Origin of the sequence: Deinococcus sp. Arct2-2, assembly GCF_004801315.1 — a bacterium.
GTDB lineage: Bacteria > Deinococcota > Deinococci > Deinococcales > Deinococcaceae > Deinococcus.
Genome location: NZ_SSNW01000026.1, coordinates 1 through 56,377 on the forward strand (window position 1 = coordinate 1; position 56,377 = coordinate 56,377).

Sequence of the window (56,377 nt, forward strand, 5' to 3'; positions counted from 1 at the left end):
CATCTCAGTGAGCCTCAATTTGTGCCAAATGTTCGTTTAAAAACAGAATTAAAAGTTAGATTACGCCAATAAGCTTAACCCGAACTCACGTCATGTACGAAAAATGTGGCAGTTGCGGCGTGTTACTCGCGGTTGAACCCCTGACCGGACGCCGCTGCGTCCACGTCACCACACCGCGGACAGCCCAGGAGTATTCCGCGTTCATGACTGAGGTTGAAGCCGCGTATCCAGAGGCCGATCAGATCACCCTCGTGCAGGACAACCTGAACACCCATCATGGGGGCAGCTTCTCCACATTCATGACGCCAGAGGCGGCCCACCGCTTGGTGGGCCGCTTTGAATGGGTGTGTACCCCCAAACATGCCAGTTGGCTGACCATGGCGGAGTTAGAGTTCAGCGCGTTATCTCGACAGTGCTTGAATCGGCGCAGGCCCTCCGAGGAACGCTTGCGGGCTGAGGTCATCCCGTGGGTTGAACAGCGTGACCGAGCCAAGGTTAAACTCGTGTGGCAATTCACCGTACACGCCGCTCGAACGAAATTCAGCCGACACTACGAAAGTGTTAGAATTAATTGAACGCTGTATTTGATGTCGACCACACTGTGCCTCGCTCAGGCCTGTTCACACTCTGCCACTACACTGACGCTATGCTCTCCCATTCCCTCGCACTTGCCGCCGCGCTGACGCTGCTGGCTCCGGCTCTCGGCGGTTGCCGCTACAACTTCGTGCCCCTCATTCCGCCCGAAGTGAAGGTGGATTTTCCGGCGCGGATTACGGGGGCCACCCTGACCCGTAGCGGCGAAGTACTGACGTTGCAGGCGTCACTTGATGGCCGATTCGATCCCGATTATCTGAGCGTGGTGTGGTTCGATGGAGGCCGGGAACTGGGCCGCGACAGTGTGTACCTAGATGCTGAAACCCGGAAGGCCACCTTTGCCCTGACCGCCCCCACGCAGGGCGCTTACCGGGCACTGTTGTCGTTTAGCGGCAATGTGCTGCGGCAACTAGAATTGTACGAGGTGCAGCCGTGACGGAGGCGCGGGAATGGCTGGGCGTGGTGGAGTGGAGCGCAGGCACCCGCGAACGCCTGATTTGGCGCGGCGATACCTTGCAGCCTTACCGCACCGAACCCGTACCCGCGCCCGTCAACTACGGGTGCTTGCCCGGCACCTTCAACCCCGCCGACGCTGCCGAAGTAGACGCCGTGTGGCTAGGTGTTCCTCTGGCGGTGGGCACACAGATCACGGCGCGGCCTACTGGTCTGCTGCATCTGGCCGATGGTGACCATAAGGTTGTGTTTGGCGAGCTGGAGGACGAGGTTAAGGCGCTGCTGGCGTGGTTTCCGGCCCACCGAGGGGCGACGTTGCTGGGGCCGCAGCAGGCGCAGGAGTGGCTGGAATCGCTGGCTGCTCCCTCAACCCCTGCGCCTTCCATTCCCGCGCCATAACGCGCAACTGGCCCCGCACCCAGCCCACTGCGTCACTGCCCGGATAAGATACGGCGCTGTGATCCTCGCGGGCCGACAGATAGGTCTGGATGCCCGCCGCGCTGCCGTCCAGCCGGGCATTGCGGGACAGATCGAACAGGTAATTGATGAGCAGGCCGCTGCCGTTGGTGCGGGCGGGCAGGCGCTTGCTCTGCACCTCCAAGTCGGCGGCCACATTGGGCCACACTACATCCTTCAGGCTCAGTGATCCGCGTGTCAGCAGCGGCGCACCCGGCACGCTCAGGCTGTCGCAGGCGCTTAGGGCGGTAGGCAGGCCGCCTTGTGGTGCGGGCAGCCCCCGTATTCCCGCCGTATGATCGGCCCGCCAAGCCGTGCAAATGCCGTCTAGGTCTATCTGAAGGGCAAATGGCACCTCTGGATACAAGCGCGTGAGGTAATGCAGCCACGTCACCCCCTGCGAGTGTCCCAGCAACACGATACGCGGCGGATTCGGGCCAGCCAGCCAGCCCTTCTGAATCTGTTCAAAGTCGGCCAGCAGTGCGCCGAAGCCCCGTTGTGGAGCTTGCACCTGCAACGATTCGAACTCGACTGCCGCGTTGCTGGCGTAGGCAGCCACTTGCACGCTGAGGCCCGCCGCCGCGATCTCATCGGCCACCGCGTCGACCGTTCCCCGCGAAGTCAGGTAGTCCCAGTTGTCACGCGGGGCCAAGCAGGGCGGCCCACAGCGCCCCGACACGCTCAGAAGAACCACGTCGGGCGCAGGGCCAGCCAGATAAAGCGCGGCACTCCGGCCCGGCTGCGCCGTAATGGGCGCACAGGCCGCAAGCCAAAGCAGCACGGGAAGCAGGCGCAGAAGGGCAGACATTCCGGTTCAGTTTAAGAGGAGTTGGGTCACGCAGGGGTCAGGTGGAATGAGAGTGAATTGTTTGACTTGGGCGGGAACATTGTTCAACTGTTCTTTTGCCCAACAATGATCGAGCAAAAAGGCGTGCAGATCGGTTGGGAAGCTTTTCTTAGACCCTCAGACCCTAGACCCTTAGACACTTTTTCATGGCGCGCAATCCGAACCCTGCCCTCAACTCTCAGAGGCCTCAGCCCCCTGATTTCCCGACGCCCGGTACAGCTTGGCAGGCCGCCCCGCCAGCCCATATTGATGATCCAATTGGGCACGGCCCACCCGCACCAAATGTTCCAGATAGCGCCAAGCGGTGACTCGGCTCAGGGCCACTCGGTCACCAATTTCTTCGGCGTTGGTGGGGCGGCCCATGTCGTCTAAGGCCAGATACACCCGCTCCAGCGTATGCGGGTCTATGCCGCGCGGCAGGGCTTCGGCAGCGCTGGCCGTGACCCCCAGCAGACGGTCTAGGCTGGCCTGATCCAGCCGGGGCGCAGCGGCGGGCGCAGCAACAGATGTGTGGCGGGCGCGGTGGCGGGCCACCAATTCGGCCAACCTTGCCCCAGTAAACGGCTTGATCAGGTAATCGAAGGCTCCGTGTGCCAGCGCCGTGCGAACGCTGAATTCATCGTCGGCAGCGGTAATCAGAGCCACATCGGTGGTGCGGCCCTGCGTGCGCCAGTGCCTCAGTAGCCCCAGCCCGCTGCCATCGGGTAAATGGATGTCCAGCAAGATCAGGTCGGGCGCTAAGGCCTGTGCCAGCGCGTCGCCTTGGGCACAGGTGGCGGCGCTGCCCACCACATGTACGTCTGGGTCACGCTCCAGCAGATCCCGGTTCACGCGGGCCACCCGCACATCGTCTTCTACCAGCAGCACCCGCACCCGCGTACTCATGCTGGGGGCCTCGGCGCACTAGGTTCTGACACAGTAGGCTCTGAGGCGGCGCTGACCAGTGCAGTGTTTCCCGGCGCAGGCAAGCTGACCTGAAACACCGTATGACCTCCCCGCCGCGTGTGCTTGACTTGCCCGCCCAGCGCTTGCACCCGCCCCAGCACGCCCGCCAGCCCGTAGCCCCGGCCTTCGCCTTTGCTGCTCGCGCCGCGTGTAAACAGCCGGGCCGCCACCTCTGCCGCCACGCCGGGGCCGCTGTCTTCCACTTCCACCTGTGCGCCTTCGGGGTCTTCACCAATGAGGACAGTCACGGTGCCGGGTTGCCCTGCCAGTGCCTCGAATGCGTTCTCGGTCAGGTTGCCCACCGCCGTCACCAGCGTATCGGCGTGCCGTTCCCACAGGGCCGATAAATTGCTGCCCTCGGCCACCTGAAAGTCGATGCCGAGTTCCTGCGCCCGCTCGCGTTTTCCGGCCAGCAGTGCCACCAGCCGGGGCACCTGCACATCCCGCAAGAGTTGCCGGAACTGTGCGCCCTGCTCGATTTCGGCGTTCAGCACGCGCAGGGCTTCGGCGGGGCGGCCCAGTTGCAGCAGGCCCGACAGCACATGCAGGCGGTTTTGGTATTCGTGCGTTTGGGCACGCAGAACATCCACAAAGCCGCGTGCGTGCGTCAGTTCGTCGGCTAGGGCCACTGCTTCGGCGCGGTCTCGGAATCCGGCCACGAACCCGCCTCCATCGGCCCCAGACTGTCCCAGCGGTTCTATGTTCACCAAAATGGGCTGGCCCTTCAACATCAGTTCTAAGTTTTGTTGGCGCGAAAGTGGATATTGAGCGGAACGGGTCAGTGCGGCCAATTCGGGCCAGAGGGCGGCCAGAGGTGCGGGCGTCGGCTGTTGACTGACACTCTGCGGCCCCAACAGTTCGGCAGCTCGGTTGTTCACGAGCGTCACGATCCCCTGTCCGTCTACGGCAATCACGCCTTCGCGCAGGGCCGCCAGCACCGCCCGCTGTTGGCCCACCAGCGCGGCAATCTGTTCGGGTTCCAAGTTCAGAATATCGGCCCGCAGTCGCCGCGCTACCAACATCGCGCCCGCCGTGCCCAGCCCCAGCGCCAGCACGAACCAAGGGGCAAGACTCACCAACGCGCCCACCACCAGATGCCACGCGGCGGGCATCAAGTAGCCCGTGCTGACCACGCCCACCACCACGCCCGCTGCATTTTTCACGGGCACTTTGCCGCGCACGCTGACGCCGAGGCTGCCCCGCGCCACGCTGATAATTTCTCGGCCTGCAAACGGTTCTATGTTGTCTCCGCCTTCCATCGGCTGCCCCAAGCGGTCGGGCAGTGGGTGCGCCAGCCGGATGCCTGCGCGGTTGCCCACCACGATAAAATCGGCCTCGGCCTGTGCGCGAATTTCGTTTACCTGAAGGTTCAGCGCCGCGTTCTGTACACCCGCCTCTGCACCCGCCACGATGCTGGGCAGGCGCGACACGATCCGGCTGGTGGTCATTGCCCGCTCGCCAATGCGTTCACGGGCCTCGCCGTACAGTTGCCACGTTTGCACCAGCACAAGTAGGGCCGTCATGGCGCACAGCACCAGCAAATGCAGCCATACCAAGCGCCCCTGAATCCCCTGCCGCCGCAAAAAAGCGGGCGGCCGGAACAGTGCAGGCAGCGGCAATGCAGGCAAGGGTGCTGCGGTCAGATTGAATGTCGGTTTGGGCCGGGTCACGGGGGATCGGGGTCATTCTAGGCGCGGCGGGGAGGGGCACGGGGCTTGCGTGCATTGTGTTCACGGTTGTGCATTCTGGTCACCAAAAACGCCGTGTCAGACGCATTAAACCCCTTGCGCTGGCAGGGGCGTGAGCGTAAGGTGAATCTCAACCACAATCTCAGTTTGCTTGAGCCGCCCACCGTTGGCGCGGCCTGCCCCCGGAGGCAACCCATGTCTGTAAAAATCACGAAAAAAGCTGTCCTGACTCTCTCCGCCCTGCTGTTGGCCGCGCCTGCCACCCTCGCTCAGGGCCTCAACAACCTGCGGATTATGGCCCCGGCGGCCCCCGGCGGTGGCTGGGATCAGACCAGCCGTTCCCTGCAAACCGTGCTGCAAGACGAAGGCGTGGTCAAGCCCGTGCAGGTCTTCAATGTGCCCGGAGCAGGCGGCACGATTGGGCTGGCGCAGCTCTACAATGCCAAGGGCGACGGCAACCTCCTGATGACGATGGGCCTCGTGATGGTGGGCGCGATCCAGACCAACAACTCTAAAGTCGACCTGAGCCGCGTGACCCCGATTGCCCGCCTGACCGGTGAGTACGAAGTGATCGTGGTGCCTGCCAGCAGCCCCTACAAAAACACCGCCGACTTGGTGGCCGCTTGGAAGGCCAACCCCGGTGCAGTGGCCTTCGCGGGCGGCAGCGCGGGCGGCACCGATCATATGCTGGTGGGCCTCTTGGCGCGTGCAGCGGGCGTAGACCCCAAAAAGATGAACTACGTGCCCTTCAGTGGCGGCGGCGAAACGTTGGCGGCCCTGTTGGGCAACCAAGTCGCAGCGGGCGTGGCAGGCTACGGCGAATTCGAGGCCCAGATCAAGGCCGGGAAACTGCGGGCCATCGGCATCAGTGCGCCCAAAGCTCAGGCGGGAATTGCCGTTCCTACGCTGAAATCACAGGGCTACAACGTTGATCTGGCGAACTGGCGCGGCATCGTGGCCCCCCCCGGCATCAGCGCCAGCCAGAAGGCCGAACTGGTGGCAGCGCTGGACAAGATGCACAAGACCAAAGCGTGGAAAGACACCCTAAACACCCGCAAATGGACAGATCTGTACATGAGCGGCAGCAAGTTCGACGTGTTCCTGAAACTGGAAGCCGTCAGGACGAAGGGCATCTTGCAAGACATCGGCTTGGTGAAGTAAGAACCCTGAAGTAAGCCGGAGCAATAGGGGCGAAGTGGAAGCACGAGAGCCACTTCGCCCCTGTTTGTTGCAGAAGACGCCCTCTTTTGTCCTCCCCTTAAGGGGGGGCGTTGCAGAGCGACGGGGGGGTTCACCTTCCTAGTCCAATTTGAGTCGCGTGTATACCCCCCAGTCTGCTTTGCAGCCAGCCCCCCTTAAGGGGAGCGCAAAAGCTGTTAAGTCCTCCCCTCTATGGGGGGCGTTGCGCAGCAACGGGGGGGTTCGCCTTCCAACTTAAATCTCCCCAACCCAACTCCACATCTCCCCAAGAGGTTTCCCATGCTCGATCCCGTGCCACCCGCCGTTGCTCTCCCTTCTTCCCGCCGCCCCATCAGCGTGCCCGACTTGCTGGTGGCGCTCGGCGTAGTGCTGTTGGGCGTGCTGCTCCTGATCGGCACCAACCAGATCGCCACGTCGGGCATGAACACGGTGGTTGGGCCGAAAGTCTTCCCGCTGATCGTCAGTTTCGGCACGCTGGGGCTGGGTGTACTGCTGACTATCGGGGCGTTGCGGGGCCACCGCGCCGAGCCTGCCACCGAGGAAGACACCGATCCCAACGCACCTGTGAATCTGGCGTCTCCGGGCCTGATTTTGGGCGGTTTCCTGCTGGGCACGCTGCTGCTACAACCGCTGGGGTTCGTGTTCGGCACCGCCGTCATGTACTTCACGGTGGCCTTCGCCTTCGGTGAGCGGCGCTACGGCCTCATCGCGGGCGTGGCACTCATCGTGGCGCTCATCACCTACCTGCTGTTTACGCGTGGGCTTGGCCTCACCTTGCCCCCCGGCATCCTGAAGGGCATTCTCTGATGGACGCCATCACCTCTTTGTTTGCCGGGTTTGAAACCGCCCTGACGCCCATCAATCTGCTGTGGGCGCTGGTGGGCGTCACCTTGGGAACGCTGGTGGGCGTGCTGCCCGGCATCGGGCCAGCCCTGACGGTGGCGTTGCTGCTGCCCGTTACAGCCAAACTACCCCCGGTCAGCGCCTTCATCATGTTCGCGGGCATCTATTACGGCGGCATGTTCGGCGGCTCTACTACCTCTATTTTGCTGAATACCCCCGGCGAATCCAGCTCCATTATTACCGCGCTGGAAGGCAATAAAATGGCCCGCAAAGGCCGCGCCGCCGCCGCTTTGGCTACGGCCGCTATCGGTTCATTCGTGGCCGGAACCATCGGCACCATGCTGCTCACTTTTGCGGCTCCTGCCATTGCCGAAATCGCCGTCCAAATTCGGCCCGAAGCCAAGTTTTCGCTGATCATGTTGGCCTTCGTGACCATCAGCGCCACGTTTGGCGGGAGTCCTCTGCGCGGCCTGATCAGCCTGTTTTTCGGCCTGTGCATCGGCTTAGTCGGCACTGACCTGCAAAGTGGACAGGCCCGCTTCACTCTGGGCCGCCCCGAACTGTTGGACGGCATAGAATTCGTCACGGTGGTCATCGGCCTGTTTGCCATCGGGGAAACGCTGTATGTGGCCTCGCGCCTGCGCAAAGACAAAGCCAGCGTCATCAAGCTGGAAGGCAACGCCCGCATGACCCGCGAGGACTGGCGGCGCAGTTGGAAGCCTTGGCTGCGCGGCACGGCGCTGGGTTTCCCCTTCGGCGCGATTCCGGCGGGTGGCGCAGAAATCCCCACCTTCCTCAGCTACACGCTGGAAAAACGCCTGACCAAGCACCCCGAAGAATTCGGCAAAGGCGCGATTGAAGGCGTGGCTGGCCCCGAAGCCGCCAATAATGCCGCCGCCGCTGGCGTACTCGTGCCGCTGCTGACGCTGGGGCTGCCGACCAGCGCCACCGCCGCTATTTTGCTGGCCGCTTTTCAGCAGTATGGGCTTCAGCCGGGGCCGCTGCTGTTCATTACCAGCCCGGAACTCGTGTGGGGCTTGATTGCCAGCCTCTACATCGGTAACGTGATGTTGCTGGCGCTGAACTTGCCCCTCGCGCCTGTGTGGGCCAAACTCCTGCTGATCCCGCGCCCGTTCCTCTATGCCGGAATCCTCGTGTTTTCCACGGTGGGCGTGTACAGCCTCAACAACAGCGTGTTCGATTTGTTCCTGCTGGCCCTGTTCGGCATCATCGGCTACGGCATGCGCCGCTTCGATTTTCCCGTCACGCCCGCCATCATCGGCGTGATTCTGGGGCCAACCGCCGAAAACTTTTCCCGCACCGCTTTGCAGCAAAGCAACGGCGATTACAGCACCTTCGTTCGCCAGCCGCTCAGCGCGTTTATTCTGTTTATCGTGGCGCTGTCGCTGATCGTTCCGGCGGTGTTGAAAAGTAGAAAGGCGTCAGTGGTGAGTTGATCTAGAACGTGGACAGTGGAACGTGGAACGTGGTTAGAGCTTGACCACGATCCACGTTCCACGTTCAGTTTGACGTTTCTACAACCCGCATCCCGCGCCCTACTCCCCCGTCACAACCCCATCCCGCACCCGCAACGTATGGTTCGCCAACGCCGCCACATCGCGGTCATGGGTAATCAGCACCACCGTGCGGCCCCCCTGCGCCTGCGCGGTCAGCAAATCCAGCACCTTCTGACCCGTGCGGGTGTCCAGATTTCCGGTGGGTTCGTCGGCCAGCAGCACGGCGGGGTCACACGCCAATGCACGGGCAATCGCCACCCGCTGCGCCTCTCCGCCCGACAGTTGGCCGGGAAGGTGGGTGGCGCGGTTGCCCAATCCCACGCGCTCCAGCAGTTCGCGGGCGCGTTCGCGGCGTTCTTTGGGCTTCATTCCAGCCAAGGTCAGCGGGAATTCCACATTTTCCAGCGCACTCAGGATGGTCACGAGGTTGTGGTTCTGGAACACGAAACCGTAATGCTTGAGCCTGAAGTCGGCACGGCCCGCTTCGGACAGACTGTGCAAATCGGTGCCGCCCACCACCACGCGCCCGGAACTGGGGGTGTCGAAGCCCGCCAACAGGTTCAGCAGGGTGCTTTTGCCGCTGCCACTCGGCCCTACCACTGCCGTCAGGCCTTGCGGGAAGGTGTGGGTAAACGGGGCGAGGGCGGTCACAGAACCTTCACCGCTGGGATAAATGCGCGAGAGGTCCTGAGTCACGAGGGCGGGGCGGGTGGCGTCGGGGGTGACGGTGGCGGCCAAAGTTGCAGAGGAAGTCATACGCGCCCCAGTGCATCGGTGATGCTGATGCGGCTGGCACTGCGCGAGGGCAGCAGCCCCGACAGCAGCCCCAGCAAAATGCTGATGCCCAGCGCGAGCAACGTCAAACGCGGGGTGAGGGCCGCCGCGTCTATTCCGGCCAGATTTTGGGTGTACAGATTCACGCCCCAAATGCCCGCCAGTCCCAGAATAATGCCACCCACGCCGCCTGCCAGCGCCAGCAACAGCGATTCGGTCAGCACCAGCGCCCGCACGAAGCCGGGGCGTGCGCCGATGGCCCGCAAGGTTCCAAACTCGCGGGTGCGCTCGAAGACACCCATCATCACGGTATTGGCGACGGCCAGCCCGCCCACGATCAGCGCAATTAAGCTGATGCCGAAGCGCACCGCATCACTGATTCGGAGGGCGCGTTCTACAAAGCTCAGGAAGTCCGATTGGGTAGACGCTTCCAAATTGAGGCGCTTGGCAAGGGCGGTAGCCACAGCGCGGGCGTCACGGGGGTTTTCCAGCTTCAGGGCCACCAGCGACACCCGCCCAGTCGCGCCTTCCGCATCTTGCAGGGTACGCAGTGGCAAGAAGATGAAGGAATCTACCAACCCAGATTCTTGCGCCAGCACGCCGACTACCTTCACCGAAGTCCGGCGCGTGAGGTTCAGCGTGCTGCCCACCTTCAGACGCAGGTTTTCGGCAGCTTTGGCTCCCACTACGGCTACTTTTTGACCCTCATCGCCAGCAATCAGGGCGCGGCCTGTGGCGGGCACGATTTTGGGAAACACCGTGCTGATGCCCTGCGCGGCGGGTAGGCCGTACAGCACCACACTTTGCGACACGTCCAAACTGCTCCGCACGCTCATCACGACTGGCGTCACCGACGTAATTTTAAGTTCAGTCGCCAGCTTTTGAATATCGCCTACTGCCGTTTCAGGCAAATTGGGCTGGGGCGCAAAGCCCTGCGTAAATCCGCTGAGGCTGACCTGCACATCTGGTCCGATGCCGCCGAGTTCGCTGGTAAACACCTTGCGAATTCCTTCGCCCAGAGAAAGAAAAACCACCATGCTGGCGACGGCCACTGTGATTCCCAGCGCCGTCAGCAGCGTCCGCACAGGCCGCCGCGTGAGTCCTCGCCACGCCAGCGCCCACAAATCTCCCCAAGACATCATGAGATGTAAGGTACGCCGAAATGTCAGGACAAAAGACGGGAAGTGTTGCGAAGAGGGGTAGGCGCGGGTTACGGGGGCTTGGTCTAAGGGTCTAGGGTCAAAGGGTCTAGGAAGTGCGTGGCAGCTTTTGTCCCCACCTCTAAGGGGGGGCGTTGCGGAGCAACGGGGGGGTTCACCCACACCCTCAGCAGAACATTCCCCCCTTCTCATCTTTCCTAGCGCCCGCCCTCTAGCCTGAAGCCCATGCTCAAGCCTGCCTTTCTCCTCTCCTTGCTGTCTACGGGCCTGTTCCATGCGGGCGCACAGACCTTTATTCCGCTGGATTCCCGGCCTGCCACGCGGGTGCTGCCTGCCCTCATCGCGGGCCTCAATGGGCGTGAAGTGCGCGTCGTGCCCACCGAACTCTTAGGCAATGCCACACGCGGCGCAGACCCGGCAGCCCTCACCGCTTGGCTGAATGCCCAACCTATCGGCGGCCCGCTCGTTGTGGCGCTGGACGCCCTCGCGTATGGCGGTCTCGTGCAGTCGCGCACCAGTGCCCTCACCACCGATGAGGCGCTGGCACGCTTGGCCCCGCTGAAGGACTGGAAAACTCGCACGGGGCAGCCTGTATACGCCTTCATCACGCTGCCGCGCGAGCCGGACGCTACCAACCGGGAGCGCAATCTAGAAGTGACGCGCCGGATGATCGAATGGGCGCGGGAAGGTGTGTTTGCCGAACTGCACATCGCTTGGGACGATGCGTTGCCCGGTAGCCCTGCCCCAGCAGAAAGCGCGGCGCTGGCGCAAACGGCCCCGGCCAACGTGCGCGTGTATCCCGGTGCCGACGAGGTTTTGTCGATGTTGGCGGCCCGCGCCCTCGCTCCCGCCCCCAACACGGTGCGTGTGGAATACAGCGATGCCAAGGCGGCAGAAGCCGTGATCCGCTATGAGGGCATTCCGCTGACTCAGAGCGCCCGCAACCACGCTGAGGGCAGCGGCTACCGCGTTGTTTCCTCTGGCCCGGCTGACCTGACGCTGTATGTGTTCAATGGAGGAGACCCGCGCCGCGCCGCCGTGCGAATCAGCGCCCTCTTGCGGGCTGGCCCGGTGGCGGTGGCCGACGTGGAAAAGGTGAATTTGGGTAATACGCGCCTGTGGTCAGATTTGGCCGTGTTGCGCCAACCTGCCAACTTGCGCTCGCTCGCGGCATGGGGAACCCCCGGCAACAACTTGGGCACGGCTTTGGCTCACGCCAAACTCACCTTGGGCGGTGTGGACGCCGTGCGCCAAGACGCGCTGCTGGCCCGCGAATACGCCAACGACATCATCTATAGCGCCGAGTTGCGGGCCGCCCTGCGAAAAGCTGTGCCCGAAAACCAACTGAATACACCGCAGGGTCAAGCCGCGCTGCTTAAATTGGCTGCCGATTATTTTCCGCTGCGGGTGGGCCAAACCTATACCCTCAACGCCGCCGACTTACCTTGGGGCCGGAGCTTCGAGTGGAACTTTGACTTGAAGGGTGGGTGGTGAGGGTGCTGATGTGGCGTGTGAACCCCCCAGTCTGCTTTGCAGCCAGCCCCCATCAAGGGGAGCGCAACAGCTGTTAAGTCCCCACCTTTAAGGGGGGGCGTTGCGTCAGCAACGGGGGGGTTTACACGCCAACGTCTCCGGCCAAACTCTGTCCCTCAGTCCTTCAAACTCAGCAGCAACGCCGCCCCGATGACCAATGCTGCGCCCAGCAACGCCGTGACCGACAAGCGTTCGGCAAACAGCCACGCGGCCAACGCAGCGGCCACCACCGGTTCTAGGCTGGCAATCACGCTGGCGCGGGTGGCGGGCAGGCGCGGCAGCCCGAGGCTGTAGGCGGTGTAGGCGAGGTAGGTAGACAGGAAGGCCATGGCTCCCAGCCCAGTCCATGCAGCGGGCGTTTTGGCGCTGAAGTCTACAAAGGGCAGCAGGCCCAATGCGCCCACCGGCAAGGCCACAGCCAGTAGCCCGGGCGGCGAGTAGCGGCCAAAAAACGCTTTGCCGTACAGGTAATACAGGCTGTAGGTGAATCCGGCGATCAGGCCGAATGCCAGTGCCGCCGCCGATACGGTGACGCCCTTGCCACCGCCCAAGCTGATCAGGGCGATGCCCGCCAAGGTTCCGGCCACCGCCAGTACGTCGCGTTTGCCCAAGCGTTCGCGCAAAACGGCCCAGCCGAAGAGGGCTACGAACGCCGGGGCCGTGTACAGCAGCACGCTCGCCAAACTTGCGCCGCCTGCCCGCACCGCCAATTGGTAAGAGCCGTAAAAGATGCTGACGCCTGCGATGCCGAACGCTGCCGTAATCCAAAAATCGCGTCCACGCGGCAAGGGCGCACGAATCAGCGCGGCGTGGGCTGCAAAGAGGCCGCCGCCCAACACTGCCCGCCAGAAGGCCACTTCCAATGGCCCCACGCCCGCCGCCTGCACATTCTTGCCGAATATTCCCAGCAGGCCCCACAGAAACGCCGCCGTCAGAATCAGCAGCGGGGCGGGAATGGTGCGGCTCCAGCCAGCGGCTTTTGCCTGCGCTGGGGCGTTGTTCGTCATGTGCGTCTGCGCCACACCAGCACCGTTGCCAGCACCGTCAGCAGCAGGCCCACGCCGCCCACCCCGGCCAGTAACAATGTGCGGCTGTCGCGGGTTTGTCCTACCGGGGCCAGCGTGTCCAGCGTATACACCGCCGTATCGTCGGGCGCGGCCAGCACGTCTACCGGGGCGGGTGCACTGGCGCGGCTGGCCTGAAGCGCCGAAGTATCTGGCCCGGTAGATGGCCGCAAGATGCCGTCGGCACTGATGGGCGAATACACGCTGTTGGTGACCCAATACGCGTACTGTCCAGAGGGGATCGCGGTGTCGATGACCAGATTGGTGCCTTCTACGGTGACGGTGGGAGCCGCCATCGGCACAGGCTTTTGGGTCAGAGGGGAGGCTGCGCTGTCTTGCTCGCTGGGCAAACCTTCCAGTGTGGCCCCGGCTCCGGTCACGCGCACATGGTATTGCCAGCCCCCGGCCCCGCGCACGTTCAGGCCCAGAGTCCCCAGCGCCCGCACTGTGCCCAGCGGAGATTTCACAAAAATATCGGTGACGCCTGCCGAAAAGCCGGAAGGTAAGCCCCAAGGGTTCTCTATGCGCCCCAGTCCCACCGTAAAGCGCATTCCAACCGTTGGCTTGGCTGTACCCTGAAGCAGCGGCAAGGTATTTTTCGGCACTTTGCCCGGTGCTTCGGCCCGGAATTCGCGCAAGTCTAGCGCGTCGGCGCTGATGGCGGGGCGGGTAGGCAGCACGTAGCCGCCATCGCCGCGTGCATCGCCTGCCGGGTCGGGGTAAGAAAAGAGGGCGGCAAACAACAGAGGCACAGACAACATGGGTGCAGACAAGAGCGAAACGGGCAACAGCACGCCCGCAAGTATAGGTCAGGGCCGCGTAAAGGACGGGTGATGAGGCCGAGCTTATTCGTGGCCCCGCAGTTCAACCGCCTAACCTATCTGTGTCCCACCTTATTGGGGGCATTCATGTGGTCTTGATCTCGCTTCAGCCGCGGGCCTCAAGGCTTCCCCAAAAGTCTGCACGCTTGCCAGTCGGCTTTTTTCGCCCATGCATCACACTATTCGGGCGGCCATTCATATAGCCCACTGTCCCGCTCTTTTGCCCAACACCCTGAATGTAAAGTCACGGTCAGCTTGCCCGCATTTGTTCCACAAAACGGGGCTTACACTAGGGGGGTGAAGGGCTTACGCGAGTTCATAGATTGGTTGCGCGAAACGCTGAAGGGCGCTGTCCAGCCTCCCCGCCAGTTGCAACCCGTCCCGATTCCCGTGCGCGTCCGCGAACGCCGCTGAGGATCATCTCCCTCACTTCTCTCCGTGGTTAACCCAAACTGAACTCAGGGCGCTTACTTGCGGGTAGGCGCTTTTGCTGTGGAGTGGGGGCGGTGTAGTGGGGGAGATGGGGGCATGACCTGACCGTCCGGTGACGTGGCTCTCCGTGTGCGGGCCACCGCCGCGCTATGCTGCCCCGCGTGTCCGGCCCGCCAAACAGCAACCCCTCTAACCTGCCCGCTGACCCTCATGTGCCGGAGCCAGAAGCTGCCCGCACCGACGAACACGGCATGGCCGAACTGCGCGTGCTGATTTCCGAACGCCCAGAGGCCGAGCAGGAGCGGGTGGAGAAGGCTTACATCTTCTCCCGCGACGCCCACGACGGCGTGAACCGCAAAAGTGGCGAGCCGTACATCACGCATCCGGTGGCGGTGGCGGTCATTCTGGCGCGGCTGGGCATGGACACCGACAGCCTGATGGCGGGCCTGCTGCACGACACTGTAGAGGACGTGGACGGCATCACCTTCGAACTGATCGAATCGGAGTTTGGCCCCGATGTGCGGCGCATCGTAGAAGGCGAAACTAAGGTCAGCAAGCTGAGCAAGCAGGGCAGCCAAGCCGCCGAGGTGAAAGACGCTGGGCGCGATATGCAGGCCGAAAACCTGCGCCAAATGCTGATCGCCATGACCGCCGATATCCGGATTATCGTGGTGAAATTGGCCGACCGCCTGCACAATATGAGGACTTTGGGCAGCATGAAGCCCGAAAAACAGCAGCGCATCGCCCGCGAAACGATGGAGATTTTTGCTCCGCTGGCGCACCGCTTGGGCATCGGGCAGATCAAGTGGGAGCTGGAAGACCTCAGCTTCCGCTACTTGCAACCCGACGCCTACGAGTACCTGCAAACCCGCCTGAGAACCAAGCAGGAAGAGCGTGACGCGCTGATACAAGGGGCGGTGGCGCAGCTTCAAGACGCCCTGATCGATGATCTGGAGTTGCCGGAATGGGTCAGCGACATCGATATTTCGGGCCGCAGCAAGCATCTCTGGAGCATTCACAACAAGATGCAAAAAGAGGGCAAGGCGCTGGAACAGATTTTCGATCTGCTGGCGATCCGCGTGATCCTGAAGCCCAAAGACCTGATCGTGCCGCCCGGAACCGATGAAAAGCGGCGTGAACGCGCCGAGCAGACCCGCGAGAAACGCATCTGCTACCACACCGTTTCTATCGTGCATTCGATGTGGACGCCGCTGCCGGGGCGCTTTAAGGACTACATCGCCGTGTCCAAGCCCAACGGGTACCAGAGCCTGCATACCACTGTGATTACCCAGAGTGGGCAGCCGATAGAGGTGCAGATTCGCAGCCTGCGGATGCATGAGGTGGCCGAATACGGCGTGGCGGCGCACTGGATGTACAAGCAGGGCGCACAGTTGGCGCAGCGTGACCGCGAAAACTGGATTTTGCAGTTGCGTGAGTTGCAAAACGAGATCAACGACGCCAGCGACTACATGGACGCCGTGAAAACCGACATCCTGAGCCAGCGCGTGCGGGTGTTTACGCCCAAGGGCCTCGCCATCAGTTTGCCTGTGGGCAGCACCGCCGTCGATTTTGCGTACCACATTCACACCCGCATTGGGGAAACGACGGTGGGGGCGCGGGTCAACGGTTCCATCGTGCCGCTGTCTCATAAATTGGGCAACGGCGACATGGTGCAGATTGTGACCAGCAAAAACGGCCATCCCAGCCGCGATTGGCTGAACTTTACGATTACCCGCAGTGCCCGCTCCAAAATCCGGCACCATTTTCGTACTCAGGAGCGCGACGAAGCGCTGAAGCATGGGCACGATTTGTTGGAGCGGTATTTGCGGAAACGGCAACTGGCGGTGCGTCAACTGATGAGAACGCAGCTGCTGGAAGACGCCGCCCACAAGCTGATGGGCACGCGCAATCCCGACGACCTGTATTTTGCGCTGCACTCCGGCAAAACGACGCCCAGCGTGGTGGCCCGCATCCTGTCGCCCAGTTTGGCGCAGGAGCAGGCCCCGGCTAGCCCCAGCAAACGTGGCCCAGTCACGCCCCGCACGCCCGAACCCGGCGGCGTATACGTGGAGGGCCTGACTACCTCCAGCAAGCTGTCTCAATGCTGCAACCCTATTCGCGGCGACCAGATCATGGGCTACCTCACGCGGGGCCGGGGCGTCAGCGTTCACCGGATCGACTGCCCCAACATGATCCGTTTGTTGAAGGACGAACCCGAACGCTGTATCGCCGCCAGTTGGGATGCAGGTACACCGGGCGGCACGATTGTGGATTTGGACGTGATCGCGCCGGATCGTCCGGGCCTGCTGGCCGACATTTTGGGTGTCCTGAGCGCCGAAAAACGCAGCCCCATGAAGATAGAAGCGGGCGTGAATGCCGACAATACCGCGCACATTCACCTGCGAATGGCGGTCACGGGCAACGCCGACTTAGAGTTGGTACGCACGGCCATTTTGCGCGTGCAGGGCGTGCAGGACATCGTGCGGGCGGGCCGGGGCGGCAAGGGTGGGGCGCGGAAGAATGGGATGAGCGCGTAGGGGAATGGAGTCCTAGTTTCTGGGTGAACCCTCCAGTCTGCTTCGCAGCCAGCCCCCCTTAAAGGGGAGCGCAAAAGCGCCCTTGTCCTCCCCTCTAAGGGGGGGCGTTGCGTTAGCAATGGGGGGTTCGCCCACAAACTTAAATTTCAGTTGCGTGTAAACCCCTCCGACCCCTTCGGGGCCACCTCCCCTCAAGGGGAGGCAAAAAGCTTTTACTCCCCACCTTTAAGGGGGGCGTTGCGTCAGCAACGGGAGGGTTCACCCACAATCCCAATCTCCAACCCCCATTCCCAAACTTTCCCTAAGCCACACGGCGCACGATTCCAACCGCCCCACCTTGTTATGCTCACAGGCGATGTCGTTCGATGCCCGCGCCCTGTCTGCCCTTGATTTTCCCCGTATCCGCCACGCCTTGGCCGAGCGAAGCGCCACCTCGTTGGGGGTGGAGCGGGCGCAGGCGCTGGAGCCTTCGGCGGATGCGGGCCGGATTGCCCGCGAACTGAACGAAGTCGAAGACGCCATGTTCGGCGTGAGCCTGAGCCTCGGCGGGATTCAGGACATCCGCGACTTGCATGGGCGGGCCATAGAAGGCCGGGTCTTGTCGGGCAGCGATCTGCTGACGGCTGCCTACTCGCTAGACGGCGCGATGACCGTCAAGCGGGCCATCGGGGCCAATTCGCGGGGGCCATTGCGAGAAGTGGCGACGGGCCTAGCCGACCACAGCGAACTGGTGCGGCGCGTACTAGGCGCACTCGATAGGGACGGACAGGTGCGCGACGATGCCAGCCCCCGCCTGCGCGACCTCCGCAAGCGCATAGAGCCGTTGCGGAGCCGTATTCGGGAAAAGCTCTCGGCCACGCTGGAACGTTGGGCCGACGTGTTGCAGGAAAATATCGTGACCATTCGCCGTGACCGCTATGTGCTGCCCGTGCAGGCCAGCCGCGTCGGGCAGGTGCAGGGCATCATCGTGGACGCTTCCGCCACCGGGCAGACCTATTTTGTAGAACCCGCCACCGTCACGCCGCTGAACAACGAACTGGCCCGCCTGATTCTGGATGAAGAGGCCGAAGTACGCCGGATTCTGACCGAGTTGTCGGGCCTGTTGGCCGCCGACCCGGATGTGCCCCTGACGCTCTCCACCATCGGTACGCTCGACCTGATCGCCGCCAAAGCCCGCTTGGCCCGCGACTGGCGACTGAACCGCCCCGAACCTGTGACCGACAACGCCTACGACCTGCGCGAAGCTCGGCATCCCCTGATCGAACATCCTGTGGCCAACGATATTCGCCTCGGAGACATCAAGCTGCTGCTGATTACCGGGCCGAACATGGGCGGCAAAACGGCCACCCTCAAAACGCTGGGGCTGGCCGTCCTGATGCACCAGTGCGGGATGTACGTGGCGGCAGCGAGTGCCAAACTCCCCGTCGTGCGCGACGTTTTGGTAGACATTGGCGACGAACAGAGCATCGAAGCCAGCCTGTCTACCTTTGCCAGTCACCTCAAGCACCTGCGCTTCGTGCTGCGGCATGCGGCCCCCGATACGCTGGTACTCATCGACGAGTTGGGCAGCGGCACCGACCCCGACGAGGGCGCGTCTTTGGCTCAGGCCCTCATTGAGCAACTGCTGGGGCAGAATGCGCGGGGCATCATCACCTCGCACCTGTCGCCCCTCAAGCAGTTTGCGCTGGAAACGCCGGGGCTGCGCAACGCCAGCATGGGCTTTGATCTGGCGACCCTCGCGCCCACTTATCACCTGCAAGTGGGGCAGCCCGGACGCAGTTACGCGCTGGCGATTGCGCGCCGCATGGGGCTTCCCGAAGACGTGCTGGTGCGGGCCGAAACCCTGCTTGGCCCCAACGCGGGCCTGATGGAACGGATGCTGGAAGGGCTGGAACACGAGCGGGCTGACCTGTCGGAGCAGTTGGCCGCCGCCGTATCGGCCCGCCGCGACACCGAAACCGAACTGGCCCGCGTGCGGCAGGAACGAGAAACGCTGGAGCAGAGGCGCAACGAGATGCTGGCCGAAGCCGCGCAAAAGGCCGAAACCCTGTATGCCGACGCCATAGAGCGTGTGCGAACCCTGCGCGCCCGCGCCCAAGAAGACGTGGCCCGCCCCCGCGTGATGCAGGAACTCCGTGACCTGAGAACCGCCGCGCAGAAGGCCCGCCCCGCGCCGCCCGCCCCCCGTGAGGAACGCGGCGACCCGATCCGCGTGGGCAGCAACGTGGATGTGCCCGCCTACAACGCCACTGGGCAAGTGCTGGAACTGCGCGGCGACGACCTCGTGGTGCAGCTCGGCGTGATGAAGGTGGGCGTGAAGCGCCGTGACGTGCGCGTGAAGCAGGAGGCCAAAGTCAAAGCGCCCCGCGTGTTCGTCGGAACCACCAAAAGCACTTTTCAAAATGAATTGCAACTGCGCGGCATGGGTGTAGAGGAAGCTGTAGAAGAACTCAGAACCGCGATTCTGGAAGCGCACGCGCTCAAGGAAAGCCCGTTGCGGGTGGTTCACGGCAAAGGCCAAGGCGTATTGCGCCGTTTACTGCGCGAGTACCTCAAGAACGACAAACGGGTGGAATCCTTCCATGACGCTGAAACCAATCAGGGCGGGCACGGCGTGACGATTGTGAATGTGAAACGCTGAACTTCCATTCTTCCCCAGTGTCTGAAGATGCAAATTTCGGTTTCTGTGTAAGCCCGATCACGTAATTCATCTTCAAAACAGGCAGGATGCCAGGGTGCCCACTTTTTTCTCCTCTCTGAGCAAGAACCTCATGTTAAAAACAGGCTTTGTCGCCCTCGCTTTGGCAACTGCTACCGCAGGGCAGGCCCAATCCACTGCCCCCGAACCTTTCCGCTTTCAGTTTCCCGCCGGGTACTTGGGGCGCTTGGGCGGAACTGAAGGGGTGGTGGACTTTGGCGGCGAAGTGACCAAAGTCAACGCTTTTGGCGTCCGTGCCTTTCCTTTGCCGACCTTGCAGGACTTGCGCGTGGTGTTGGTCAAGCACAACAAGTACTGGGAATACAACATCAGCACGCGCATCAAGGACACCACGCTATTGGCCGGAATCGTGAACAACGGCGATGCTCCGGCGGGAGTCGCCAAAGTGGAAGTCACGCACGATCCATTCAAGGGAATTCAGTACGGGGCGTCAATTCAGGGCTATCAGGGCGATCCCTACATAGCCCGTTTCAACGTCGGTTACGCTTCTACACTCTGGCAAGACCGGATTCGGATCCTGAATACTGTCGGAATCAGCGCAGAAAACAAGCTGTTCGCCCCGTACACCTTTTCTCAGGTCAACGGCGGGTACGGCGAGCCTATCGGCCAACAATTCAACTGGCGCTTAGACAGCACCGCCCGCCTGTACACCTTTCCCCTCAACGACAAAGCGCAGTGGAGCGTCGACATCTCGCCGTCGCTGGAATACCGGCCCGGCGCAGGCGTGACCTTGAACCTGTCGCATCTGGAACGCTTTGCAGGCGGTGAAGTGGCGTTGCCCAGCTTCAATCTTGCCCGTTACGAGGAGTCCAACGCCACCATCACCTACCGCATTCCGGGTACGCCCGAATTCGGTATCGGTGCGGTTCGGGTGCGCGGGAGCCGCAACTGGACGAGCGACTACACCTACCTCCGCAACGACGTTTTGCTGAACATCAAGGCCTTGCCGTTCCTGATCGGCCCCAGCATCGGCTACCAGTGGGGGCCAGCCAAAGACGGCAGCGCCAGCCAAATGCTGTACGCAATCGTCGTTATGGGCAAATAGAGCCAGTTCTTTCGTAGGCCACACCTTTCCGAGTACAAAAGCCCGCCAGTTCTGCTGTGTGGGCTTTCACATCATTCCTGCTCGGCTTCAGCTTCCGGCGGTTGCGTGCTGGGTTCGCCGTTGTCCACGAAGACGCCCTGTTTGGGCATGTCGGTAGATTGCAACACGTTGCCTTCGGGATGGTGCTGGGCCTGCTCGTCGTCTTGGCGGTGTTGGCGGTCTGTGGGTTCCTGAGTCATACGGCAGAGTAGGGGAGAAGCGGGGGCCGTGCATGCAGCCTTTCCTTCATCCTGCCCGGAGGGCCGCGTGGTAGGCTTCCCAGCCGTGAGTGTGCCTGAATCTGCTCTGTCCAAAACCTCCAGTCCGGTGCGCCTCTCGCTGCCTTTGCTGGGTGCAGGTGCGGCGGCGTTCTTTACGCTGGGCATCATTCAGGCCATGTACGGCCCGGCTTTTTCGTTTTTTCAGGCCCGCTTCGGGGTAGATACGGCGGCAGTGGGCTGGATTGCCAGCGTGCATTTTTTGGGTTCGGCCCTCGCACCACCGCTGACCGGTGTGGCCCTGACCCGCTTTAGCCTGCGCCGCGTGGTAGTGGCAGGCCTCCTGATTCTGGCCGCAGGGGTAGGTTTGGTAGGCTTTGCGCCGCTGTGGAGTTTGGCCCTTGCCGGGGCGTTGGTGGGGGGCCTCGGCCTCGGCACCGTCAGCGCTTCTCTAAACGCCGCCTACGCCAGCGTGGGTACCCGCGCCGTGAATCTGGTCAATGCCGTGTTCGGGTTGGGCAGCATCGCCGCGCCGTTGGTGGTGGCGGGCTTGGCTCCACGCAGCTTGGCCCTGCCATTTTTGGTGGTGGCTGGCCTCTCGGCGCTGACATTGGGGCTGGTGCGGCTGTGGGGCATTCCCGCCATGCAGCCTGCCCCGGCACAGACGGCGGCGGCCCGGCCCGGTGTGCAGTTGGGGCTGTTCGCCTTCCTGATCGCGGCCTACGTGGGTCTAGAGGCCGGGTTCGGTGCTTGGCTGGCGCGGCATCTGGACGGCATCGGTCTGGCGGGTTCGGCGTTTATTCTCAGCGGATTCTGGGCGGGCCTGACGCTGGGGCGCATCATTACGGGCGCGGTAGGAGCGCGGGTGTCTCCGCCCCGGCTGGTGCTGGGCAGCGCCGTCTTCGTGACCCTGTGCGCGGTGGCGGCCACTCGGCCTGCACTGGCTCCGGCTTCATATCTACTGGCGGGCCTCGCGCTCGGCCCCATCTTCGGTACCACCCTCGCGTGGATGACCCGCACCCTGCCTGCCCGCCTGATCCCGTTCCTGTTGGTGGCCGGTTCGGCGGGCGGAATCCTGATGCCGATTTTGTTGGGCGTGCTGTATTCGCGCAGTGGCCCGGCGGCTGTGCCTGCGGCGTTGGCGGTGTTGGGCGTGGTCTTGGTGGTGCTGGTGGCCGCCACCGCCCGCCTGACCCGGCTGCGGCCTGCGGCTGTATAAGGCGGCACAATTGGGTTCCTGACCCCCCACCTTTGCCTGAACCCCGCGTATATGACAGAATGCGCCCGGAATCCCAGTCAATCTGTCAGTCCCCGTACTGGGGCAGGTTCATCCCACATCCATTCTTGCCGTGATTCTTTCCCGCAGTAGCGTATGCCACAGCAACGAAAGCAGCACGGCGCAACCGGAGGCAAGAGTGACGTCACAGGCAACCAAGCAAATCAGACTGACCCCCGAAGGCTTCGAACGCCTTCAGAAGACTCTGTTGCAGGAGCAAAACCGCCTTGCAGAAGCCACGCGAATCTTGCAAGAGCAGATGGAAACCAGCGCCGACAACGAAGACACCGGCCTAGAAGACGCCAAGCGCGAAAAGATGAACATCGAAGCGCGAATAGACGAACTTGAGGACACGCTGGGCCGCGCCACCATCATTGCAGAGCATGAAAATGAAGGCCGCGTGGAACTCGGCGCACTGGTGACGCTGGTCATCGACGCCACCAAAAAAGAAATGCGCGTGCAAGTGGTCAGCGCCCCCGAAGCCGCCGTCTTGGGCGGAAGCCTGCCCCGCATCAGCGAAGACAGCCCGGTGGGCAAGGAACTGATGGGTCGCAAAAAAGGTGACGCCTTTGTGGTGAATCTGGACAACGGCAAGCAGATGAAGTACAAGGTGAAGGCTATCGACTATTGAAGTTTTGGGGTGTGGGACGGAGGTAGGGGCGTCTAGAGCATTTGTCATAATAAGACTGAGGGCTGAGCATGCTTGAACCAGCCGCGAATGTTGGTCGGTGTCACGGCTTCAAGGGCCTGAAAAATTGCTGGGATCAGCTCATCCACGACTCGCCATGCCCCTCGGCGCACTCTGGCTTTGACCTTGGAGAACAGCTGTTCAATGGGGTTGAAATCTGGGCTATAAGGGGGCAGATACAGCAAGGTGCAGCCGCAGCCTTCGATGAGCGTCCGGATGGACGCCCGATGATGTGACGAGAGATTGTCCAAGATCACCACCTGGCCTGGCACCAGCGTCGAACACAGCAATTCACGCACATACCATTCAAAGTTCACGCCGTTGACAGCGCCGTCCATGATCAGCGGGGCCACCGGCCCCGCCAGCGTCACCGAACAGATCAAGGTGTAATTCTTTCCATGATTTCTGGGGATGATGCAAGGTGGCACGCTGATCACTTGGCGCGCGGGCATAGCCCCTGGTCATGGCCGTGTGAAATCCACTTTCATCCAAGAACACCAGACGCTCGGGATGTCGCAGATGTGGCGCAAGGTCGTTCAGGAACTGCGTACGCAGTTCCTGAACACGTTCACTGGCGACCACCGTTTTTTTTATGCGTGATGCCGTGCCGCGCAAAGACGCGGTCGGCGGTCTTAAAGCTGATCTTCAGGCCAGTGGCCTCTTCGAGCATGCGGGCATGCTCGACCAAGGTGGCGTCGGCGTGGTCGCCGAGTTGACGCAGCAGCTGGACTTCGTGTGTGCTGGTCACGCGGCGTGGACGTCCGGATGGTGTACGAACCTGACCCAGGCGGCCATCGTGCGCCAGCGTGAGATAGCGTTGCACAGTGGTGGGATGAACGCTGAATTGCTGCGCCGTTGCCGTCACTGACTGTCCACCCGTGACGGCCTGCACAATGCGTTCGCGGAGCTCTAGCGCATACCCTCGACTTCCGACAACCTTCATGGCCTTATTATGACAAATGCTCTAAGGGTCTAAGAACTGCTTAAAACCCCTGTGCCAAGCTTTTCCCTCGCCTCTTGTGGGACTCGCAGAGCTACGCAGGAGAGAGGGCGCTGTGAAACAGCGGGAGAGGGGCCACCGGGAAACCGTGCCTACCCAAAGCAAACCCCCCCAACCCAAACCCACTTCGTTTTCAGGCCAGAGGAGAGCGCCCAAGCTCAAGCCTCTGGCTTGTGCTCTTCCGGCCTGCCTCTTGCGGCCCCGCCTTATACTCACGGTTATGTCAGAATTGCCCAACCCTAAACCCACTCAGCCTGAGGCTGTGCAGTCAAACCCCGCGCGGCCCAGCGGCCTGCACGAGCAGACCATCAGCCGCCTGAACAACCTAGACGCCCTGCGCGAAGCCGGTTTTGAGGCGTTTCCTTACAGCTACGCGCAAACGCACCACGCCGCCGATGTGTTGAAGGCGCACCCATCGGGCGAGGTGAGCGAGAAGTGGGAAGATGAAACCTACAGTTTGGCGGGCCGCGTGATGCAGTTTAGGCACATGGGCGGCGCGGCTTTTGCCGACGTGCAGGATGAAAGCGGCACCTTGCAAGTCTACTTTGGCAAGAAGACCACCGAAGAGTTTGCAGCCACCAAAAAGATTGATTTGGGCGACATCATCGGCGTGCGCGGCTTTCCGTTCGTGACCAAAACTGGGCAAGTGACGCTGGACGCACAGGCGTGGCAACCGTTGGTGAAGAGCCTGCACCCGTTGCCCAGCAAGTTCTACGGTCTGCAAGACGAAGAACTACGTGCCCGCCGCCGTTACGTCGACCTCATGATCAATCCGGAAAGCCGCGAAGTGTACCGCACCCGCTCGCGCATCGTGCGGGCTATTCGGCACTTCCTAGACGATCAGAACTTTATGGAAGTAGAAGGGCCGACGCTGCAAGTGGTGGCGGGCGGGACGGAAGCTAAGCCGTTTAAAACCTTCCACAACGCGCTCGGTCACGAGTTCTCCATGCGGATCAGTCTAGAGTTGTATCTCAAGCGCCTGTTGGTGGGCGGTTTCGAGCGCGTGTATGAGATTGGGCGCAACTACCGCAACGAGGGCATAGACCGCACCCATAACCCTGAATTTACGATGTTGGAAGCCTACTTTGCTTACGGCGACTACGAAGACATGATGAAATTGGTGGAAACCATGTTGCACGGCCTAGTCATGGAGCTTCGCGGCACGCCTGTCATCGAATATCAGGGCAAAACCGTCGATTTCAGCCTGCCTTTTAAGCGCCTAGATTTTGTGACAGCCCTCACCGAAGCAGCACACCTAGACTTCGATCCGCTGGATTTGGTCAAATTACGTGAGTGGAGCGATGCCAAGCACCCGGAGTTCCGGAAAGTGCCTGATTATAAGTTGCTGGACAAATTGGGCGGCGAGTACGTCGAACCGGACTTGATCAACCCCACGTTCCTGACCAATATGCCGCTGGTCATCAGCCCACTCGTCAAGGCCCACCGCGAGCGCCCCGGCCTCGCAGAACGCGCCGACTTGTACGTGGCCGGATTCGAGTTGGCCCCCATTTACTCGGAACTGAACGACGCCCTCGACCAACGCGCCCGCTTTGAAGCCCAGACCGCCCGCCGCGACGCTGGCGACGACGAGGCCCACGAGCAGGACGAGGATTTCTTGCTGGCGCTGGAATACGGGATGCCGCCCACTGCGGGCATGGGCATGGGCATAGACCGCCTGACCATGCTGCTCACAGACCGCGACTCTATCCGCGACGTGTTGCTATTCCCGTTGCTGCGGCCAGAAGCTCCGGGCGGGGCGGTACAGGCAGAGCAGACCGAGGAATAGAGGGTTTTACAGTATCCAGCTCACGTCTACTACGGGTTCGGACAAGTTTTGGTTGGGAGGGGGGAACGGGTAAGGCGTCCTAGGCGACGTTTCTCGCTGCCATAATGTTCTTCGGTAAAAACTGTCCGAACCATTGTTTGTGCGGAGTCCGTCTAATTCCATCCTAATCTGAACCCCACAACTTACGGCTCTATCTCTCGGAATCTACATCTTTTCCCAGCCGCTCTACTTAAATTGAAACACCAAATTGTGATGCTCTCAATTGGCATCTAACAAAATTTGACCGGAATTGAATACCCGGTCATTTTTGTTATCTGGAAACCTGTTCCACTTCATGAAGGCGTCAATATTGTTAAGTTTCTTACGTAGTAGGGGTAAACTGCGGCTGTAACCGGTTTAATTAATTCGTTCATTTGACAAACCAAATATTGAAGATGCAAGATAGCTTCATTCCAGATTCATCCACTCCTGCGCTTTGCAGGAAACCCGCTGCCCTTCCTCTGCTGCCGAAGCTGAGCCTCACCCCGCTTTTCCTGACGCCTGCTGCGGCTGCGCGTTTCCTTCTCCTGTGATTCAAACGGAGTTTTTGAATGTCTGACCCTGTTCACGCCACCCTTGATCTTGCGGCTATCCGCGCACAGCACACGTTGCTGCTGCTGGGATTGCTGTGGCAGGGCGAGCGGGCGCGGGTAGACATTGCGCGTGAACTGGGCCTGTCGCGTAGCGCGATCAGCTCTATGGTCAGCGAACTGATGGCGGTGGGGTTGGTGCAGGAAGTGGGCACACGCGGGTCGGGCACGGCGGGGCGGCGGGCAACCTTGCTGGCCCTGAATGACCGCGCCGCCTACCTGCTGGCCGTTGACCTCGGCAAAAGCCACGCCCGCGTCGATTTGCTGGATTTGCGCTGCCGCACGTTGGCGACCCGGCATGTGCCGCACGATATTCAGAGTGGCCCCGCCGCTACCTGTGCGCTGCTGGCAAGTCTCAGCGCCGCCGTAATGGGAGACGCCGGAATTACCCGCGCTGCTGTGGCTCTGGCGGGTGTAGGCGTGCCTGGCCCGGTAGACCAAAGTACCGGCCAGATGGTGCAGCCCCCCAATATGCACGGCTGGGACGGCGAAAACGTGCGGGCCAGATTGGAAGGAACGTTGGGCGTAGGCGTGCAAGTCGATAACGACGCCAACTTGGGTGCGTTGGCCGAAGCCCGCTTTGGGGCGCACCGGGGAGCCGTCGACCTGATTTACGTAAAGGTGGCGACTGGCATTGGTGCAGGCGTGCTGCTGGGCGGGCGCTTGCACCGGGGGGTGCGGGGCGGCGCGGGCGAAATTGGGCACATCAGTATCAATGAGCAGGAACCGCACAACCGCAAACAACCCCATCACCCGGAGAGTCGCGGCGACCTAGAGAGCTACGCTGCCGCACAAGTCGTAGTGGCTTTGGCCGCCAGTTTGCGGGCTGAGGGAACGCCCACCACCTTGCCCGATCCTGCCACGCTGTCCGACCTGTTGGCCCACGCCAACACCGATCCGTTGGCCCGCGCTGTCTGGGAGGACTGCGGGCATCATCTGGGCGTGGCCGTCAGTACGGCGCTCAACCTCTTCAACCCCGAAGCGGTGGTGATCGGTGGGCGCTTGTCTCAGGCCGGAGAAGTGTTTCTGAATGCCGTGCAGCGCAGCGCCCTGAGCCGTACTATGCGGATCAATGCCGAGCGCACCCGCATAGAACTCAGCACGCTGGGCAGTGAGGCGGGCGTGCTGGGGGCCGGAGCGATGCTGCTCGATCACCTGTTTACGCCGCAGGGATTGCGCCACCTTTACGCAATCTCCGCTTATACGTTGGCTCAGAGTACAGCTCGTGCTGCGGCCCAACATGCGGCTCACACTGCCGCGCATCCGGCCCCGAATGTGCCAGACCCCAGTTCTCCATTGTCCGTCGCCACTGCCGCGAGCCGCGCTCCCCCAGAGGTTCGTGCAGACGCCCATCCCGTGTCCCGCGCTCCACCCGGTCAACTTTGACCTGTCCAAACCGTCCGCTCTACTCCGCCACTTCTGTTCCTTCTGGAGGAATCTACATGAGTAAAGTTCAGTTCAAGAAAGCCCTGCTCGTTGCCGCCGCCCTCGCCGTCACCACCTCCGCCGCTGCTGCGGGCAAACTGGAAATCTTTTCGTGGTGGTCGGGCGATGAAGGCCCCGCCCTCGAAGCCCTCGTGAAGCTGTACAAGCAGAAGTACCCCGCCGTGGCCGTAGACAACGCCACCGTGTCGGGCGGCGCAGGCACCAACGCCAAAGCCGTGCTGAAGACCCGCATGCTGGGCGGCACGCCCCCCGATTCTTTTCAAGCCCACGCCGGACAAGAACTGATCGGCACCTGGGTGGTCGCCAACCGCATGGAAGACCTGAGCGCTCTGTTCAAGTCCGAGGGCTGGGACAAGGCGTTCCCCAAAGACCTGACGGCCCTGATTTCCAGCAAAGGCGGAATCTGGAGCGTACCTGTCAACGTTCACCGCAGCAACGTGATGTGGTACAACCCCGCCAAACTGAAGCAGTGGGGTGTCACGGTGCCCAAGACTTGGCCCGAATTCATCACGACCTGCGCCACGCTGAAGCGTAAGGGCGTGGCCGCGCCGCTGGTCATGGGCGAAAACTGGACTCAGCAGCACCTCTGGGAAAGCGTCATGATCGGCACGCTGGGCGCTCAAGGTTGGCAAGACCTGTTCAGCGGCAAGATCAAGTTCACCGATCCCCGCGTGGTCGGAGCCTTCACTACCTACGGCAAAGTCATGGACTGCGCCAACAAAGACGCCAGCGGCCTGAGCTGGCAGCAGGCCAGTGACCGCATCGTAGACGGCACGAGCGCTTTCAACATCATGGGTGACTGGGCCGCCGGATACTTCACCACCACCAAGAAACTGGCCCCCGGTACGGGCTTCGGCTGGGCCACTTCTCCCGGCACCAGCAAGGTGTTCGTGATGCTGGCCGATTCCTTTGGCCTTCCTAAGGGTGCCAAGAACCGCGCCGAAGCCACCAACTGGCTGAAAGTGCTGGGCAGCAAGGCCGGACAAGACGCCTTCAACCCCCTGAAAGGCAGCATCGCCGCCCGAATCGACAGCGACCTGAGCAAGTACAACACCTACTCCAAGAGCGCCGCCACCGACTGGAAGAACAGCAAGATCGTGGGCAGCATGGTTCACGGAGCCGTCGCACCCGAAAGCTTCACCAGCGCCTTCGGAGCCATCATCGACCAGTTCGCCGCCACCAAGAACAGCGCCGGAGCCGCCGCCGCCGCCCAGCAGTTGGCCGTGAAGGCCGGATTCAGCAAGTAAGAACCCTGAACGTGGGGGGTGGAGCGTGGATCGTGGTGTTCACGGTTCGCTCTCTCCCCCCACTTTTTCGTTTTCTCTGTTTCCCACGTTCAAAGCTCCACGTCCCCAAGGAGGCCACATTTTGAAAGGCCTGACCAAAGACCGCCTCTGGGCCATTGCCGTCCTGACCCCCAGTTTGCTGCTGCTGGGTATTTTCGTTTACGGCTTTATTGCCCGCACCGTGTACGTCAGCTTCACCGACTGGGGCAACGACCCCGCGCAGGCGCTCGCGCTCAATCCCATCATCAAGTGGGTAGGATTCGCCAACTATCAGGAACTCTTTACCGGATTCCTGCAAGGCCGCTTCCGGCAAGAGATGGTCAGCACCATCTTCTTCACCGTGTTTTTTATTTTGGGTTGCTTGGGCCTCGGCTTAGGGTTGGCCCTCGCGCTTGACCGCAATCCCAAGGGTGAGGCGCTGTGGCGCACCATTTTCCTCTTCCCCATGAGTCTCAGCTTTATCGTCACGGGCACCATTTGGCGCTGGATGCTGCAACCTCAGGGCGGCGTGAATCAGTTCCCAACGGCGGTGGGCGCACCGGCCAGCACCTTCGGCTGGCTCAGCAGCACCGATTCCATCTGGAAATTCGATTGGAATCTGCTTCCGATCATCACGGCAGTCGTCGTCGCCATCGTGATGGGTGTGCTTGCCTACCGCGCTTTTGCCAGCGGCCAACGCACCCGTACCATCGTGGCCGGGGCCAGCGCCGCCGTGCTGCTGCTGTGGGCCATCTTCATCGCCCCTAACCTCAAGATGCTGCCCGCGCCCGAACTCCACGGCTTCAACCTTGCGCTGATCGGCATTATCATTGCGGCGGTGTGGCAAATGAGCGGCTACACGATGGCGCTGTATCTGGCCGGATTGCGCGGCATTCCAGAAGAACTGCGCGAGGCGGCCCGCGTGGACGGCGCAAACGAAATCGACATGTACCGCCGCGTCGTGTTCCCCTTGCTGTCCCCCATCACCCTGAGTGCCATGATTATTCTGGGCCACATCAGCCTCAAGATTTTTGATCTGGTGTACGCGATGGCTGGCCCCGACAACACCTTTGCCAGCGTTCCGGCGCTGAACATGTACCTGACCAGCTTCCGCCAAAACCAGTTTGCGCTGGGCGCGGCCATCGGCACCATTTTGCTGATCTTGGTGGCCTTTATTATCGTGCCGTACCTGTCGTCCCAGTTCCGCACCGAGGAAAGTCACTGATGACCACCAGCATTCCTACGGCGGCCACCGCCAAACCGCCTGCCACTGCGCCCCGCAAAAGCATCGGGCGGCCCGGCCTGTACATCGTTCTCATCGTCGCCGCGCTGTTTTTCCTGTTGCCCATTTATCTGCTGTTCGCCACCGCACTCAAGTCGCCCGACGCGATTAATTTGGCGACCACTTGGCGCTGGCCCGCCGCCCTCAACTGGGCCAGCTTCTCCGAGGCGTGGGCCAAAATCGGCGGCAACCTTGGCAACAGCCTGTTCTTGGCCGTCGTTGCCACCCTGCTGGCCGCCATGATGGGCAGCCTCAACGGGTACGCCCTCGCCAAATGGAAATTTAAGGGCGCGAATACCGTCTTCGCCCTGATGCTGTTCGGTATGTTCATTCCGTATCAGGCCGTGCTGATTCCGCTGTTCCAGTTCATCAAGGCGTTGGGGCTGTACGGCACGATTTGGGGCCTGATTTTGGCGCACGTCGTGTACGGCCTGCCCATCACCACCCTGATTTTCCGCAACTTCTACGCCGATGTGCCCGACGCTCTCGTCGAAGCCGCCACCATCGACGGCGCGGGCTTCTGGCAAATCTACCGCCGCGTCATCTTCCCGATCAGCATTCCGGGTTTCGTGGTGGTCATCATCTGGGAATTCACGCAAGTCTGGAACGAATTCCTGTTTGCCGCCACGCTCACCAACACCGACGCCCAACCCGTCACCTACGCCTTGTCCCAGTTGTCGGGCGGGCAGGCGGTGTCGTGGAATCTGCCTATGGCAGGCGCAATTCTGGCCGCGCTGCCTACGCTGCTGGTCTACATCCTGCTGGGCCGCTACTTCGTGCGCGGTCTGCTGGCCGGAAGTGTGAAGGGCTAGAGTTTTGTAGATTCTGAAATGAAGAAGGCCAGAGCGTTAGCATGCGCTCTGGCCTTCTTGATTGTTGGAAGTATGGGTTGCGTTGAGTGAGGGTCACTGGCTTTGGGCCGAGCTGTCAATCTTTCCTTTGACCCTCAGATCTCTTGCCCATATCCCACGCTCCACAACCCTATTTACGCCATCTGCAACGGACTGACCAGCGCCGCCGCTTCCGGGGCAAAGCGCGGCACTTCGGGCAGGTTTTCTCCGTTGGCGTCAATTAGGTTGCCGTACATCATGTGCGGGGTGGCCTGATTGATTCGCACCCTATGAACGCCCGCGCCCGTAATTCCCAGCACTTTAGGAACAACTGTCGGGTGGTTGCCGCGCGTATGGCCTTCCAGAAAGCCCTCGCTGAAGGCGTCGCCGCGCAGCAGGACTTCCTGAATACTGCCCACGTGGGCGGCGTTTTTGCAGGCGCTCCAGTCTTTTTGCTTGGCGATCAGGCGGGTCAGGCGCTCCACCTTCACCTCACGCGGCAGGTCTTCAAAGTGCTTGTAGCTCGGCGTGCCGGGCCGGGCCGAATACGCGAACATATAGGCGCTGTCGTAGCCCACTTCGTCGTACAAGCTCAGCGTTTCTTCAAAATCGGCTTCGGTTTCGCCGGGAAAACCCACGATGATGTCGGTGGCCAAGACCGCGTTCGGAATGTGCTTGCGAATATTGGCGATGTGGTGCAAATACTCCTCGCGGGTGTACTCGCGGGCCATGCGCCGAAGCACGCGGTTGCTGCCACTTTGTACCGGCAGATGCACGAACTCGCACACGGCGGGCGTTTCGGCCATCGCGGCGGCTACGTCTTCCGTAAAGTTCATGGGGTGGCTGGTCGTAAATTTGATGCGCCGGATGCCGCTCTGTCCCACCATCCTCAGCAGGTTGGCAAAGCTGGGAAATCCGGCCAGTTTTGCGCCGCCGTCTACCCCGTAGGCGTTCACGTTCTGGCCCAGCAGGGTCACTTCCTGCACGCCTGCGGCGAGTTGCATGTCCAGCTCACGCAAAATCTGGTCGGGATGGCGGCTGACCTGCGGGCCGCGCGTGGTGGGCACGATGCAGTAGGTGCAGTGGTGGTCGCAGCCGCGCATGATGGTCAGGTGCGCCTGCAATTTGCCCTGGGGCGGCGGCGGAATATGGTCGTGCAGCTCATCCTTGAATTGCAGGCCCCAGAAGCGTTCGTTGCTCTCCAGCGCCTTGCCGATGTCCAGCAGACTGCCGGGGCCGAGCAGCACATCCACTTCAAATTTGCGGGCAATCTGCTGTCCTTCTTCCAGTTGGGCCAGGCAGCCCATCATGCCGATGACCAGGGGGCGCTCCGCCTTCAATTTGCGGAGGGTGCCCAGCACGCTGCGAACCTTGTCTACAGGCTTGCCGCGCACCGCACAGGTATTGATCAGCACGAAATCGGCCTCGTCCACACTGTCTACGATCTGAGCGCCGAAGCTGACCAGTTGGGACTGCACCAGATGGGTGTCGTACTCGTTCATCTGGCAGCCGTAAGTAATAAGGTGGGCCTTCATTTCATCACGTCCTTGGGGCTGGCCGGGGGGATTCCGGGGCCGGAACTTGCCCGCTTTTGCTGGGCAGGAAGGGGCAGTTTAGCGTAAGAGGGATTGCGGCGGGGGCTTTGGCTGGAGTTAGCAGGAGGTCAGGCGGCTGGTTTTTGCCCACGTTGGAATTCCCCACCCCCCAGCCCCCTACCCCCAGAGGGGGCATGGGGAGCGACGCTCCGCTGAGGAGGATTGATCTTGTCGCATCCAGACTTAGCGGAACCCCTCTCTAGAAGCTGAATCGCCAGTCGTCCTGGTACTGGAATTGGCCCGCGCGTTGCACGCACGACGGCCTCACACGGATGGGGGCGGGGACGTTATGAGGTGGCGGTGTCGGGGTTTTTGCTCCCTCACCCTTGGGGGGACTCGCAGAGCTGCGAAGCAGAGGGGGTAAGTGAGCGTCCGCGATTGCCCTTCCTTAGACCCTAGACCTTAGACCGTTCACCGCACGCGCCGCAGCGTTACCGGGTAACTCAGTGCATTCACCCGCAGGCGTCCGGCCAGCAGCTCACCCCTGATCGTGCCACTTAGGAAGGCGTCCGATTTGGCGCTCAGGCCGTCCAGCCCGAAGCCCAGAATGCTGAAGCGGGCGCTGGGGCCAGCGTTGGCATCCAGCTTCACGGTCAGTTCTTGGCTGCCGTTTGGGGTGGGCAGCAACGTGCCAGCCACCGAAAAACGGTCTCCACTGCTGCGGTTTTCCATCACGCCCTTTGCGTCGTAGGTCAGCGGATTGACCGTGAGGGTCAGGCGGTACTGTTGCGGGCGCAGCAGCACGGTGGCCTGTCCCTCAAACACATGTACGGTTTGCGGCTGGGCAGATTGTGGCTGTGCAGCGGGCGCACAGGCCGCCAGCATCAGCGGGAGGGGCAACAGCAGGCGCTTCAAAATTCTTCGCCTTCTGGAACTGGTATGGGGTACACGGTGCTGTTGACGGCCTGCACGCGGCGTTCGGGTTCGCCGTACAGGGCGCTGATCAGGCCCGTGCGGTTGGCGGCAAACCACGCTTTCAGGGGCGCGACTCCGGGCAAGGCCGCGATCACTTTTTCGGCTTCCGCGCCTCGTCCAGCCAAAATCATGTTGCCGTAATAGCCGCTCAGACGGGGCGTCAGACTTTCCAGATCAGGGTAGTCGATCATCCGGCTCCGCAGTTCCTTTAGCTCGCGGGCAGCTTCTTGGCTGGGCACATAGGCATAAGCGCGGGTACGGTCTGCCAGCCGGATACCGTCCCAGCCGATCACGCTGCTCAGGCCGGGGCTGTCGGCATACGAATAGTCGAAGTAGGCCAGCGTATCCAGCACGAACACCAGTTCAAAGGTGCCGTCTTTATTCAAATCCACAGGCGAGAAGCCGTAATTGCTTTCATTGATGATGCCGATGTTCTGCACGCTGCCCGTATCCTGCGTAAAAATGTAGGACGTGCTGCAGCAGTGTGCCCCACCCGAAAACGTGCTGACCACCAATTCGGGCATTCCGCCGGGACGCAGCGGGATCAGCTTGGCTTCTACAGCAAAGTCGCTGATCGTAAAAATGGTGCGGGTGCCGTTGCGGAGGGTCAGGCGGGCGGCAGGCATGCTGTCATCGGTCATGGCTGCGCGGGTCAGTTGGATGGACAGGCCGCCCCATTTGGTAGGCGTGACAGGCGTCTTGGCCTGTGCCAAAGCGGGAGCCATGATCGGAGACAAAGCCAAAGCAAGAGCGAGACAGCCGGAGCGCAAATTCATGCTCTCAGCCTATGCCTAAACGGGCGTGGTGAAGACTCTGTTCAGTGAGGCCCCCCCCATCGCTAAAGCCGGTCTCTAACATCAACCCCAGACCCAGCAGGCGGTCATCTTGGCCCCGCTGCATTATTAGTTGCACGCCCACCCACTCAGTCTGTGTGGGCAGGGCCAACGCAGGAACACCCAGCAAACTGAAAGGGGCAGTCAGGCGCAAGACGGCGCGGCGCAGGGGCAGTGGGCCACCTTCCAACTCCGCGTTTTCTTGGCCTATCAGCGGGGGCGGCGTGGGCACGGCGGGGGCCAGCAAGACATCAAACCGCGTAAACAAGTCATCCAGAACAGTCCGGTAGTCGGCGCGTCGGGTCTGTGCCGCCTGTACTTCCGCCGCCGTGATTGCCGCTCCCTGCCGCAAGAGTCCCAGCGTAAAGGGGGTAAAACCGGGGTCTTCTTGCCGCAACGCTTCCCGGTGAACCTGCGCGGCTTCACTCAGCACAATTGGGGTGTAAGCGTCCAGCATTTCGGGCAGCAGGGCGGGGGAGAGGGTGGCCCCTAAGCCCTCCAACCGCGCCGCGAACGCTGCCACCGCTTCCCGCACCAGTCGGTCTGTCCAGCCTTCCGGCAGCCACAGGCCCACGCCCAGGCCTGACCAATCTTGGGCGTCGATCTGCGTGCCAGTGAGGGCGGTATGGACGCGGGCCAGCGTCGCCACATCCCGCGCCAGTGGCCCCGCATGATCGCAAGTGGGACTCAGGGGCAGCACGCCCGCCAACGAATAATCGGGGTGATCTTTGCTGGGCTTGAACCCCGCCACGCCGCACCATGCCGCCGGAACGCGGATGCTGCCGCCCGTGTCTGTTCCCAGTGCGAAGTCCACTTGACCCACTTTTCTCGCGCCCAGTGCCACGCTAACCGCCGCCCCGCTGCTGCTGCCGCCCGGACTGTGCCCCGGCAAAGTGGGGTGTTCGGTGCCGCCGTAGCCGTTCATGCCCGTAATACCCAGCGCGATTTCGTGCAGGTGTGTTTTACCCACCGCCGAGGCTCCCAGCTCCAGCAATCGGCGCACCAGCACGCTCTCGCCCGGATCGGGCACAGGGGCGCGGGTGCTGGCGGTCAGGGGCCAGCCCTCCACGCCGTACAGGTCTTTGACGCTGAAGCGCAGGCCCGATAAAGGCCCGCCTGACTGCCCCTGTATTGACTGGCTGTGTAGCGGCTGAGCCGGAACATAAGCCCAAGCCCGTTGGGGGTCAGAAAAGTTAGGAGAACCAAGCGGGGCAGCATCGGAATTCACGCCCACAGCCTACAGCTCATACTCCTTAAAACGGCAAGATTGCGGGCTGCTTCCACACGCCCTGTGCAAGCGTAAACGGCCCGAAGGAAGGCTGACCCAAAATACCCAGATCAGCCGTAAAAGTGCCGTCTAGGCGGTAGCTGGCTTCCTGCCCACGCGCGATCTTCAGAAAAGTTGCGCCTGTGCTGACTGTGAGGGGCAAGATCAGGTTGGCGTCCTGCACCGCTTCGCCGCGAGCGGGCAAATTCACGTTGGGCAGATCGATGGTTCCCACGTCTTGGCCGTCCAGAATCAGGCGGCTGGCAATGTTGGCGAGGCGCACGGGCACGCCGTTGGGGTTGCCCATCTTCACGCGCAGGGTAATGTTGGCAGTGGGGGTGCCCAGCAGCGAGAGGCTGTTCAGGCGTGCGCTCTGAACCTCGAAAGTCGGCACTTGTACCGCTTCTTGCACGGTCGTGCAGCCCACGAGGGCGGCAGAAAGGGCGGCAATGGGCAGCAGGAGGAGGCGCATGGCCTAGAGTACCGTGCTGACCGGGTGGGTGCCTGACCCAATTCTGAAGCGTAAGCCTTTGCAACTAACGTCCCTGCCTTGCCCGCCTGCTACCCTGACCCGCATGAAGCAGATTCGGGCAGGCAAGATCAAGGCTGTGGCGCTGGGGGCGGCCTTGCTGGGCAGCACGGCGGGCGCGGTGGATTTGGATTTCGGAGTTGCCTACCGCACAGGCACGGACGTTGTGGGCGCAGGCAATGTCTGGCAGCAGACCACCCCCCGCGTCGGCGTCTCCAATGTCAGTGCTTTAGGGGGAACACTGTCGGCGGGCATCTCTAACCGGGCCGTAGACGCGGGCTACGCGCTGGGGCTGTCGTTGCCGCCGCTGGGGGCCGTCAGTTCCCGTACCGATCTGGCTGTCACGTGGCAGGGTGGCCTGCGCCTGTCTTCCCGCGCAACGGGCACAGCTGGCCCGGTGGCGCTCACTGCTGGGGCCAGCGTTTTCACCACATCGGCCACTGCTGTAGACCCGCTGGCCGCGTGGACTTTCGCGCCCACGGACTTGCGAGACCGGGGCTTGACTGGCGATATTGCCGCCCGCTACCGCGTCAATCGCAATCTGGTGGCCGTGCTGGGCGGAGAATTCGGCGCACAGAATCAGGGCTTCTTGGGTGTAGAATCCCGCCGCGACCTGACCCGCGTGCTGGCCCCCAGCGAAGGCGACGACCCCACGTTGGAGCCTGCCACCGAACGTACCGGAACCCTGACCTTCCGGGCAGGCGCACGCGCTGGGCAGGACATTTTGGGCGTCACGGGCGGCCTGACCTACGCCACAGAAGCGGGCCTGAGCCTTGGCCTAGATGCACTTGTCGGGCGCGGCCAAACGGATTCGGGCGGCACAGGTTTGGGCAGTACGGGCCTGACTTACGGACTGACCGCTAGCGTCACGGCCCCCGACTTGCTGGGCGAGGGCAGCAGCATTCGCGTCTATTCAGCCTACGAGCCTTGGCGCACCGCCAGCGCCCCCTTGCGGGTGGGGGCAGAAGCCAGCTTGCCCCTCGGCCCCGGCGAACTGAGCCTTGATGTGCGCGGCGGGCGCACTCTGGGCGGTACGGCAGGCTTCGGCGCTCGCGTGGGCTACCGCTTGCCGCTGGGTGGGAGTGAGTCAAGTGGCACCGATTCAAACGGGTCTGATTCCCCTCAAGACAGCACGCCTTGACCCAGTTGGGCATCCTTCCAAAGATGCACACCCGGCAGCTAAACCAGCCATCAGCCGGTGCGGTTCCTTCTCATGAGAGCAGACGAGATACTACCGCCATGAAGAACCTGTTGACCTTTTCTGTGCTGGCGTTGGCGGCTTTGGCTTCCGGCGCAGGTGCTCAGACTGCCCAAGATATCCTCAACCGTGTAGACAGCGCCCAAAAATCGGCCAAAGACGTGTCGTTTCGCCTAAGTGGCACGGCCAGCCTCGAAAGCTCGGCCCAGAAAATCGACCTGACCGTGAAGAGCATTCCGGCCCAGAGTGTGGCCCGCCTGCAATTCCTCGCCCCCGATGCTTTGGCCGATAACGTGGTGGTGGCCGACAAAAATGAGGTGCGCCAATACCTCTTTTTGACCAACCAAATCACCGTGACTCCGGTCAAGAAGGCCGCGAACTCGGCAGGCTTTGGGGGACTGGATTTCACGCAACTCAGCAACGCCGCCACCTTGCTCAGCCAGTACAGCGTGAAACTGCTGGGAACCACAGGTGCGGCGGGCAACCGATTGTTCCAACTGGAGGCCACCCCCAAAGGTACGGGCAGCACCGACAAAGCCCGCGTGTGGATTACCGAGGCAGGCTGGAGGCCCACGCGCCTGCAACTGGTCAGCAGCGCCAACAAAGTGCTGGCCGACCTGAATGTGTCCAGCTATAAGGTCAACGCGGGCCTCACGGCAGCGGGCCTCCGCACGCTCCCCAAAGACGCGGAAATCATTCGCCAGTAAGGGCCAATCGGCATGTAAGAGGAGAGAAGGGGCTATAGGCTGCCTTCTCTTTTTTTGGTTTTGGGAACAGGTGGTTGCCTTGGCCGGGGTTGTGTTTTTGTCAGACGTTCAGCTCAGAGCGTGTTTGTAGAGGGTGGACTGCCTGTCCGAGCTACGTGTAGAACAGCATTCGCAGCGCTCGCTTCCCCCCTCCTAACCTTTGCTCCTTGCGCTCTATGAGTCCCCGCAGAGGTGGAGGAGCTAAAACCCCCTGTTTGCCGCATTTGGAATCAACTTTCGCGTACACAGCCTGTTTTGATGAATTCCTGCACCAACGGCTCTAGGTCATGCAGGGCCACGTCGCTTCTCATGGCGTACTCGGCGGGCGTCAATGTTTCGCCCAGCGCCCGCAAAAAGGCAATTCCCGTCAGGCCATATTGGGTACGAAACTGCTGATACACGCTTGTAATGGCGTTCATAGAGTCTCTGCCTCGAAGGGTCAGCGTGTATTGATGGTGCGCCCACCCTGCCAAGCTGCGCGGCAAAATGAGGGTTTGGGGCCGCAGCGGGGCCGGAAACGCGCCCTCGTAGGGCAGGGTAGCGGGCAGCGTGGCTACAATTTCGCCGCGTGCATAAAAGATGGCTCCGGTGGGGCGGGCGTGCAGGCCGGTAAAATCTTCGGTCAGATTAAACTTCCATGCACGGTTGCCGATGCCGCTCAGCACATGCGCCAGCACGGGCGGCAGCGGGTGGGCACTCAGGGCCGCGCCTTGCTCGTACAAGTTCAGCAACTCGCCCAACGCCTGCTCGCCTGTGGCGCTGGCCGCCGCCGCTGTCACTGTGCGGCCCTCGAACAGCAGCACATACGCATTCTGGTCGCCCAAACTGGCGTGCAGGTAGCCGTACCACGCCGCTTCGTGCAGGTATTTCAAGAAGGCGTGCAGGTCGCAGAACTGTTGATTCAGGCCCGCGTGGGTAGGCGGCGAATAGGGCAAAAACCGCGCCAGAAACGGGCCAGCACCGGGAAACATCGGCACGAGTTCGGGCGTCAGGTCGGCCAGATCGTCTTGACCATCGTAATTCTGAACTTCGGGCGGGCGGGGAGCCTCTGGCGTAGGATTCTGAGCCACTGGGTCGGCGCTTGAGCTTGCTGCATGGGCGGCCAGCGGGGCCTGTGGATCGGGGAGCACGATAGTTTTGCGGGGCAGTTTGACAGGCAGAGTCGGAGCCGTTGCCGTTGCGTCTGCGGTCAGTTCGGTCTGGGGTTTTTCTTTCTCTGCGGGCAGTTCCGGGACTTGGCCTTGTGTCTCCCGGTTCACTTTCTTGCCTTCCCCAGTATGTTTCTCCCCGCTGCGGCCCCCAGTGCCGGGGCGTTTGCGGGCGTCATCGCGTCCGGTCATGCCTCCGCCTCACCCAGAACGGGCTTCAGCTCCACTAAGTAGCGCCCTGCGTTTTGCCTATACCTGTCGGCGTTGGCGGGCGCGGCCACTGGCCCCACCACCCGCGCCGGGATGCCCACCGCCAGCATTCCAGCGGGAACTTCCCGGCCCTCAGGCAGCAATGCTCCGGCTCCCAGCACCGCGCCTGCACCCAGTCGGCTGCCGTTGAGCATCGTGGCTGCCATGCCCACCAAGCTGCCCGCGCCGCACCACGCGCCGTGTACGGTGGCCCGGTGGCCTACGGTGACATCTGTTTCCAGCGTGCAGGGAAAGCCGGGATCGCTGTGCAGCACGGCTCCGTCTTGGACATTGCTGCCCGCGCCAACCGTAATGGGTTCGAGGTCGCCGCGCAGCACTGCACCAAACCACACGCTGGCCCCCTCTGCCACAGAGACGCGCCCGATCAGGTCGGCGCTGGGCGCGATGAAGGCGCTGGGGTGGATATCGGGCGAGGATTGGGCGAGAGCGTAGAGCGGCATGCGGCCTCCGAAAGTGCGGCTGGGCTAGAAAAGTGCGGCTGGGTCAGATTGGCATTGAACCTTGTGAGTCTGGAGATTCAATCTGGCTTGAGAAGCTGCGGAGGGGGAGGGAAACTGTACGGATTTTGGGAAGGGGACGAAGTTTGTCTTACCCACCCAACTGGGCGAGCGCGGCACGCAAGAGCTGCTGATCTTCGGGGTAGGACAGCTGGGCGAGCGCCTGTGCACAATCCCTAAATCCGCCCTCTGCAAAGGTATCTTCTAGAGCGGCGGTGGTGGCCTCTCCGGTCATTCTGAACCAGTGAATCTGGCGGGCCTCGCCCCGGTCATTGGTGTACTCGGTGACTTGCAACGGCGCAACCACGCTGGCGCGAATGCCCGTTTCTTCCTGAACCTCGCGCACGGCGGTTTGCTCCAGCGTTTCGCCCGGTTCTACATGCCCTTTGGGAAAAGCCCACGCGCCGCTGCCCCGGTAGCGCACCAGCAGCACGCGCCCTAGAGAATCGAAGACCACGCCGCCCGCGCCGGGAACGGCGGAAGGGGCCGGGGAAGAACTGTCGTGCGCCGCCGTCATGGCTGGAGTATACGCATGAGCCGCCGTCCGGTTTGCAAGATCACTGCGCCTGCTCAAGACCGGAGTAGTCAGAATCCGCAGCAAAGGGGACGGATTCTGGCTTCCCAATACAACACAGTGGATTTGTTGGTCTTTGGGTCAGCCTTAGAGAGAAGTTCAGGGCCAAGCGGTGCAGCTTCCCGCTGAAATTTGGGGGCAGGGGCCGAAGCACTCATTCTTCCTTCAACCCTGTCGGCCAGTCTACTTGCTTTAATGTTCCCCGCATTCTCGGCACAGTGGGGGCCGCCTCTATGCGATACTCCGCACTATCTCAAATCTAGCCCCATTTGGCGGCGCTGACCCAGTGGGCCAGTGACCCGGCGGCAGATTCGTAGAGATTCAAGGAGAGTTATGGCAGAGGGCCGAGTCAAATGGTTTAACGTCGAGAAGGGGTACGGATTCATCGAGCATCCCGGCAACCCCGACGTATTCGTTCACTACAGCGCCATCCAAAGCGGCGGCTTTCGCAAGCTGAACGAAGGCGATGAAGTTGAGTTTGAAGTCGAAGCTGGGCAGGGGAGCAAAGGCCCGCAAGCCAAAAATGTCGTCGTGACTAATGCTGCGCCTACACCGGTGGGCGGCGCGAGCGACAGCCGGAGTGGAGGCAAGCCTTGGTAAGTCGGCTGACCTGAGTTGCTTACGCTCAGAAATCCGGGTGTTGCGGGGCGCGTGCTGAACGGAAGGCCGCCCCGTTTTTCGGTTGTCTGCAAAATCAGGTTTGATCTATCGCCATGTCAGTTGGGGCATTGTCTGTTCAGCAAACCCGGCAAGCTCTCTTGGCCCCAGACTCTACACTGACCCCATGTCCGACCCCACTTTCCCCCCCACCACGCCGGAGCAGCAGGCCGATGGATTGCCTGTGAATCTGACTAAACTGGGGCGAGAATCCCTGATTCCAGCTTCTGCTCCCGCTCCCGCCCCTACCATCAGCGCCTATCCGTTCAGCTTTACGGGTACGGCAGGCGAGTTTTTTCGGCTCTGGATCGTCAATACGGCGCTCAGCATCATTACGCTGGGGGTGTACACGCCTTGGGCCAGAGTCAGAACCCGGCAGTATTTTTACGGCCATACGTGGGTAGACGGCCACAACTTCGAATACACCGCCAACCCGGTGGCTCTCTTGCGCGGCTACCTGATCGTCGCGGCGTTTTTTGGCCTGTACACGCTGGCCACCAATATTCAATTTCAGGGTTGGGAATGGGTGGCGGGCATCATCGGCGTCAGTTTCGTGGCCCTCTATCCGTGGCTGGTTATGAAATCGCTGCGCTTTTTGGCGGCCAGTACCGCGCACCGGGGGCTGAATTTCCGCTTTCACGGCACGGCGGGCGGGGCGTATTTGGCCTACGGGGTCGCCAATGTCGCGGCGGGCCTCTCTAGCAGCTTGGCCCTGCCTTGGGCGTGGTTTATGCAGCGGCGCTATCAGGTCGAGAACGCCGCTTATGGCCGCGCCCGCGCCACCTTCCGGGGCGATGTCGGCAATTTTTACATCATCGGCCTCACCGCTCTGGGGCTGGTCATCGGGGCCGCCGTGCTACTGGCCGTTCCCGTCATCGCGGGGTTTGCCCTGCTCACCTCCAACGATCCCTTCTCGGGTGGCGGGGACGCTGGCTATTTGGGAGTTTTTGCCGGAATTGCCGTGCTGTATCTGGCTTTTTTGGCGGCCTACTCGCTGGCGTGGCAGTACATCCGGGGAGCCACACTGAAGCTGGTGCTGAACTCTATCGAAGTCGGCGGTGTGGTGAGAACCCACGCTACGTTTAGCCCGTGGATGCTGGCGTGGATCGGCCTCAGCAACGCCGCCGTGCAAGTGGTCACGCTGGGGCTGGCGACGCCTTGGGCCGCTGTGCGCCGCACCCGCTACATGATGGGCGGTCTTCAAGTGTTGGCGATTGCCAGCCTCGACGACTTTGCCGCCGATGTGACGCCGAACGAAACGGCCTTTGGCGAGGCGGCCACCGAACTTCTCGATATCAATTTGGGCTTCTGATGACGGGTAACGATTCTGAGCGCGTACAACTGGAAGGCATCTATTTCGATGGCCGCAGCAGCCGTGACCGTACCGCTCGCCTCACCGTGCAGGGCGATCAAGTAACCTTGCAAGCCGATGCAGACGGTGTTTCCGGCGGCACTGAGGCCCGTTGGCAATTGTCGCAGGTCACGATTGACCCATCACTCCCAGGCATCCGCCGGGTGTTGAAATTCCCAGACCGCACCCGCTTCGAAACGCGGGACGACGCGGCGATTCGGGCCATAGAACAGCGCACGCGCCGCAACCGGGCGCTGGGCGGGGTGCGGAAACTGGAAGGCAGTTGGGGCCTCACGTTCGCGGCTTTGGGTCTGATGGCGGCGTTCGTGTGGGGCTTCATCGCCTTCGGGTTGCCTGCCATCGCACGCGGCGCGGCGGCGGCCACTCCGGGCAGAGTGCTGACCACCTTTGACCGCGAAACTGTAGATCTGCTCGATAAACCGCCGTATTTGGGGCCGTCCAAACTGAGTGCGGCGCGGCAAGCCGAGTTGCAGCGCGAATTTCGGCAAGTGATGGGCTGGGCGGGCGGCGCGTACTCTTACCGCCTGCTGCTGCGCGACGGAGAACCGAAAGACGACGGAAACGACAGCTTCGGCGGCTTTCCGCTGGGGGCCAATGCCTTTGCGCTGCCGGGCGGCACAGTCGTCATGACCGACCAATTGGTGGCGCTGGCCCGCAATGACCGCGAACTCTTGGGCGTGCTGGCGCATGAATCCGGCCACGTCACGCACCGGCATGGGCTGGCTGGCGTCTATCAGGCGCTGGGGCTGACGCTGCTGACCACCGTGGTCACGGGCGATCTGGTCAGCGCCGGAACCTTTGCCGCCGCCGCGCCCGCCGCCCTGCTGCAACGCGGCTACTCGCGGGCCGCCGAGACGCAGGCCGACGAGGTGGCCGGAGCTTTTATGTTGGCAAAATACGGCACCACCAAGCCCCTGCGTGACATCTTGGCCCGCTTAGAAAACAAGGACGCGGGGGCCGACGAGAAGAGTGCTGAGGGCAAGGGTGCGGACGAGAAGGGTGTTCAGAGCAGCAGCCGGGTAGAAGACTTGCTGCAAAGTCACCCCGGCACGGCCAACCGGATTGAGCACCTGCGAGCGTTGGAACAGGCGGCAAAGTAGCGGGAAAGGCTGCCACAGGTCAGTCAAGATTTAGCGTTGACGTCGCGTGTACACCCCCCAGTCTGCTTTGCAGCCAGCCCCCCTTGAGGGGAGCGAAAGTGCTTTAGTCCTCCCCTCTAAGGGGGGCGTTGCACAGCAACGGGGGGGGTTCGCCTTCCAAGTCGGATTTAAGCCGCGTGTAAGCTCCTTCTGAAGAGCAGAATTTTCGCCTCAAGGGGGCATTGCCCAGTTCCTCTCTGTTCCAAAATTGCTGCTCAGCGTCAAAGTTTCAGCGTTTGAAATTCAGGAGGGTGGCGCTTCCTACTTTGCCATTGGTGCCTCGCCCGACCAGCACTTGTGTACCGCCAGCGTTCCAAGTGAGGCCGCCCCCGTACAAACTTAGGGGCACGCTGCGGGCCACTTCTGCGCCGCTGCTGGGGTCAAGCACGGTCACTCCAGAGTACAGGCCGCTGACACTGAGGGCCAACGCCTTGCCATCGGGGCTGAAGGCCAGATCGTCGACCCAACCGGTGAATTGAAGCTGCTTAAAGGGCGTCGTGGCATTCTTTTTGAACAGCCACACTTCCGCCTGATCGTCGCGGCGTACCGAAAGGGCAATCGTGCTGTCTGGGGCGATGTCCAGCAGTCCGGCTTCCGCGCCGTCGGGCAGTTGCGCGGTGGTCATGATTTCATCTGTTTGGCTGTCGATTCGCAGGGCCGTTCCATCGGCGGTCACGAGGGCGATTTCGCTCCCGTCGGCGCTCACTGCAGCCAGATCGAACAGGTCTTCGCCCAAGTCCAGATCGTCGATGTTGCGAGTCGTCGTGGTATTGCGGGCCAGATCGGTCACAGCCAGTGTGTAACCGTCATGTGTCAGTAAGTACTTGCCATTGGCGCTGATCTGAAAGTACTGAAGGTCGTCGTCGAAAGCGGTCAAGGCGGGGCCGGGCACCAGTTTTCCGCCCTGCACCAAGGCCACCTTGAAGCCAGCTTCGGAATCCAGCAGGGCCGCCGTGACACCCGCCGCCGAGGTCAAAACCGGCACTGTGCTTGCGCCGGAATTCAGCGAACGATTGGAGGTGATCGGCGTGCCGCTGCCCAGCATAAACGCCTCATCGAACTGCACCCCAACTGCCTGCATGCCGTCTAGCCCGACGCCCTGCGCTTTGCTGGCGGGGAAGCGCAAAAAGTTGCTCCCGGAAGGTTTGCTGCTCCCAAAAAGACTGGGCGGATAGTCGTCGGACAGCCCGATAGCCACGCCGCTCACCGACACCGCTAGCGTGTCTTCCAGTTGTGGAGATTTCAGGACGCTGCCGACCTTTTGGCCCGTGCCGACTGCCCACTGCTCCAAATTGCCCCCTTCCATCAGCAGCAGCGTGGCGCTGTTGAGGAACGCGAGTCCGGGCACTTTGAGGCTGGTAGACAGCGTGCGGGCAGGCGCAGACGTACTCAGAAGCTGCACTTTGCCGCTGTCGCCCGCAATGCCCCCCACCGCGCCGTCTGGACTCAGGGCCGCGTTGCCGACTTTGTTGTAGGTCGCAGTTGGGCCTTTTTTGGTGAAGGTGGCGGTGTCTATCATGTAGGCATTGCCGTAGTCTATGACCAGCGCGGTTTTGCCGTCTGAGGAAGTAATCAGGTCTTCGGGGCCGTACTCGGCCAGTTGGCTGGTGGCCCCCGTTGCCACATTCAGTGCCAGCAGCGGCGCATCCTGATCGTTTTGCAGTATCAGCAGCGAGTTGTCAGCCCGGAAAGCGCCCCGTACCACTGGGAAAGATTCGGTGTCGTTTACGGGAGGCCAGCGCCGGATGACTGGCCCGCCCGATACGCGCCACACGTATAACACGCCATCCGAGCGCCCAGCCACCAGCGTTCCGTCCGGGCTGACGCTCAGGCGGGTTACGGGTTCGGTGGGGCCGCGCAGGGTGGTCAGTGCTTTGCCAGTGGGGTCGGCAATGACCACTGTATTTTCTACGGCAATAGCAACCCGCTTGCCGTCCCGGAACCACGCCGCGTCTTGGGCAGCGGCGTCGTTGAGGGTATAGGTCTGAGTGGCCGTGAGGCTTCCCGCCAGTGCAGAGGGTGACGCCAGAGCAATCGACAGCGCAATAGACAGTGCCGACAACGAAGAAAAACGCTTCATAGAACCTCCACAGGGTAGGAAGAAACTGAACGGGACGGCTTGCGGCACTTCATCACAGCAGAGACGGGATGTTAGTCAGTTCAGTGAATCACAGGCGCGGGACACGCAGAGAGGGTGATGTGGGTGTACACCCAGTACACGGGGGGGAGAGGAGCGCAGCAGCGCGGGGGCCGCAGAGAGTCAAACCACCTTTGTCCAACCAACATCCCCACGCAATCGGCTGATCCGGTTCCCCATGCTAGGCTGCCTCCCATGACCGCTGCCAACCCACTTCTTTGCCTCGGGGCCACCGCCGGGTAAGGTCTCCCTGCGGATGTTCGCCCCCTCTCCAAAGCTGGAGGGGGATTTTTGTTATTGGCGGCCTCTGTATTGTTACCGACTGCCCTGCTCTTATCCACTTCCCTGCCGTTATCCACTTCCCTTGCCTGACCGGAGCCACCATGACCCACGATTCTCAGCCCGCTGCCGATTCCAACTCTGCCGCCATCAACTCTGCCGACTGGAACGCCGAGCATTACCGCTCTCGCCACGCTTTCGTGTTCCAGTCCAGCGCTGACCTTGCTAGCGCTTGGCTGGAGCCGCAAGCGGGCGAGCGCATCTTGGATGTGGGCTGCGGCACGGGCGAACTGACGCGCCGCATCGCCGAATCGGGCGCAGAGGTAGTGGGTGTGGACGCCAGCCCCGACATGATCGCCGCAGCGCGGGCTGGATCAAGTTTGGCTGGCCTGACCTTTGAAGTGGTGGATGCCCACGCCTTGGCCTACCCAGACGAGTTCGACGCCGTATTCAGCAACGCCGCGCTGCACTGGATGAAGCCGCTGGACACAGTGTTTGCACAGGTGGCCGACGCCCTGAAACCCGGTGGACGGCTGGTACTGGAAATGGGCGGCGCGGGCAACATGCAAACCGTCATTGACGCCGTGAACCACGCCACCGCCACGCTTGGCCTACCCGAATTGCCTCACCCGTGGGTCTTTCCCACAACCGCGCAACTGGCAACCCTGCTGGAATCGGCGGGCCTGCGGGTAGGGCGCACCCACTGGTTTGCCCGCCCTACTCCGCTAAAAGGAGAAGACGGCTTCCGCGCATGGCTGGAGGGCTTTGGCGGCGCGTGGCTGGCTCCCCTGAATGATGCAGACCGGGAAGCGGTACTGGCCGAAGCCGAAGCCTACGCCCGCCCGAAATTGTGGACTGGGACGGAGTGGATGGCGGATTACCGGCGGCTGCGTGCGGTGGCAGTGAAGGGAACGTAGAGGGTGGGACGTGGGAAAAGCGAGGTGGGTGTGTGAATCAGGTTTTTTGGCGGCCTTTTAAGCCTCGTTCGAAGGCTTGGGCTTCAGCATCCCTACAATCTCTGTTTTGTCTACGCCTAAAGCCGGGGCGGAGAGTTTGTTGAAGGGCTGTCCGTACTCCGGTTGGGACACAGGCTGTCGTTCAGGAATTGGGACAAAAATAAACGCCGCCAGAGCCTCTTTGATTGCGGCAAAAAACCCATCCGGCTGAGGCGTGACGCCCTGCGCGATCTCCGATTTGCCTCCGCCTTTGCCTCCCGCTGCCTTAAGAACACGGCTGAGAATAGCTCCGACATCAACTTTAAGGTGATCAACGACATTGAAATGACGATCAAGGTGTTTGCAGGCTATCCCGCAGCGTCCGCCCGGAGCCAACGCCAGCACCACTCCGCCCTCTGACACGGCATTGAGCGTAGGCAAAAGCATGGCTATATCGTCCAGCACGACGCAGCGCACGGGCAGGCCATTCACAGTTTCTATGGGCGCAGTCCTGACCACCGTTGCGGCCAACGCATCCCGCAGGGCGGCGGCTTCGGCTTTCAGCGCGTCGCGTTCGGCAAGGGTTGCGACCACCCGTTCGGGCAGGCGGTCTACGGGCACGCTGAAGCCTTGGGCGCGGGCGCGGGCTTCTCCGTACACGCGGGCCAAATACTCGCCTGCTTCCTCGCCCGCCATGAACACCACCCGTGTCAGGCCCGCCCGGATGCGCTCTGTACGCAGAATCACCACCGGCCCGGCGAGGCTGGCACGCGGCACATGCAGGCCGCCGCACGCGCTCACGTCAAAGGCTTCCTCAGCCGAATCGCGGAAGATGACCAAGCGCACCTGCCCGCTTACTTTGGTTTCCCGGCGCGGGGCGTACAGGTGCAGATCGTCTTCCGGAACGGTAGGCGTGTCCAGCACCAGATCGGTGCGGCCCAACGTTTCGCGCAGCAAGGTCTCGGCGGCCTGCACATGAATTTCTGCCGGGTCACCTTCCAAATCTAGTGTGCATTCGGGGTTCCGCATGCCTACCGCCGCCACGCTGAACGCCGGATTCACGCGCCTGAACGCCTGCGCCAGCAAATGCTCGCCGCTGTGCCGCTGCATCTGTCGCCAGCGCCGCGCCGCGTCCACCTGCCCCACAACGGGCGTGCCAGCGGGCGGCAACGCTCCTGCCAGCTTGTGCCAGATCAGCCCGGTGGCCTTGTCTTTGCGGGTGTCCAGCACGGCTGCCGAGGCAGTGGCCCACGTCAGGCGTCCTGCGTCGCCATTTTGCCCGCCTCCTTCGGGATAAAAGGCGGTGGCGTCCAGCGCGACTTCTGAGCCGTTGACCTCTTGCACCACCGCGTCGAAGGTCAACTGAGTCCCGTTCTCGTAGTACAGGGCGCGGGTCAACGGCTGGCCTCATCGCTAGACACACCCAGTGGCACGGCGTCGCGGGTATGTTCGCCGCCCACGTCGCCGGTATTTAGGGTACTGGCAGGCTCGAACAGCAGCACCCAGCATTCCTCGTGTGCGTCGGGGCAATGGCGCACGCCACGCGGCACGACAAGAAACTCGCCTTCCCGGATGGTGCGCGTGGGGCCGTCTTCAAAGTGCATCAACAGTTCGCCGCGCTGCACCAAAAAAAATTCGTCTTCGTTGGGGTGAGAATGCATCACGAATCGGCCCTGAATCTTAGCGAGTTTGACCATCTGTCCATTCAGTTCGGCGGCCACACGCGGGGCGTAGAACTCATCAAAACTGGCGAAAGCGGCGGCGAGGTTCACGGGTTGGGGAGTCATGCAAACAGTGTAGGTGCGGAAGGCTGGGGCGCGGGTGGCGAGAAGACGCAAACCCATGTCGTATTTCTTCAAGACCTGCGCCGCGCCCACTCATTACTCTGCACCTATGAATCAGATTCCTGACGCTCCGCCGACAGCCGCCCCAAAAGCGCCGCTGCTCTTTATGCTCATCACGGCCTTTTTGTTCGCTATGGGCATCGGCCTCGTTTTTCCGGTGTTGCCGTTTATCGTCGCCAGCTACGTGCCCAACGTGGGGCAGCAAGCCGCCGTCATCGGCCTCTTGGGGGCCGCCTACGCCCTGTGTTCCTTCTTTTCCTCGCCTGTGCTGGGCGCACTCAGCGACGCCTACGGACGGCGGCCCGTGCTGATGCTGAGCCTGCTGGGTTCCGGGATCGGCTACCTCGTGTTCGGTCTGGGGGGCAGTCTGTGGGTGCTGTTTTTGGGCCGAATCATAGACGGGCTGTGTGCAGGCGGCCTGAGCGCCATTTTCGGCTACGTGGCCGACACCACCTCCGAGGAAGACCGGGGCAAAGTATTCGGGCAAATCGGGGCGACGGTGGGCGCGGGTTTTATCATCGGCCCCGCGATTGGCGGCTTGGCCTCGCACATTAGCCTGAACGCCCCAATGTTCTTGGCGGCGGGCGTCTCGATCCTCAATCTTTTGTGGGGCGCGTTCATTTTGCCCGAAAGCCTGCCCCCAGAGCGGCGCAGCAAGCACCTAAACGCCTCTCACCTGAATCCCCTGCGGCAATTGGCGGGTGCGCTGGCTTACCCGGTGGTGCGGCACTTGGTGTATGTCAGCGTGCTGTTTACCCTGCCGTTTTCCATCATGCAAATTGCCTTGTCGCTGCTGGGCCGCGATACGCTCGGTTGGGGGCCAGCCCAGATGAGTACCGTATTTATTGCAGTGGGCTGCTGCGACATCGTGGCGCAGGGTTTCTTGCTGCCGTACCTGCTCAAAGCCCTCAAAGAACGCGGCGTGGCCCAACTCGGCTTGCTGCTGGGTGTGGTGGGCGTGGTCTGCATGGCTTTGCTGCCGCTGCTGCCTTACGCGGGCCTGCTGTATGTCAGCGTGGTTTTCTTCGCAGTGGGCGAAGGGATTTTCAATGCGGCGCAGGGCACTCTGATTTCTTTGGCCGCGCCAGCCGAAGCACAAGGGCAAGTGCAGGGTGGGGCGCAGGCGTTCGGCTCGTTGGCACAGGTTGTCGGCCCACTCAGCGGCGGGGCACTGTATTCGCGCTTTGGCCCCGCCGCCACCTTCGGCGCAGGCGTAGTGTTGGTGCTGGCCGCTTTCAGTCTGCTGACCAGTCAAAAGCCAATTAAAGCGGCAGAGGCGCAGTTGTCGTAAGCGTTATCGATTCTTGTACGAGTGGGTAATATGGATGCTGCCAAATTAACCCCCCAGTCTGCTCTCCTGCGGAGCTGTACCAGTTCGCAGCCAGCCCCCCTCAAGGGGAGCGCAACAGCCTTTAGTCCTCCCCTTTAAGGGGGGGCGTTGCGTCAGCAACGGGGGGGTTAATCTGCTCAAGCTTCAGGCCATCGTCAATCTAGGTAAGAATCAATAGCTGATCTAAGAGTCTCACTGACACGACAAAAGACGCGGATAGCCCCTCGGCCTCCGCGTCTTCTGTTAGTGCTGTTATAGAGCTGGTGCTTAGGCTTGCTGGTACATCACGGCCCGCTTGACTTCCTCGATCAGTTGCGTAATCGGGATGTCGCGGGGGCACGCTTCGGTACAGTTGTAGGCCGTACGGCAGCGCCAGACGCCCGTGTTCTGGTTCATGATGTTCAGGCGTTGCTGGGTGGCTTCATCGCGGCTGTCGAAGATAAACCGGTGCGCCTGCACGATGCTGGCGGGGCCGAGGTAAGACCCGTTGACCCAGAAAATGGGGCAAGAGGTGGTGCAGCAGGCACACAGGATGCAGTTGCTGGAATGCGCCATGCGCTCTGCGAGTTCCGGCGACTGGATGCGCTCGGCGGCGGGTTCCGGCGACTCGTTGATGAAGTAAGGCATGATTGCCTTGTAGGAGTCGAAGAACGGCTCCATGTCCACCAGCAGGTCTTTTTCCACTTTCAGGCCGCGAATGGGTTCCACGGTAATCGTGTCGCCACTCTTTTTCACCACGTCGCGCAGCAAGGTTTTGCAGGCAAGGCGGTTGCGCCCGTTGATGAGCATGGCGTCGCTGCCGCAAATGCCGTGAGCGCAGGAGCGCCGGAAGGTCAGGCTGGGATCCATGTACCATTTGACGTGATTGATCACGTCCAGCACACGGTCTGCGGCACTCGCTTCGACTTCGTAGGTGACCCAGTGGGCCTTCTTGTCTTTTTCGGGGTCAAACCGCAGCACCTTGACCTTGAGGGTCATCATGGCCGCAACGGTGGCGGGGGTACTGGGCGTGATTTGTGCTTGGGTCATGTCAGTCCTTTTGGAACGTGGCTCGTGGAGTGTGGATCGTGGTTGGTGTTATTCCCACGTTCTACGATCCATCTCCCACGTTCCCAATTAGTACACTCGGGGCTTAGGTTCAAAGGCCCGCGTATACCCTTTCAGGCTCACGTCCTTATAACCGATCAGCACGTTGTTGTCATTGTTCAGGTCTTTGTAGGCCATCGTGTGCTTCAGCCAGTTGGCGTCGTCCCGTTCGCCGTAATCTTCGCGGTCATGTGCGCCGCGCGACTCGGTACGGTTCAGGGCACTGGCCGTCATGGCTTCGGCGCAGTCCAGCATAAAGCCGAGTTCCATCGCTTCCATCAGTTCGCTGTTATAACGCTGGCTGGGGTCAGACACCTTGACGTTCTTATAACGGGCCTTCAGTTCATTCACGATTCCGACCTGTTTTTCCATATCGGGGCCGTTTCTGAAAATGCCCACGTTGTTCATCATGGTTTCTTGCAGTTCCTTACGGATCAGGGCGGCGTTGTCGGTGCCACTGGCGTTCTTCATGCGGTTCAGCATGTCGTTGCTTTCGGCTTCGGGGTTTTCGGGCATGGTGCCGTAGTCGACCTGACGGGCGTACTGCGCGGCGTAAATCCCGGCGCGGCGTCCGAACACGATCAGGTCGCCGAGGCTGTTGGTGCCCAATCGGTTCGCGCCGTGCAGAGACACGCAGGCTTGCTCGCCCGCCGCATACAGACCCTCGATGCTGCCGCCGTGTCCGTCGCTGAGGCACAGGCCGTTTACATCGGTAGGAATGCCGCCCATCGCGTAGTGCGCTGTGGGCTGAATCGGCACCAAGTCCTTGATCGGGTCGAGGCCCAAGTAGGTGCGGGCCAAGTCCGTAATTTCGGCCAACTTCTGCTCGATGGTTTCACGCGGCAGGTGCGTCAGGTCAAGGTTGATGGCGTCGCCGTCGCGGCCTACGCCCCGGCCTTCGCGGATTTCGGTGATGATGGAGCGGCTCACGATGTCGCGGGGCGCAAGGTCTTTGATGGTGGGCGCGTAGCGTTCCATAAAGCGTTCGCCGGTGCTGTTGCGCAGAATGCCGCCCTCACCGCGAATGCCTTCCGTGACCAGAATGCCCAACTTGGAGAGGCCGGTGGGGTGGAACTGATAGAACTCCATGTCCTCTAGGGGCAGGCCCTTGCGGTAGTAGATGCTCATCAGGTCGCCCGTTAGGGTCAGCGCGTTAGACGTGATCTTGAAGATACGCCCGTAGCCGCCTGCCGCCAGAATCACGGCTTTGGCGTGGTAGGTATGGATCTCGCCCGTAGACAGGTCGTAGGCTACGACGCCCCGGCAGCGCCCGTCTTCGATAATCAGGTCGGTGACGTGGAACTCGTTGTAAAAGGTAGTTCCGGCTTTTACATTCTGTTGGTACAGAGTTTGCAAAATCATGTGGCCGGTGCGGTCTTTGGCGTAGCAGGAACGCTCCACGGCGGCCTTACCGAACTCGCGGGTATGGCCCCCGAATTTGCGCTGGGCAATCTTGCCTTCCTCGGTGCGCGAGAAGGGCAGGCCCATGTGTTCCAGTTCGTACACGGCTTCGATCACGTCTTTGGAAAAAATCTCGGCGGCGTCCTGATCGGTCAGGTAGTCGCCCCCCTTGATCGTGTCGAACATGTGCCATTCCCAGTGGTCTTCTTGCACATTGCCCAACGCCGCGCCTACTCCGCCCTGCGCCGCGCCCGTATGAGAACGGGTCGGGTACAGCTTGGAGATACAGGCCACGCTGACATTGCCTTTGGCGGCGTACAGGGCGGCCATCAGCCCCGCACCGCCTGCTCCCACCACCAAAACGTCATAACGATGATGCATAGTTGGTTTCCTTTGTTCGGGTTAGAAGATGAACGCCTGAGGCAGTGGCCCGCTTAGATAGCGAACAGGCCAACTGTGCCAAACGCGAACACCAGAGCGATGACTGTGTAGAAGATACCTTTGACCCAAGCCCGGTTGGGGCGTGAGCGCACGTAATCTTCTATCGAGTAGCGTGCGCCGTTGGCTCCGTGCATCAGAGCCAAAGCCAAAATCAGCCAATCATAGAACTTCCATGCCGGATTGCTGAGTTTGCTTACGACTGCGTCGAAAGTGGCGTCGGCTTCGCTGACCTGAATAAACGTCATGTAGATATGGCCGAGAATCAAGAAGACCAAGATCAGTCCGCTGATTCTCATGAAAATCCACCAATTCAGTTCGGCGTTGGAGTGCGACTGTTGCCGCGCATCTATAAAGGTACGTGCCCGAATCATCAGTAACCTCCGATCAAGCGGGGGTAGAGGCGGTAAGCGGCGTACAAGGCGCTCAGAACGCTAAGTGCCATCACGCCGTACCACATCTGACGCTGATAAGCGACGCCCGCGCCCGTAAAGTCCATAACGATGATGCGCAAGCCGTTGAAGGCATGGTAAACCACGCCCGCTGTAATGACGACCAGACCCAGCCGGAAGAACCAGAGGTCATAGGTGTGATGGATGGCCATATAAAAACGCTCGCCGAAAATGAATGATCCGATGCTGAATACGTGCAGCAACAGATAAGCCAGAATCGCCAGCCCGGACAGACGGTGGAGCAGGAACGCCCACTGCCCCTCTCTTCCTCGGTACATTCCTCAGTCCTCCTCAACAGTTCTTCGCGTACCGCACCGCTCAGGCTAAAATTTTGCCCGTGAGTGATGCCTGAGCCGGTGCGTTTTGGTGTGGGTGATGGGTACACGCCACCTTGTCAGACTGCTCCAGAATACCACCCAAGCCTGCATCTACTGTGCGGCTCCGCGCCGCCTCACTGCCCTGTCTGCCTGTCTGTTACCCGGCAGGGGGCAACTCTTGCCCGCCCCATTCTTCTTTTGTCCCGGCTGCTTTTGTACTGGGTCTATGTTGCATTGCGTCTATTGTGTCACTTGTATCCCACAACACCGTGCTTCCTGATGCAAATGCGGCGTTTCCTGAGCCACTTGCGGCGGCGTCCGGGCCATCTGGGGCGCATCAAACTCGGCCACGAATAGAGTCATACGGACTTGCTCTGCTTCCCGAACATCCGTAACAGCATCGATAGGGCCGTCCAGCGCCGCCAGCCTTCGTCGTGAACTGAGGCGGTTGACCACGCCACTCCTCCCGCACTTTTTGCTACTTGCTCTGCTTCGCAGCTGTTCCAGTCCGCTCGAACGATTCTCGCGCAGTCTCGCAAATTGGTATAAGGTAGCGGCCTATGACCCTCGGCGCTTCCCCCCCTCCCAACGACGGCGAGTACGCCCGGAAACTCGCGCTGGCTATCCTCGGCACCTTGCAGTCCAAGGGAATTCTGACGGCTGCCGAAGTGGATTCCATCATGTTGGCCGCCCGCCGCGCCGCGCAGACTGCGGCCACGCAAAACGCCGCCCGCATCGCCCAAACCAGCACCTTGCCTCCCATCAAACTGGCCCCGGCGCGTGCAACACAGGCCGCCGATGCACCGTCTGGCACAGCGGGTTGGGTCAGCGTGGCGGGCGGCGAGTCGGTCACACCCGCGACGCCCATCGTGCAGGCCAAAATCACGGCCCAAGAAAACACCTTCACGCCGATGGTGCGCCCGCCCCAGCCCAAGCCCGAAACGGTCATGGCAGAAGCGGAGGTTGTACAGCCGCAACCGGAAGCCAAGACGGACAAACCGCCTGTTATCGACATGCAACTGGACTGAGTACCGGAGATCAGAAGGGAGCGAAAGCTTTAGGACACTGGGATAGAGTGTCCTGACAAGTGGGACAGCTCAGAGTTCAGGGCGGGGAGACGTGGCAGTTTCCTGCGCCCGCTTCTTTTGTTCCGGCCAGTTGGCAAGCGCCGCACCCAGCAGGATCACGCCTGCGGCCAGCCAGACTGCTGTGGGCAACCGTTCGTGCAGCACGGCGGCGCTGAGCAGCAGGGCAACAGCAGGCGCGAGGGTGTTCCAGACGGCGGTGCGGGCTGCGCCGAGTATGTTGGTCCCATTGGCCCACGCCAGATACGCCAGCACATTAGCCCCCAGCGCACTCACCACAATGCCCAGCACAGTCAGCGGCGCTAGGCGGTTCAGGTCATGCAGGTGCGGCACAGCCCACAGCAGATAGGGGAGGCAGCCCAGCAGCAGGCTGAAGGCCACGAACGGCAGCGCTCCTAACTGCGCCGTCAGTGGGCGGTTGAACAGCGTGTAGCCCGCCCACGCGCCTGCTGCTGCCAGTACCCAACCCAGCCCGCTCAGCGTGACATGTGCGCCCGGTTGCAGCGTCACTGCCAACAGGCCGAGGAGTCCCGCGAAGGCCACTCCCACCCCCGCCGTTTGCCGTCCACTTACCTTTTGCCCCAGCAACAGGCCCAGCGGCAGCACCAGCACCGGCACGATTCCCGTCACTAGGCCGCCTACACCCGCAGGATTGGCCCGAATAGCAGTGAGAAAGAAGGCCTGAAACAGGGTATTGCCGAGGAACCCTACCACCGCCACTGCCAGCCAAGTTGTGGCGTCCCAGCGCGGCCAACCGTGCGCCCGTACACTCAGGGCCACCAGCACACTGCCCGCAATGACAAAGCGCCCGACATTGATGGTTTCGGCGTTGGTGCTGCCCAGCAAGGCCTTCAGCAGCACCACGTTCGCGCCCCACATCGTTACGGTCAGCAGCACGCCCACCAGCGCCCGCCGTTGCAAGGCCACAGTTGGGTCAGTCATAGATGAAGCAGAGGCTCTGATGCAGCCTGAAATTTGGCTCTGAATTGTTGTGGAGTCACAGGCCAGAGCATACGCGGCTTAATTTGAGGCTGTCCCGATTGGCTGTCTGCTAGGGGATTCATGAGCAAAAGCGGACAGCCTTAGCCGCCCGCCTTAGATTGCGATGAGTGCTTACAGATTCACGGTGTCGTTTTTGCCCATGCTCTGCTGTTTGCCCGTAATCGCGCCCTTCGCCATCTGAAGGAAGCTGCGAACCCGGCCGTCGCTCTCCCAGTATTCCGCGCCGTGAGCGTGAATCTTAATC

The 56,377-nt window shown here is 61.8% G+C and carries 49 protein-coding genes and 1 pseudogene (1 of these 50 cut by a window edge); 25 read left to right on the forward strand and 25 right to left on the reverse strand.

Going from position 1 to position 56,377, the window contains the following annotated elements; translation table 11 throughout:
* The first annotated feature begins 92 nt into the window (after positions 1–92).
* The 3 genes from E7T06_RS11905 to E7T06_RS11915 all read left to right on the forward strand — a co-directional run bounded on the left by E7T06_RS11905 (position 93) and on the right by E7T06_RS11915 (position 1,446).
* Positions 93–575 carry a transposase gene (locus E7T06_RS11905; RefSeq protein WP_168733505.1) on the forward strand — a complete coding sequence of 161 codons (483 nt, stop codon included), beginning with the start codon at positions 93–95 and terminating at the stop codon, positions 573–575.
* A gap of 71 nt (positions 576–646) precedes the next feature.
* Positions 647–1,030, forward strand: a complete 384-nt coding sequence (locus E7T06_RS11910; protein WP_136366011.1) for a hypothetical protein — start codon at positions 647–649, stop codon at positions 1,028–1,030.
* Positions 1,027–1,446, forward strand: a complete 420-nt coding sequence (locus tag E7T06_RS11915; protein WP_240741024.1) for an inorganic diphosphatase — start codon at positions 1,027–1,029, stop codon at positions 1,444–1,446. The genes E7T06_RS11910 and E7T06_RS11915 overlap by 4 nt, the downstream gene beginning before the upstream one ends.
* Positions 1,447–2,521: 1,075 nt before the next feature.
* Here E7T06_RS11915 and E7T06_RS11925 read toward each other — a convergent pair.
* Together E7T06_RS11925 and E7T06_RS11930 are read right to left on the reverse strand one after the other, a co-directional pair.
* Positions 2,522–3,235 (reverse strand): response regulator, encoded by a 714-nt coding sequence (locus tag E7T06_RS11925; RefSeq protein ID WP_136366012.1) that lies wholly within the window; start codon positions 3,233–3,235, stop codon positions 2,522–2,524.
* Entirely contained in the window at positions 3,232–4,818 is a 1,587-nt protein-coding gene (locus E7T06_RS11930) for a sensor histidine kinase (RefSeq protein ID WP_240741029.1), read from the reverse strand. Before E7T06_RS11930 ends, E7T06_RS11925 begins: the two co-directional genes overlap by 4 nt.
* A gap of 360 nt (positions 4,819–5,178) precedes the next feature.
* Here E7T06_RS11930 and E7T06_RS11935 point away from each other — a divergent pair, with 360 nt between their 5' ends.
* The 3 genes from E7T06_RS11935 (at position 5,179) to E7T06_RS11945 (ending at position 8,483) form a co-directional block, all read left to right on the forward strand.
* Entirely contained in the window at positions 5,179–6,144 is a 966-nt protein-coding gene (locus E7T06_RS11935; RefSeq protein ID WP_136366013.1) for a tripartite tricarboxylate transporter substrate-binding protein, read from the forward strand.
* Between the two features lie 318 nt (positions 6,145–6,462).
* Complete coding sequence (locus E7T06_RS11940) at positions 6,463–6,990, forward strand: tripartite tricarboxylate transporter TctB family protein (protein ID WP_168733506.1); 528 nt, start codon at positions 6,463–6,465, stop codon at positions 6,988–6,990.
* Positions 6,990–8,483, forward strand: coding sequence for a tripartite tricarboxylate transporter permease (locus tag E7T06_RS11945; protein ID WP_136366014.1), 1,494 nt, complete (start codon positions 6,990–6,992; stop codon positions 8,481–8,483). The genes E7T06_RS11940 and E7T06_RS11945 overlap by 1 nt, the downstream gene beginning before the upstream one ends.
* A gap of 99 nt (positions 8,484–8,582) precedes the next feature.
* On the opposite strand, the gene E7T06_RS11950 is transcribed toward E7T06_RS11945, so the two are convergent.
* On the reverse strand, positions 8,583–9,299 hold the full coding sequence (locus E7T06_RS11950; protein WP_205750915.1) for an ABC transporter ATP-binding protein: 717 nt from the start codon (positions 9,297–9,299) through the stop codon (positions 8,583–8,585).
* On the reverse strand, positions 9,296–10,456 hold the full coding sequence (locus tag E7T06_RS11955; protein ID WP_136366051.1) for an ABC transporter permease: 1,161 nt from the start codon (positions 10,454–10,456) through the stop codon (positions 9,296–9,298). The genes E7T06_RS11950 and E7T06_RS11955 overlap by 4 nt, the downstream gene beginning before the upstream one ends.
* Before the next feature lie 246 nt (positions 10,457–10,702).
* Here E7T06_RS11955 and E7T06_RS11960 point away from each other — a divergent pair, with 246 nt between their 5' ends.
* Positions 10,703–11,971, forward strand: coding sequence for a DUF4127 family protein (locus E7T06_RS11960; RefSeq protein ID WP_136366015.1), 1,269 nt, complete (start codon positions 10,703–10,705; stop codon positions 11,969–11,971).
* A 155-nt stretch (positions 11,972–12,126) separates the two neighbouring features.
* Here the strand turns inward: E7T06_RS11960 and E7T06_RS11965 are convergent, their stop codons facing one another.
* A complete protein-coding gene (locus E7T06_RS11965; RefSeq protein ID WP_136366016.1) occupies positions 12,127–13,017 on the reverse strand; it encodes an EamA family transporter in 891 nt (296 codons plus the stop codon).
* Complete coding sequence (locus E7T06_RS11970) at positions 13,014–13,868, reverse strand: glucodextranase DOMON-like domain-containing protein (protein WP_240741025.1); 855 nt, start codon at positions 13,866–13,868, stop codon at positions 13,014–13,016. The genes E7T06_RS11965 and E7T06_RS11970 overlap by 4 nt, the downstream gene beginning before the upstream one ends.
* Positions 13,869–14,578: 710 nt before the next feature.
* On the opposite strand from E7T06_RS11970, the gene E7T06_RS11975 reads away from it, so the two are divergent.
* From E7T06_RS11975 to E7T06_RS11985, 3 genes are all read left to right on the forward strand, one after another.
* The gene (locus tag E7T06_RS11975; RefSeq protein WP_136366053.1) at positions 14,579–16,864 is read left to right on the forward strand and encodes a bifunctional (p)ppGpp synthetase/guanosine-3',5'-bis(diphosphate) 3'-pyrophosphohydrolase; all 2,286 of its coding nucleotides are present in this window, start codon (positions 14,579–14,581) and stop codon (positions 16,862–16,864) included.
* 355 nt (positions 16,865–17,219) lie between these two features.
* Entirely contained in the window at positions 17,220–19,505 is a 2,286-nt protein-coding gene (locus tag E7T06_RS11980) for an endonuclease MutS2 (RefSeq protein ID WP_136366017.1), read from the forward strand.
* A 130-nt stretch (positions 19,506–19,635) separates the two neighbouring features.
* Entirely contained in the window at positions 19,636–20,628 is a 993-nt protein-coding gene (locus E7T06_RS11985; protein WP_136366018.1) for a hypothetical protein, read from the forward strand.
* A gap of 71 nt (positions 20,629–20,699) precedes the next feature.
* On the opposite strand, the gene E7T06_RS21245 is transcribed toward E7T06_RS11985, so the two are convergent.
* Positions 20,700–20,867: a hypothetical protein gene (locus E7T06_RS21245; protein WP_168733507.1), complete on the reverse strand. Its 168-nt coding sequence runs from the start codon at positions 20,865–20,867 to the stop codon at positions 20,700–20,702.
* Positions 20,868–20,952: 85 nt separating this feature from the next.
* Between E7T06_RS21245 and E7T06_RS11990 the strand changes: the two genes are divergently transcribed.
* Entirely contained in the window at positions 20,953–22,104 is a 1,152-nt protein-coding gene (locus tag E7T06_RS11990; RefSeq protein WP_240741026.1) for an MFS transporter, read from the forward strand.
* A 196-nt stretch (positions 22,105–22,300) separates the two neighbouring features.
* A complete protein-coding gene (locus E7T06_RS11995; RefSeq protein WP_136366019.1) occupies positions 22,301–22,792 on the forward strand; it encodes a GreA/GreB family elongation factor in 492 nt (163 codons plus the stop codon).
* Between the two features lie 44 nt (positions 22,793–22,836).
* Here the strand turns inward: E7T06_RS11995 and E7T06_RS12000 are convergent.
* Positions 22,837–23,792, reverse strand: a pseudogene (locus E7T06_RS12000) (IS630 family transposase).
* Positions 23,793–24,069: 277 nt separating this feature from the next.
* On the opposite strand from E7T06_RS12000, the gene lysS reads away from it, so the two are divergent.
* The 5 genes from lysS (at position 24,070) to E7T06_RS12025 (ending at position 31,069) form a co-directional block, all read left to right on the forward strand.
* Positions 24,070–25,635, forward strand: coding sequence for a lysine--tRNA ligase (gene lysS, locus E7T06_RS12005; protein WP_136366020.1), 1,566 nt, complete (start codon positions 24,070–24,072; stop codon positions 25,633–25,635).
* A 590-nt stretch (positions 25,636–26,225) separates the two neighbouring features.
* Entirely contained in the window at positions 26,226–27,650 is a 1,425-nt protein-coding gene (locus tag E7T06_RS12010; RefSeq protein ID WP_240741027.1) for an ROK family transcriptional regulator, read from the forward strand.
* Between the two features lie 56 nt (positions 27,651–27,706).
* On the forward strand, positions 27,707–28,957 hold the full coding sequence (locus E7T06_RS12015; protein WP_205750916.1) for an ABC transporter substrate-binding protein: 1,251 nt from the start codon (positions 27,707–27,709) through the stop codon (positions 28,955–28,957).
* Positions 28,958–29,078: 121 nt separating this feature from the next.
* Positions 29,079–30,200 (forward strand): sugar ABC transporter permease, encoded by a 1,122-nt coding sequence (locus E7T06_RS12020; protein ID WP_136366021.1) that lies wholly within the window; start codon positions 29,079–29,081, stop codon positions 30,198–30,200.
* The gene (locus E7T06_RS12025) at positions 30,200–31,069 is read left to right on the forward strand and encodes a carbohydrate ABC transporter permease (protein ID WP_136366022.1); all 870 of its coding nucleotides are present in this window, start codon (positions 30,200–30,202) and stop codon (positions 31,067–31,069) included. Before E7T06_RS12020 ends, E7T06_RS12025 begins: the two co-directional genes overlap by 1 nt.
* 173 nt (positions 31,070–31,242) lie before the next feature.
* On the opposite strand, the gene miaB is transcribed toward E7T06_RS12025, so the two are convergent.
* From miaB to E7T06_RS12050, 5 genes are all read right to left on the reverse strand, one after another.
* A complete protein-coding gene (miaB, locus tag E7T06_RS12030; protein WP_136366023.1) occupies positions 31,243–32,622 on the reverse strand; it encodes a tRNA (N6-isopentenyl adenosine(37)-C2)-methylthiotransferase MiaB in 1,380 nt (459 codons plus the stop codon).
* Between the two features lie 471 nt (positions 32,623–33,093).
* The gene (locus E7T06_RS12035; RefSeq protein ID WP_136366024.1) at positions 33,094–33,537 is read right to left on the reverse strand and encodes a hypothetical protein; all 444 of its coding nucleotides are present in this window, start codon (positions 33,535–33,537) and stop codon (positions 33,094–33,096) included.
* Positions 33,534–34,373 carry a hypothetical protein gene (locus E7T06_RS12040; RefSeq protein ID WP_136366025.1) on the reverse strand — a complete coding sequence of 280 codons (840 nt, stop codon included), beginning with the start codon at positions 34,371–34,373 and terminating at the stop codon, positions 33,534–33,536. The genes E7T06_RS12035 and E7T06_RS12040 overlap by 4 nt, the downstream gene beginning before the upstream one ends.
* A gap of 4 nt (positions 34,374–34,377) precedes the next feature.
* On the reverse strand, positions 34,378–35,664 hold the full coding sequence (locus tag E7T06_RS12045; RefSeq protein ID WP_136366026.1) for an amidase: 1,287 nt from the start codon (positions 35,662–35,664) through the stop codon (positions 34,378–34,380).
* Positions 35,665–35,683: 19 nt separating this feature from the next.
* A complete protein-coding gene (locus E7T06_RS12050) occupies positions 35,684–36,169 on the reverse strand; it encodes an LEA type 2 family protein (RefSeq protein ID WP_136366027.1) in 486 nt (161 codons plus the stop codon).
* 103 nt (positions 36,170–36,272) lie between these two features.
* On the opposite strand from E7T06_RS12050, the gene E7T06_RS12055 reads away from it, so the two are divergent.
* Entirely contained in the window at positions 36,273–37,367 is a 1,095-nt protein-coding gene (locus tag E7T06_RS12055; RefSeq protein WP_136366028.1) for a hypothetical protein, read from the forward strand.
* Between the two features lie 98 nt (positions 37,368–37,465).
* Positions 37,466–38,131, forward strand: coding sequence for an outer membrane lipoprotein carrier protein LolA (locus tag E7T06_RS12060; RefSeq protein WP_136366029.1), 666 nt, complete (start codon positions 37,466–37,468; stop codon positions 38,129–38,131).
* Between the two features lie 269 nt (positions 38,132–38,400).
* Here the strand turns inward: E7T06_RS12060 and E7T06_RS12065 are convergent, their stop codons facing one another.
* The 3 genes from E7T06_RS12065 to E7T06_RS12075 form a co-directional block, all read right to left on the reverse strand.
* On the reverse strand, positions 38,401–39,510 hold the full coding sequence (locus tag E7T06_RS12065; protein ID WP_240741028.1) for a hypothetical protein: 1,110 nt from the start codon (positions 39,508–39,510) through the stop codon (positions 38,401–38,403).
* Positions 39,507–40,028, reverse strand: a complete 522-nt coding sequence (locus E7T06_RS12070) for a gamma carbonic anhydrase family protein (RefSeq protein WP_136366030.1) — start codon at positions 40,026–40,028, stop codon at positions 39,507–39,509. Before E7T06_RS12070 ends, E7T06_RS12065 begins: the two co-directional genes overlap by 4 nt.
* Positions 40,029–40,176: 148 nt before the next feature.
* Positions 40,177–40,602, reverse strand: a complete 426-nt coding sequence (locus E7T06_RS12075; RefSeq protein ID WP_136366031.1) for an NUDIX hydrolase — start codon at positions 40,600–40,602, stop codon at positions 40,177–40,179.
* Positions 40,603–40,992: 390 nt separating this feature from the next.
* On the opposite strand from E7T06_RS12075, the gene E7T06_RS12080 reads away from it, so the two are divergent.
* From E7T06_RS12080 to E7T06_RS12090, 3 genes are all read left to right on the forward strand, one after another.
* Positions 40,993–41,259 (forward strand): cold-shock protein, encoded by a 267-nt coding sequence (locus tag E7T06_RS12080; RefSeq protein WP_136366032.1) that lies wholly within the window; start codon positions 40,993–40,995, stop codon positions 41,257–41,259.
* A 184-nt stretch (positions 41,260–41,443) separates the two neighbouring features.
* Positions 41,444–42,628, forward strand: coding sequence for a YjgN family protein (locus tag E7T06_RS12085; protein ID WP_136366033.1), 1,185 nt, complete (start codon positions 41,444–41,446; stop codon positions 42,626–42,628).
* Complete coding sequence (locus E7T06_RS12090) at positions 42,628–43,788, forward strand: M48 family metallopeptidase (RefSeq protein WP_136366034.1); 1,161 nt, start codon at positions 42,628–42,630, stop codon at positions 43,786–43,788. The genes E7T06_RS12085 and E7T06_RS12090 overlap by 1 nt, the downstream gene beginning before the upstream one ends.
* A gap of 268 nt (positions 43,789–44,056) precedes the next feature.
* Here E7T06_RS12090 and E7T06_RS12095 read toward each other — a convergent pair whose 3' ends face one another.
* On the reverse strand, positions 44,057–45,907 hold the full coding sequence (locus E7T06_RS12095) for a WD40 repeat domain-containing protein (RefSeq protein WP_136366035.1): 1,851 nt from the start codon (positions 45,905–45,907) through the stop codon (positions 44,057–44,059).
* A gap of 440 nt (positions 45,908–46,347) precedes the next feature.
* Here E7T06_RS12095 and E7T06_RS12100 point away from each other — a divergent pair, with 440 nt between their 5' ends.
* Complete coding sequence (locus E7T06_RS12100) at positions 46,348–47,160, forward strand: class I SAM-dependent methyltransferase (RefSeq protein ID WP_136366036.1); 813 nt, start codon at positions 46,348–46,350, stop codon at positions 47,158–47,160.
* 57 nt (positions 47,161–47,217) lie between these two features.
* Here the strand turns inward: E7T06_RS12100 and E7T06_RS12105 are convergent, their stop codons facing one another.
* Both E7T06_RS12105 and E7T06_RS12110 read right to left on the reverse strand, forming a co-directional pair.
* Positions 47,218–48,576, reverse strand: coding sequence for an alanyl-tRNA editing protein (locus E7T06_RS12105; protein ID WP_136366037.1), 1,359 nt, complete (start codon positions 48,574–48,576; stop codon positions 47,218–47,220).
* Complete coding sequence (locus E7T06_RS12110; RefSeq protein WP_136366038.1) at positions 48,573–48,965, reverse strand: cupin domain-containing protein; 393 nt, start codon at positions 48,963–48,965, stop codon at positions 48,573–48,575. Before E7T06_RS12110 ends, E7T06_RS12105 begins: the two co-directional genes overlap by 4 nt.
* A 106-nt stretch (positions 48,966–49,071) precedes the next feature.
* Here E7T06_RS12110 and E7T06_RS12115 point away from each other — a divergent pair, with 106 nt between their 5' ends.
* Positions 49,072–50,313 (forward strand): MFS transporter, encoded by a 1,242-nt coding sequence (locus E7T06_RS12115; RefSeq protein WP_136366039.1) that lies wholly within the window; start codon positions 49,072–49,074, stop codon positions 50,311–50,313.
* A gap of 306 nt (positions 50,314–50,619) precedes the next feature.
* Here E7T06_RS12115 and E7T06_RS12120 read toward each other — a convergent pair whose 3' ends face one another.
* The 4 genes from E7T06_RS12120 to sdhC form a co-directional block, all read right to left on the reverse strand.
* On the reverse strand, positions 50,620–51,381 hold the full coding sequence (locus E7T06_RS12120; protein ID WP_136366040.1) for a succinate dehydrogenase iron-sulfur subunit: 762 nt from the start codon (positions 51,379–51,381) through the stop codon (positions 50,620–50,622).
* Positions 51,382–51,468: 87 nt separating this feature from the next.
* Positions 51,469–53,220, reverse strand: a complete 1,752-nt coding sequence (gene sdhA, locus E7T06_RS12125) for a succinate dehydrogenase flavoprotein subunit (RefSeq protein ID WP_136366041.1) — start codon at positions 53,218–53,220, stop codon at positions 51,469–51,471.
* A gap of 53 nt (positions 53,221–53,273) precedes the next feature.
* The gene (locus tag E7T06_RS12130; protein ID WP_136366042.1) at positions 53,274–53,651 is read right to left on the reverse strand and encodes a succinate dehydrogenase hydrophobic membrane anchor subunit; all 378 of its coding nucleotides are present in this window, start codon (positions 53,649–53,651) and stop codon (positions 53,274–53,276) included.
* The gene (sdhC, locus tag E7T06_RS12135; RefSeq protein ID WP_136366043.1) at positions 53,651–54,007 is read right to left on the reverse strand and encodes a succinate dehydrogenase, cytochrome b556 subunit; all 357 of its coding nucleotides are present in this window, start codon (positions 54,005–54,007) and stop codon (positions 53,651–53,653) included. The genes E7T06_RS12130 and sdhC overlap by 1 nt, the downstream gene beginning before the upstream one ends.
* 599 nt (positions 54,008–54,606) lie before the next feature.
* Here sdhC and E7T06_RS12140 point away from each other — a divergent pair.
* A complete protein-coding gene (locus E7T06_RS12140; RefSeq protein ID WP_136366044.1) occupies positions 54,607–55,074 on the forward strand; it encodes a hypothetical protein in 468 nt (155 codons plus the stop codon).
* 69 nt (positions 55,075–55,143) lie between these two features.
* On the opposite strand, the gene E7T06_RS12145 is transcribed toward E7T06_RS12140, so the two are convergent.
* The gene (locus E7T06_RS12145; protein WP_136366045.1) at positions 55,144–56,073 is read right to left on the reverse strand and encodes a DMT family transporter; all 930 of its coding nucleotides are present in this window, start codon (positions 56,071–56,073) and stop codon (positions 55,144–55,146) included.
* Positions 56,074–56,244: 171 nt separating this feature from the next.
* Positions 56,245–56,377 carry the end of a pyridoxamine 5'-phosphate oxidase family protein gene (locus tag E7T06_RS12150; protein ID WP_136366046.1) on the reverse strand. 380 nt of this gene lie beyond the right edge of the window, so the window shows 133 of its 513 coding nt (coding positions 381–513); the start codon falls outside the window, past its right edge — the gene reads right to left on this strand; it ends in the stop codon at positions 56,245–56,247.

What these genes read in the sequence shown, in the direction of transcription:
- E7T06_RS11935 (WP_136366013.1), top strand. Translation starts at nt 5,179, where the DNA reads ATGTCTGTAAAAATCACGAAAAAAGCTGTCCTGACTCTCTCCGCCCTG.
- E7T06_RS11910 (WP_136366011.1), top strand. Translation starts at nt 647, where the DNA reads ATGCTCTCCCATTCCCTCGCACTTGCCGCCGCGCTGACGCTGCTGGCT.
- E7T06_RS12070 (WP_136366030.1), bottom strand. Translation starts at nt 40,028, where the DNA reads ATGCCGCTCTACGCTCTCGCCCAATCCTCGCCCGATATCCACCCCAGC.
- E7T06_RS11945 (WP_136366014.1), top strand. Translation starts at nt 6,990, where the DNA reads ATGGACGCCATCACCTCTTTGTTTGCCGGGTTTGAAACCGCCCTGACG.
- E7T06_RS12090 (WP_136366034.1), top strand. Translation starts at nt 42,628, where the DNA reads ATGACGGGTAACGATTCTGAGCGCGTACAACTGGAAGGCATCTATTTC.
- E7T06_RS12085 (WP_136366033.1), top strand. Translation starts at nt 41,444, where the DNA reads ATGTCCGACCCCACTTTCCCCCCCACCACGCCGGAGCAGCAGGCCGAT.
- E7T06_RS11985 (WP_136366018.1), top strand. Translation starts at nt 19,636, where the DNA reads ATGTTAAAAACAGGCTTTGTCGCCCTCGCTTTGGCAACTGCTACCGCA.
- E7T06_RS12115 (WP_136366039.1), top strand. Translation starts at nt 49,072, where the DNA reads ATGAATCAGATTCCTGACGCTCCGCCGACAGCCGCCCCAAAAGCGCCG.
- E7T06_RS12145 (WP_136366045.1), bottom strand. Translation starts at nt 56,073, where the DNA reads ATGACTGACCCAACTGTGGCCTTGCAACGGCGGGCGCTGGTGGGCGTG.
- E7T06_RS12055 (WP_136366028.1), top strand. Translation starts at nt 36,273, where the DNA reads ATGAAGCAGATTCGGGCAGGCAAGATCAAGGCTGTGGCGCTGGGGGCG.
- E7T06_RS11975 (WP_136366053.1), top strand. Translation starts at nt 14,579, where the DNA reads ATGGCCGAACTGCGCGTGCTGATTTCCGAACGCCCAGAGGCCGAGCAG.
- lysS (WP_136366020.1), top strand. Translation starts at nt 24,070, where the DNA reads ATGTCAGAATTGCCCAACCCTAAACCCACTCAGCCTGAGGCTGTGCAG.
- sdhA (WP_136366041.1), bottom strand. Translation starts at nt 53,220, where the DNA reads ATGCATCATCGTTATGACGTTTTGGTGGTGGGAGCAGGCGGTGCGGGG.
- E7T06_RS12065 (WP_240741028.1), bottom strand. Translation starts at nt 39,510, where the DNA reads ATGACCGGACGCGATGACGCCCGCAAACGCCCCGGCACTGGGGGCCGC.
- E7T06_RS11950 (WP_205750915.1), bottom strand. Translation starts at nt 9,299, where the DNA reads ATGACTTCCTCTGCAACTTTGGCCGCCACCGTCACCCCCGACGCCACC.
- E7T06_RS12075 (WP_136366031.1), bottom strand. Translation starts at nt 40,602, where the DNA reads ATGACGGCGGCGCACGACAGTTCTTCCCCGGCCCCTTCCGCCGTTCCC.
- E7T06_RS12100 (WP_136366036.1), top strand. Translation starts at nt 46,348, where the DNA reads ATGACCCACGATTCTCAGCCCGCTGCCGATTCCAACTCTGCCGCCATC.
- E7T06_RS11955 (WP_136366051.1), bottom strand. Translation starts at nt 10,456, where the DNA reads ATGTCTTGGGGAGATTTGTGGGCGCTGGCGTGGCGAGGACTCACGCGG.
- E7T06_RS12010 (WP_240741027.1), top strand. Translation starts at nt 26,226, where the DNA reads ATGTCTGACCCTGTTCACGCCACCCTTGATCTTGCGGCTATCCGCGCA.
- E7T06_RS12040 (WP_136366025.1), bottom strand. Translation starts at nt 34,373, where the DNA reads ATGAATTTGCGCTCCGGCTGTCTCGCTCTTGCTTTGGCTTTGTCTCCG.
- E7T06_RS12025 (WP_136366022.1), top strand. Translation starts at nt 30,200, where the DNA reads ATGACCACCAGCATTCCTACGGCGGCCACCGCCAAACCGCCTGCCACT.
- E7T06_RS21245 (WP_168733507.1), bottom strand. Translation starts at nt 20,867, where the DNA reads ATGACTCAGGAACCCACAGACCGCCAACACCGCCAAGACGACGAGCAG.
- E7T06_RS11905 (WP_168733505.1), top strand. Translation starts at nt 93, where the DNA reads ATGTACGAAAAATGTGGCAGTTGCGGCGTGTTACTCGCGGTTGAACCC.
- E7T06_RS12130 (WP_136366042.1), bottom strand. Translation starts at nt 53,651, where the DNA reads ATGATTCGGGCACGTACCTTTATAGATGCGCGGCAACAGTCGCACTCC.
- E7T06_RS11965 (WP_136366016.1), bottom strand. Translation starts at nt 13,017, where the DNA reads ATGACGAACAACGCCCCAGCGCAGGCAAAAGCCGCTGGCTGGAGCCGC.
- E7T06_RS12120 (WP_136366040.1), bottom strand. Translation starts at nt 51,381, where the DNA reads ATGACCCAAGCACAAATCACGCCCAGTACCCCCGCCACCGTTGCGGCC.
- E7T06_RS11925 (WP_136366012.1), bottom strand. Translation starts at nt 3,235, where the DNA reads ATGAGTACGCGGGTGCGGGTGCTGCTGGTAGAAGACGATGTGCGGGTG.
- E7T06_RS12015 (WP_205750916.1), top strand. Translation starts at nt 27,707, where the DNA reads ATGAGTAAAGTTCAGTTCAAGAAAGCCCTGCTCGTTGCCGCCGCCCTC.
- E7T06_RS12050 (WP_136366027.1), bottom strand. Translation starts at nt 36,169, where the DNA reads ATGCGCCTCCTCCTGCTGCCCATTGCCGCCCTTTCTGCCGCCCTCGTG.
- E7T06_RS12080 (WP_136366032.1), top strand. Translation starts at nt 40,993, where the DNA reads ATGGCAGAGGGCCGAGTCAAATGGTTTAACGTCGAGAAGGGGTACGGA.
- E7T06_RS11930 (WP_240741029.1), bottom strand. Translation starts at nt 4,818, where the DNA reads ATGACGGCCCTACTTGTGCTGGTGCAAACGTGGCAACTGTACGGCGAG.
- E7T06_RS12110 (WP_136366038.1), bottom strand. Translation starts at nt 48,965, where the DNA reads ATGACTCCCCAACCCGTGAACCTCGCCGCCGCTTTCGCCAGTTTTGAT.
- sdhC (WP_136366043.1), bottom strand. Translation starts at nt 54,007, where the DNA reads ATGTACCGAGGAAGAGAGGGGCAGTGGGCGTTCCTGCTCCACCGTCTG.
- E7T06_RS12140 (WP_136366044.1), top strand. Translation starts at nt 54,607, where the DNA reads ATGACCCTCGGCGCTTCCCCCCCTCCCAACGACGGCGAGTACGCCCGG.
- E7T06_RS11960 (WP_136366015.1), top strand. Translation starts at nt 10,703, where the DNA reads ATGCTCAAGCCTGCCTTTCTCCTCTCCTTGCTGTCTACGGGCCTGTTC.
- E7T06_RS11980 (WP_136366017.1), top strand. Translation starts at nt 17,220, where the DNA reads ATGTCGTTCGATGCCCGCGCCCTGTCTGCCCTTGATTTTCCCCGTATC.
- E7T06_RS12060 (WP_136366029.1), top strand. Translation starts at nt 37,466, where the DNA reads ATGAAGAACCTGTTGACCTTTTCTGTGCTGGCGTTGGCGGCTTTGGCT.
- E7T06_RS12095 (WP_136366035.1), bottom strand. Translation starts at nt 45,907, where the DNA reads ATGAAGCGTTTTTCTTCGTTGTCGGCACTGTCTATTGCGCTGTCGATT.
- miaB (WP_136366023.1), bottom strand. Translation starts at nt 32,622, where the DNA reads ATGAAGGCCCACCTTATTACTTACGGCTGCCAGATGAACGAGTACGAC.
- E7T06_RS11940 (WP_168733506.1), top strand. Translation starts at nt 6,463, where the DNA reads ATGCTCGATCCCGTGCCACCCGCCGTTGCTCTCCCTTCTTCCCGCCGC.